The 55,413-nt window shown below is 71.4% G+C and carries 54 protein-coding genes and 3 pseudogenes (1 of these 57 only partly in view); 23 read left to right on the top strand and 34 right to left on the bottom strand.

Going from position 1 to position 55,413, the window contains the following annotated elements; genetic code table 11:
- Together AC07DU_RS06150 and AC07DU_RS06145 are read left to right on the top strand one after the other, a co-directional pair.
- Positions 1-551, top strand: the end of a protein-coding gene (locus AC07DU_RS06150) for an HSP90 family protein (protein WP_360893224.1). It extends 1,312 nt beyond the left edge of the window; 551 of the gene's 1,863 nt are visible here — the last part of the coding sequence; the start codon falls outside the window, past its left edge; it ends in the stop codon at positions 549-551.
- Positions 552-3,512: a hypothetical protein gene (locus AC07DU_RS06145; protein ID WP_479109822.1), complete on the top strand. Its 2,961-nt coding sequence runs from the start codon at positions 552-554 to the stop codon at positions 3,510-3,512. It abuts the gene before it with no gap.
- 60 nt (positions 3,513-3,572) lie between these two features.
- On the opposite strand, the gene AC07DU_RS06140 is transcribed toward AC07DU_RS06145, so the two are convergent.
- Together AC07DU_RS06140 and AC07DU_RS06135 are read right to left on the bottom strand one after the other, a co-directional pair.
- A complete protein-coding gene (locus AC07DU_RS06140; RefSeq protein WP_479109820.1) occupies positions 3,573-4,613 on the bottom strand; it encodes a serine hydrolase domain-containing protein in 1,041 nt (346 codons plus the stop codon).
- A gap of 5 nt (positions 4,614-4,618) precedes the next feature.
- Positions 4,619-4,849: a hypothetical protein gene (locus AC07DU_RS06135; RefSeq protein WP_479109818.1), complete on the bottom strand. Its 231-nt coding sequence runs from the start codon at positions 4,847-4,849 to the stop codon at positions 4,619-4,621.
- A gap of 290 nt (positions 4,850-5,139) precedes the next feature.
- On the opposite strand from AC07DU_RS06135, the gene AC07DU_RS06130 reads away from it, so the two are divergent.
- Positions 5,140-5,343: a hypothetical protein gene (locus AC07DU_RS06130; protein WP_453370483.1), complete on the top strand. Its 204-nt coding sequence runs from the start codon at positions 5,140-5,142 to the stop codon at positions 5,341-5,343.
- Between the two features lie 272 nt (positions 5,344-5,615).
- The gene (locus AC07DU_RS06125) at positions 5,616-6,137 is read left to right on the top strand and encodes a P-loop nucleotide/nucleoside kinase family protein (RefSeq protein ID WP_453370484.1); all 522 of its coding nucleotides are present in this window, start codon (positions 5,616-5,618) and stop codon (positions 6,135-6,137) included.
- Positions 6,138-6,300: 163 nt separating this feature from the next.
- On the opposite strand, the gene AC07DU_RS06120 is transcribed toward AC07DU_RS06125, so the two are convergent.
- Complete coding sequence (locus AC07DU_RS06120) at positions 6,301-7,611, bottom strand: SgcJ/EcaC family oxidoreductase (RefSeq protein ID WP_479109815.1); 1,311 nt, start codon at positions 7,609-7,611, stop codon at positions 6,301-6,303.
- A gap of 97 nt (positions 7,612-7,708) precedes the next feature.
- Here AC07DU_RS06120 and AC07DU_RS06115 point away from each other — a divergent pair, with 97 nt between their 5' ends.
- The gene (locus tag AC07DU_RS06115) at positions 7,709-8,257 is read left to right on the top strand and encodes a MarR family winged helix-turn-helix transcriptional regulator (protein ID WP_479109813.1); all 549 of its coding nucleotides are present in this window, start codon (positions 7,709-7,711) and stop codon (positions 8,255-8,257) included.
- A 107-nt stretch (positions 8,258-8,364) separates the two neighbouring features.
- Here the strand turns inward: AC07DU_RS06115 and AC07DU_RS06110 are convergent, their stop codons facing one another.
- Complete coding sequence (locus AC07DU_RS06110; RefSeq protein WP_479109811.1) at positions 8,365-9,369, bottom strand: NADP-dependent oxidoreductase; 1,005 nt, start codon at positions 9,367-9,369, stop codon at positions 8,365-8,367.
- Positions 9,370-9,494: 125 nt separating this feature from the next.
- Positions 9,495-10,181 carry an SDR family oxidoreductase gene (locus AC07DU_RS06105; protein ID WP_479109809.1) on the bottom strand — a complete coding sequence of 229 codons (687 nt, stop codon included), beginning with the start codon at positions 10,179-10,181 and terminating at the stop codon, positions 9,495-9,497.
- Positions 10,182-10,299: 118 nt separating this feature from the next.
- Here AC07DU_RS06105 and AC07DU_RS06100 point away from each other — a divergent pair, with 118 nt between their 5' ends.
- Positions 10,300-10,860: a TetR/AcrR family transcriptional regulator gene (locus tag AC07DU_RS06100; protein WP_360893196.1), complete on the top strand. Its 561-nt coding sequence runs from the start codon at positions 10,300-10,302 to the stop codon at positions 10,858-10,860.
- Positions 10,861-11,125: 265 nt separating this feature from the next.
- Here the strand turns inward: AC07DU_RS06100 and AC07DU_RS06095 are convergent, their stop codons facing one another.
- From AC07DU_RS06095 to AC07DU_RS06080, 4 genes are all read right to left on the bottom strand, one after another.
- Positions 11,126-11,611: a hypothetical protein gene (locus AC07DU_RS06095; protein ID WP_479109807.1), complete on the bottom strand. Its 486-nt coding sequence runs from the start codon at positions 11,609-11,611 to the stop codon at positions 11,126-11,128.
- 107 nt (positions 11,612-11,718) lie between these two features.
- Complete coding sequence (locus AC07DU_RS06090; RefSeq protein WP_479109806.1) at positions 11,719-12,939, bottom strand: hypothetical protein; 1,221 nt, start codon at positions 12,937-12,939, stop codon at positions 11,719-11,721.
- A 95-nt stretch (positions 12,940-13,034) separates the two neighbouring features.
- Complete coding sequence (locus tag AC07DU_RS06085) at positions 13,035-13,622, bottom strand: hypothetical protein (RefSeq protein WP_479109804.1); 588 nt, start codon at positions 13,620-13,622, stop codon at positions 13,035-13,037.
- 290 nt (positions 13,623-13,912) lie between these two features.
- Positions 13,913-14,155: a DUF6332 family protein gene (locus tag AC07DU_RS06080; protein ID WP_479036505.1), complete on the bottom strand. Its 243-nt coding sequence runs from the start codon at positions 14,153-14,155 to the stop codon at positions 13,913-13,915.
- Positions 14,156-14,445: 290 nt separating this feature from the next.
- Here AC07DU_RS06080 and AC07DU_RS06075 point away from each other — a divergent pair, with 290 nt between their 5' ends.
- Positions 14,446-16,299: a serine/threonine-protein kinase gene (locus AC07DU_RS06075; RefSeq protein ID WP_479109802.1), complete on the top strand. Its 1,854-nt coding sequence runs from the start codon at positions 14,446-14,448 to the stop codon at positions 16,297-16,299.
- Between the two features lie 62 nt (positions 16,300-16,361).
- The gene (pyrF, locus tag AC07DU_RS06070) at positions 16,362-17,072 is read left to right on the top strand and encodes an orotidine-5'-phosphate decarboxylase (protein ID WP_479109800.1); all 711 of its coding nucleotides are present in this window, start codon (positions 16,362-16,364) and stop codon (positions 17,070-17,072) included.
- Between the two features lie 103 nt (positions 17,073-17,175).
- Here the strand turns inward: pyrF and AC07DU_RS06065 are convergent, their stop codons facing one another.
- The 3 genes from AC07DU_RS06065 to AC07DU_RS06055 form a co-directional block, all read right to left on the bottom strand.
- Positions 17,176-17,616, bottom strand: coding sequence for a VOC family protein (locus tag AC07DU_RS06065; protein WP_453370495.1), 441 nt, complete (start codon positions 17,614-17,616; stop codon positions 17,176-17,178).
- Positions 17,617-17,866: 250 nt separating this feature from the next.
- A complete protein-coding gene (locus AC07DU_RS06060) occupies positions 17,867-18,505 on the bottom strand; it encodes a DUF305 domain-containing protein (protein ID WP_479109916.1) in 639 nt (212 codons plus the stop codon).
- Between the two features lie 128 nt (positions 18,506-18,633).
- A complete protein-coding gene (locus tag AC07DU_RS06055; RefSeq protein WP_479109798.1) occupies positions 18,634-19,074 on the bottom strand; it encodes a DUF6153 family protein in 441 nt (146 codons plus the stop codon).
- Positions 19,075-19,323: 249 nt separating this feature from the next.
- On the opposite strand from AC07DU_RS06055, the gene AC07DU_RS06050 reads away from it, so the two are divergent.
- Together AC07DU_RS06050 and AC07DU_RS06045 are read left to right on the top strand one after the other, a co-directional pair.
- The gene (locus AC07DU_RS06050) at positions 19,324-19,845 is read left to right on the top strand and encodes a DUF4396 domain-containing protein (protein ID WP_479036516.1); all 522 of its coding nucleotides are present in this window, start codon (positions 19,324-19,326) and stop codon (positions 19,843-19,845) included.
- A gap of 142 nt (positions 19,846-19,987) precedes the next feature.
- Positions 19,988-20,398: a four-helix bundle copper-binding protein gene (locus AC07DU_RS06045; RefSeq protein ID WP_360893168.1), complete on the top strand. Its 411-nt coding sequence runs from the start codon at positions 19,988-19,990 to the stop codon at positions 20,396-20,398.
- Positions 20,399-20,643: 245 nt separating this feature from the next.
- On the opposite strand, the gene AC07DU_RS06040 is transcribed toward AC07DU_RS06045, so the two are convergent.
- From AC07DU_RS06040 to AC07DU_RS06010, 7 genes are all read right to left on the bottom strand, one after another.
- Positions 20,644-21,054: a hypothetical protein gene (locus AC07DU_RS06040; protein ID WP_453370498.1), complete on the bottom strand. Its 411-nt coding sequence runs from the start codon at positions 21,052-21,054 to the stop codon at positions 20,644-20,646.
- A gap of 900 nt (positions 21,055-21,954) precedes the next feature.
- A complete protein-coding gene (locus AC07DU_RS06035) occupies positions 21,955-22,842 on the bottom strand; it encodes a hypothetical protein (protein WP_479109796.1) in 888 nt (295 codons plus the stop codon).
- 10 nt (positions 22,843-22,852) lie between these two features.
- Entirely contained in the window at positions 22,853-23,416 is a 564-nt protein-coding gene (locus tag AC07DU_RS06030) for a papain-like cysteine protease family protein (RefSeq protein ID WP_360893159.1), read from the bottom strand.
- 151 nt (positions 23,417-23,567) lie between these two features.
- Complete coding sequence (locus AC07DU_RS06025) at positions 23,568-23,765, bottom strand: hypothetical protein (RefSeq protein ID WP_453370501.1); 198 nt, start codon at positions 23,763-23,765, stop codon at positions 23,568-23,570.
- Between the two features lie 237 nt (positions 23,766-24,002).
- Positions 24,003-24,149 carry a hypothetical protein gene (locus AC07DU_RS06020; RefSeq protein ID WP_479036525.1) on the bottom strand — a complete coding sequence of 49 codons (147 nt, stop codon included), beginning with the start codon at positions 24,147-24,149 and terminating at the stop codon, positions 24,003-24,005.
- 150 nt (positions 24,150-24,299) lie between these two features.
- The gene (locus AC07DU_RS06015; RefSeq protein WP_479109794.1) at positions 24,300-24,830 is read right to left on the bottom strand and encodes a phosphatase PAP2 family protein; all 531 of its coding nucleotides are present in this window, start codon (positions 24,828-24,830) and stop codon (positions 24,300-24,302) included.
- Between the two features lie 56 nt (positions 24,831-24,886).
- The gene (locus tag AC07DU_RS06010; protein WP_479109792.1) at positions 24,887-25,927 is read right to left on the bottom strand and encodes a YihY/virulence factor BrkB family protein; all 1,041 of its coding nucleotides are present in this window, start codon (positions 25,925-25,927) and stop codon (positions 24,887-24,889) included.
- 229 nt (positions 25,928-26,156) lie between these two features.
- On the opposite strand from AC07DU_RS06010, the gene AC07DU_RS06005 reads away from it, so the two are divergent.
- Entirely contained in the window at positions 26,157-26,618 is a 462-nt protein-coding gene (locus AC07DU_RS06005) for an RICIN domain-containing protein (protein ID WP_360893150.1), read from the top strand.
- Between the two features lie 90 nt (positions 26,619-26,708).
- Here the strand turns inward: AC07DU_RS06005 and AC07DU_RS06000 are convergent, their stop codons facing one another.
- Positions 26,709-27,200: a hypothetical protein gene (locus AC07DU_RS06000; RefSeq protein ID WP_479036534.1), complete on the bottom strand. Its 492-nt coding sequence runs from the start codon at positions 27,198-27,200 to the stop codon at positions 26,709-26,711.
- A 132-nt stretch (positions 27,201-27,332) separates the two neighbouring features.
- Between AC07DU_RS06000 and AC07DU_RS05995 the strand changes: the two genes are divergently transcribed.
- Entirely contained in the window at positions 27,333-27,785 is a 453-nt protein-coding gene (locus AC07DU_RS05995; protein ID WP_479109790.1) for a hypothetical protein, read from the top strand.
- A 242-nt stretch (positions 27,786-28,027) separates the two neighbouring features.
- The gene (locus AC07DU_RS05990) at positions 28,028-29,245 is read left to right on the top strand and encodes a pyroglutamyl peptidase (protein WP_479109788.1); all 1,218 of its coding nucleotides are present in this window, start codon (positions 28,028-28,030) and stop codon (positions 29,243-29,245) included.
- A gap of 33 nt (positions 29,246-29,278) precedes the next feature.
- Here AC07DU_RS05990 and AC07DU_RS05985 read toward each other — a convergent pair whose 3' ends face one another.
- The gene (locus tag AC07DU_RS05985) at positions 29,279-30,349 is read right to left on the bottom strand and encodes a PP2C family protein-serine/threonine phosphatase (protein ID WP_479109914.1); all 1,071 of its coding nucleotides are present in this window, start codon (positions 30,347-30,349) and stop codon (positions 29,279-29,281) included.
- A gap of 197 nt (positions 30,350-30,546) precedes the next feature.
- Positions 30,547-32,025 (bottom strand): MFS transporter, encoded by a 1,479-nt coding sequence (locus AC07DU_RS05980; protein WP_479109786.1) that lies wholly within the window; start codon positions 32,023-32,025, stop codon positions 30,547-30,549.
- Positions 32,026-32,479: 454 nt separating this feature from the next.
- Between AC07DU_RS05980 and AC07DU_RS05975 the strand changes: the two genes are divergently transcribed.
- Positions 32,480-33,091 (top strand): AbfB domain-containing protein, encoded by a 612-nt coding sequence (locus AC07DU_RS05975; RefSeq protein ID WP_479109784.1) that lies wholly within the window; start codon positions 32,480-32,482, stop codon positions 33,089-33,091.
- Positions 33,092-33,276: 185 nt separating this feature from the next.
- Here AC07DU_RS05975 and AC07DU_RS05970 read toward each other — a convergent pair whose 3' ends face one another.
- Positions 33,277-33,963, bottom strand: coding sequence for an esterase/lipase family protein (locus AC07DU_RS05970; protein WP_479109782.1), 687 nt, complete (start codon positions 33,961-33,963; stop codon positions 33,277-33,279).
- A 368-nt stretch (positions 33,964-34,331) separates the two neighbouring features.
- Between AC07DU_RS05970 and AC07DU_RS05965 the strand changes: the two genes are divergently transcribed.
- Together AC07DU_RS05965 and AC07DU_RS05960 are read left to right on the top strand one after the other, a co-directional pair.
- The gene (locus AC07DU_RS05965; RefSeq protein WP_360893505.1) at positions 34,332-35,555 is read left to right on the top strand and encodes a PP2C family protein-serine/threonine phosphatase; all 1,224 of its coding nucleotides are present in this window, start codon (positions 34,332-34,334) and stop codon (positions 35,553-35,555) included.
- Between the two features lie 103 nt (positions 35,556-35,658).
- The gene (locus tag AC07DU_RS05960) at positions 35,659-36,216 is read left to right on the top strand and encodes a GNAT family N-acetyltransferase (protein ID WP_479036545.1); all 558 of its coding nucleotides are present in this window, start codon (positions 35,659-35,661) and stop codon (positions 36,214-36,216) included.
- A gap of 22 nt (positions 36,217-36,238) precedes the next feature.
- On the opposite strand, the gene AC07DU_RS05955 is transcribed toward AC07DU_RS05960, so the two are convergent.
- The gene (locus tag AC07DU_RS05955) at positions 36,239-37,063 is read right to left on the bottom strand and encodes a phosphatase PAP2 family protein (protein WP_479036710.1); all 825 of its coding nucleotides are present in this window, start codon (positions 37,061-37,063) and stop codon (positions 36,239-36,241) included.
- Positions 37,064-37,165: 102 nt separating this feature from the next.
- Positions 37,166-37,729, bottom strand: a pseudogene (locus tag AC07DU_RS05950) (phosphatase PAP2 family protein); the annotation flags it as partial.
- 273 nt (positions 37,730-38,002) lie between these two features.
- Between AC07DU_RS05950 and AC07DU_RS05945 the strand changes: the two are divergent.
- Positions 38,003-38,821, top strand: coding sequence for a restriction endonuclease (locus AC07DU_RS05945; RefSeq protein ID WP_479109780.1), 819 nt, complete (start codon positions 38,003-38,005; stop codon positions 38,819-38,821).
- Between the two features lie 332 nt (positions 38,822-39,153).
- Here AC07DU_RS05945 and AC07DU_RS05940 read toward each other — a convergent pair whose 3' ends face one another.
- On the bottom strand, positions 39,154-39,894 hold the full coding sequence (locus tag AC07DU_RS05940) for a class I SAM-dependent methyltransferase (protein ID WP_479109778.1): 741 nt from the start codon (positions 39,892-39,894) through the stop codon (positions 39,154-39,156).
- Between the two features lie 306 nt (positions 39,895-40,200).
- Complete coding sequence (locus AC07DU_RS05935) at positions 40,201-40,545, bottom strand: STAS domain-containing protein (protein ID WP_360893119.1); 345 nt, start codon at positions 40,543-40,545, stop codon at positions 40,201-40,203.
- A gap of 291 nt (positions 40,546-40,836) precedes the next feature.
- On the opposite strand from AC07DU_RS05935, the gene AC07DU_RS05930 reads away from it, so the two are divergent.
- Complete coding sequence (locus AC07DU_RS05930) at positions 40,837-41,244, top strand: ATP-binding protein (RefSeq protein WP_479036555.1); 408 nt, start codon at positions 40,837-40,839, stop codon at positions 41,242-41,244.
- Positions 41,245-41,287: 43 nt separating this feature from the next.
- Here the strand turns inward: AC07DU_RS05930 and AC07DU_RS05925 are convergent, their stop codons facing one another.
- Positions 41,288-42,652 carry an NAD(P)/FAD-dependent oxidoreductase gene (locus AC07DU_RS05925; RefSeq protein ID WP_360893113.1) on the bottom strand — a complete coding sequence of 455 codons (1,365 nt, stop codon included), beginning with the start codon at positions 42,650-42,652 and terminating at the stop codon, positions 41,288-41,290.
- Between the two features lie 516 nt (positions 42,653-43,168).
- On the opposite strand from AC07DU_RS05925, the gene AC07DU_RS05920 reads away from it, so the two are divergent.
- On the top strand, positions 43,169-43,426 hold the full coding sequence (locus tag AC07DU_RS05920) for a DUF5133 domain-containing protein (RefSeq protein WP_479036558.1): 258 nt from the start codon (positions 43,169-43,171) through the stop codon (positions 43,424-43,426).
- 64 nt (positions 43,427-43,490) lie between these two features.
- Here the strand turns inward: AC07DU_RS05920 and AC07DU_RS05915 are convergent, their stop codons facing one another.
- On the bottom strand, positions 43,491-44,471 hold the full coding sequence (locus AC07DU_RS05915) for a YihY/virulence factor BrkB family protein (protein WP_479109776.1): 981 nt from the start codon (positions 44,469-44,471) through the stop codon (positions 43,491-43,493).
- Positions 44,472-44,826: 355 nt separating this feature from the next.
- On the opposite strand from AC07DU_RS05915, the gene glgX reads away from it, so the two are divergent.
- Positions 44,827-47,028 carry a glycogen debranching protein GlgX gene (gene glgX, locus AC07DU_RS05910; protein ID WP_479109774.1) on the top strand — a complete coding sequence of 734 codons (2,202 nt, stop codon included), beginning with the start codon at positions 44,827-44,829 and terminating at the stop codon, positions 47,026-47,028.
- Between the two features lie 103 nt (positions 47,029-47,131).
- Here glgX and AC07DU_RS05905 read toward each other — a convergent pair whose 3' ends face one another.
- On the bottom strand, positions 47,132-48,379 hold the full coding sequence (locus tag AC07DU_RS05905; RefSeq protein WP_479109912.1) for a branched-chain amino acid ABC transporter substrate-binding protein: 1,248 nt from the start codon (positions 48,377-48,379) through the stop codon (positions 47,132-47,134).
- Positions 48,380-48,706: 327 nt separating this feature from the next.
- Positions 48,707-49,486: pseudogene (locus AC07DU_RS05900) on the bottom strand (serine/threonine-protein kinase); the annotation flags it as partial.
- A 197-nt stretch (positions 49,487-49,683) separates the two neighbouring features.
- On the opposite strand from AC07DU_RS05900, the gene AC07DU_RS05895 reads away from it, so the two are divergent.
- Positions 49,684-50,634: an RNA-binding protein gene (locus tag AC07DU_RS05895; RefSeq protein WP_479109772.1), complete on the top strand. Its 951-nt coding sequence runs from the start codon at positions 49,684-49,686 to the stop codon at positions 50,632-50,634.
- 70 nt (positions 50,635-50,704) lie between these two features.
- On the opposite strand, the gene AC07DU_RS05890 is transcribed toward AC07DU_RS05895, so the two are convergent.
- Entirely contained in the window at positions 50,705-51,607 is a 903-nt protein-coding gene (locus AC07DU_RS05890) for a LysR family transcriptional regulator (protein WP_479109770.1), read from the bottom strand.
- A 194-nt stretch (positions 51,608-51,801) separates the two neighbouring features.
- Between AC07DU_RS05890 and AC07DU_RS05885 the strand changes: the two genes are divergently transcribed.
- Together AC07DU_RS05885 and AC07DU_RS05880 are read left to right on the top strand one after the other, a co-directional pair.
- Positions 51,802-52,113 (top strand): DUF1330 domain-containing protein, encoded by a 312-nt coding sequence (locus AC07DU_RS05885; RefSeq protein ID WP_479109768.1) that lies wholly within the window; start codon positions 51,802-51,804, stop codon positions 52,111-52,113.
- Positions 52,114-52,265: 152 nt separating this feature from the next.
- Positions 52,266-52,907 (top strand): annotated as a pseudogene (locus AC07DU_RS05880) (phosphatase PAP2 family protein); the annotation flags it as partial.
- 36 nt (positions 52,908-52,943) lie between these two features.
- On the opposite strand, the gene AC07DU_RS05875 reads toward AC07DU_RS05880, so the two are convergent.
- Together AC07DU_RS05875 and AC07DU_RS05870 are read right to left on the bottom strand one after the other, a co-directional pair.
- Positions 52,944-53,639, bottom strand: coding sequence for a response regulator (locus AC07DU_RS05875; protein WP_479036579.1), 696 nt, complete (start codon positions 53,637-53,639; stop codon positions 52,944-52,946).
- Positions 53,636-55,135 (bottom strand): sensor histidine kinase, encoded by a 1,500-nt coding sequence (locus AC07DU_RS05870; protein WP_479109766.1) that lies wholly within the window; start codon positions 55,133-55,135, stop codon positions 53,636-53,638. Before AC07DU_RS05870 ends, AC07DU_RS05875 begins: the two co-directional genes overlap by 4 nt.
- Between the last annotated feature and the right edge of the window lie 278 nt (positions 55,136-55,413).

Below are 55,413 nucleotides of genomic sequence, written 5' to 3'. Positions count from 1 at the left end.
TGCACCGCCTGCCGGAGATCCGGCCCGGCACGACCGTCACCGACCTCGACCCGGCCACGGTCACCGCCCACCTCGACGCCGTCGACCCGTCCGCCGAACTGCGCGCGGCCGCCTTCCTCGCCGTGGCCCGCGAGACGATCGGCGTCCACGACTGCGACGTCGTCCTGCGCGACTTCCAGCCCGTCACCGCCCCCGCCCTGCTGCTCGACAACCGGGAGGCGCGCCACGAGCGGACCCGGTCGAGCCTCGCCGCCGACAGCGACGGCCTGTGGGCCGACATCCTCGGCTCCCTGCGCCACGAGACGCCGCGCGCCCAGCTCGTGCTCAACCACCTCAACCCGCTGGTCCGCCAGGCGATCACGATCGCCGAGCGGGGACTCGCCGTCACGACCGCGGAAGCGCTCTACGGCCAGGCCCTGCTCCTCAGCCGCCGCCCCCTGCGGGCGAGCGAGAGCGCCCTGCTCAACCGGGCTTTCATCGGCCTGCTCACTCACGCCATGCACCACACCGGCACGGCGGCACCCGGCTCCGAGCCCCGGAAGGAACTGTAGATGCTGGACACTCCCGAGGCCGTGATCGAGGCACTCCGCGAGAACGACGAGCGACCCCACGGCCTGCAGCGCACCGTCACCGCCGAGGAACTCGTCGAGGCCGCCGAGCCCTTCGACGAGCCCGATGTCCTCGTCACCGCTCTGCTGGAGCTGATGGGGGCGTACGAGTTCACCGGCGAGCACCGCAAGTCGCCCGTCGTGTTCGCCCGGGTCCTCAAGCTCTGGGACACCGCCCCCGCATCGTTCAGCCAGTGGGAGGCGCACCAGGTCTTCTGGCGTTTCAAATGGGTGACGACCTCCCTGCTGGAGGTGCCGGAGGTGCCGCTGGCCGCCATCCGGGGGTGGATCGACCAGATGCGCACCCGTTACGCCGCCGCCGGCCACGGCATGCAGCCCGTCGCTGCGATGGGCTACCACGTCGCGCGCCACACGGGTGAGGGTCTCGCCGACGCCTACGACCTCTGGGCCACCCGCCCCCGTACCGAGCTCAGCGATTGCGAGGCTTGCGAGATACGGCACTTCGCCGGGCACCGGGTGGCCGCGGGCGACGACGCCGGGGCGCTGGAGACGTGGCTGCCGGTCCTCGGCGGGGCGACGGGCTGCACCGAGGAACCTCAGATGAGCCAGGCGCGCGCCCTGCTTCCACTGCTGCGCTCCGGCCGTGCCGACGAGGCCCGCTCCCACCACTTGACCGGCTACCGCCAGGTGCGGGGCAACACCGGCATGCAGGACGAGGTGGGGCTCCACCTGGAGTTCTGCGCCCTCTCCCGCAATGAGGGGCGGGGGCTGGAGATCCTCGCCGAGAACCGCCCGCTGTTCGAGGCGACCGGTGCCCCCCTGGCCCGGCTCGGCTTCCTCACCGGCGTCGAGGTGCTGCTCGCCCGCCTCACGGAGGACGGACACGCCGATACGGCCGTCGCCGGCCCGCCCGGCCGCAACTGGACCGCCGGCGAACTCCTCGCCCACGTCCGCTCCGAGGCGGACCGGCTCGCCACCGCGTTCGACGCGCGCAACGCCACCACCGCCGTGGGAGACCGGCGCCGGGCGCGCCTCGCACAGCGCCCGCTGCTCGCCGAGCCGCTGCCGCTCGGACTGCGGACCTCCCTCACCCGGCTCCCCGCGGCGGGGTCCGCACCCGAGGGGGCTCCCGTCAGCACGGCTCCCGTCACCTCGGCCTCCGCCGGGACGGCGGTCCCCCAGGACTTCGTGAGCCTGGTGCGCGAGGCACGCCGCCTGGCCGCCGCCGGGCACCCCGGGGAGCACCGGCTCTGGGCCCGCGTCGAGGAGCTCCTGGCCGACGGCAGCGCCGCGCACGACGACGTGCTCGGCCCCGCGGAACTCCTCCAGGCGGAGCTCGCCGACCAGCGCGCGTACCTCCTCATCAGGAAGGACCGCGACACCGAGAGCGCCGCCGAGCTGAAGCGCGCCGCCGAGCTGTACGAGGGCCTGGGCATGCCCTGGCACGCCCTCTCCGCACGTAGCCGCAGCCTGGCGTGGCTGAGTACGCACGACGAAGCGGACCAGGACGCGATCCGCGCCGGCCTCGACGAAGCCCTGGCCGAGGCGGCACACCTCATGACCCAGGCGCCGTGGACGCAGGGCAAGGACGCCGAGGGGCATGCGGAACGCGAGCTGGAGTACCTGACCGTGCTGTACTCCGCGACGTTCGCCGCCTACCAGGAAGCGGTACGGGAACTGCCGGAGACCGCCGGGCCCGCCGCGGAGCGGTTCGCGGCACGCGCCGGGACGCTGCGGGCGGAGGCGGAGCGGCTGTCCGTACCCCACCACGTGGCCAACGCGCTGCAGTTCGCCGCCGACCTGGCGGGCCGCAGCGGTGACACCGCACGCGCCGAGGACGACCTGCTGGCGGCTCTCGAAGCCGTGGACGCCTCCGGACGGCCCTGGCGCGGGTCGCGCCCGCGCGCCCTGCTGGCCCAGCTGATGCTCGCCAGGGACGAGCCGGCCCGGGCGGTGGAACTCCTGCACCAGGCCCTCGCCGACGCGGCCCGTTACGACGACACGGACTTCGCGGTGGCTCCCACGTACGTCCTGCTCGGCCACGCGGCCTCGCACCTCGACGACGTGAACGGCGCGGTGCGCCATCTCTCGGAGGCGGCCGCGCGCTTCGATCTGGACGGCGCCCACGACGAGGCCACCGACGTACGGCTCCAGCTCGCCGAGGTCCTGGCACGCAGCGGTCGGCAAGCCGACGCGGTCGCCGTCCTGGAATCCGTACTGGCCGGTGAGAGCGCGCCCGCGGGCGACGAACGACCCCTCGCGCAAGCCCGTCTGACCCTGGCGCGTGGACTGCGGGAGCTCGGGGAGTACCTGCCGGCGGCCGAGGAGTTCCTGCGGCTCGCGGACATCGTCGCCGCGTGGGAGGACGACGGTCAGGTCCTGACGCTGGTGGCGGCGGAGGCGGCCACGGCGCTGGCCATGGCCGAGCGGTGGGACGCGGCCGCGGCGGCGTACGAACGGGCCGTCGCGGCCCACGCCGAGGCGCCGAACCCGTCGTTGATCATCCACATGATGTGCGAGTTCGCCCGCCTCACCATGCTCGTCCGGGGGGCCGACGGCCTGGACGCTGCCCTGGATCAGCTCGCCCAGGCCGACGCGGTCCGCGCCGCCGTGCCCGAGGACGCGGAGGACTTCGCTCCCTGGCACGGCCGTGGCACGGTGCACTACCGCCGCGCTCGCGTCCTGGCAGAGGCCGAACGGTTCGAGCAGGCCCTCACCGAGGCGGAGGCGGCCATCGCCGCCCACGAGGAGGGCGGCGAGCACGGTGAGGTCCTGCGGGCCGAAGCGGTCCGGATCGCGGCCCTGATCGAGGGCAACGGCCTCGCTCGCTTCGAGGGGGCGATCGCGCGCCTGACGGCTGCCGCCGCCCGCTGCCGCCGAGCCGGCCTCCCGGAGGCCGCTGACATCCTCGACGCCCTCCGCCAGGACTACCTGAAGCGGTAGCCCACGACGACGCTCACGACGGTGTGGGTCGCCCCCGGTCGGACGCTGGTCAGGGGCCGGTCAGACGCCGAGGGCGGCCGGGGCGGGCTCCGGACCGGGTCCGGGACCGGGTCCGGAGCCGATGATCTGTGCGAGCAGGTTGAGGCCGGGCCGGTCCACGGGTCGGGTGCTGGCGTTGAGGACGACGACTGCGGCCCGGTGTTCGGGGGCTATGGCCAGCAGGCTGCGGTAGCCGCCGGTGCCACCGGTGTGGAACAGGATCCGGTGCCGGTCGCGGGGCAGGTGGGCCGAGGTCCAGCCGGGATGGCTGGCGGCTCTGGCATTGATGCGGTGGGCGGTGGTGCGGGTGAGGGCGATGGCTTCGGCGAGTTCTTCGGGGGCGGGGCCGATCTGGGCCCGGGCCAGCGTGAGCAGGTCGGGCACGGTCGAGTGCAGGCCGCCGGCACCGGCGAGGGCGGCCAGGTGCCAGGGTGGGCGGGGGCGGCCGGTGCGGGAGTGGCCGCCGGCCAGTCGTGCGGTGCGTGCGGGGTCGAGAACCACGCGGGTGTCGGTCATGCCGAGGGGCCGGCAGATCTCGGCCTGGACGAGCGAGTCGTAGTCGGTGCCGGTGTGGCGTGCCAGGGCGAGCCCGAGCAGGCCGGCGCCGAGGTTGGAGTAGCGGAAGCGGGTACCGGGCACCGACCGCAGACGGGTGCGCCGCAATCCGTCCATCATGAGCTCGCCCGTGCAGCCGGCGTAGGGGTCCGCCCGGAACAGGCCGCGCGGCAGGAGGCCTTTGGGCAACCGGGGCAGGCCGGAGGTGTGGCAGGCCAGGTGAGCCAGCGTGATGACCTGACCGCCGCGTTCCGGGGCCGCGATGTCGGGGGGCAACAGGTCGCGGAGCGGCTGGTGCAGCCCCACGACGCCGCGCACGGTCAGCTGGGCCAGGGCCAGCGCGGTGAACGTCTTGGTGACGGAACCGATCTCGAAGAGCGTGCCGGGGTCCGCGCCGTGAAGTGCGGACTCGCCGCCCCGCAGCGCACCCACGACGACGGCGCCTCGCTGTCGGGCGCCGAGCCGCTCCGCCGTTCGTCGTACCAGGTCATCGAGGAGCGAGGTCATGGTCGTCAGGCCTCCGTCCGGCCGAACAGGCGTCGGCCGCCGTACTTCTTGTGTACGGCCTGCTTGGAGACTCCCAGCGCCTCGGCGATCTGCGTCCAGGTCGTCCCCGCCGCCCGCGCCCGGTACACCAGGACCTCTTCCTGTCCTTCCAGACGGCGGCGCAGCGCGGCTGCCTTGCGCAGTGCTGCGAGGGGATCGGCGTTCTCGGTGATCGACGAAATGTCAACTCCAGTCATGAGTCAACCGTAGTTGACTCCCCTGTCGATCGTCAACGTAAGTTGACGAGAGGGGATGTCGAGAGCTGAAGCGCCCCCAGGAGCCGATTGTCACCCGAAGTCCCCGTCTTGAACCGTCGCCCGGGCTCGCGCGCTCACCCTGCGGCTGGTCAGGCGACGCACGGGGAGCTGACGCACGCGCCAGGGGCGTCGCCCTCATCGCCCCACCGGGGCGCTGCGAACGGCTCCGCTTTCATGACGGAACGGTCACGCGCCGACACGTCCGCCGAGCGACCTCGTTGGACCCTGGCATGGAGCAGAAAACCGTTTCACTCCCGGACTGGACCGAATACCCTCCGCCGCAGTGGACGCCCCAGAAGGTCTCCGCTACGCCGATCTACGACGCACTCGAGCGGCAGTGGCTCGCCGAAGGGCGCGAAGTGCCCCGCCGCCCCACCCAGTCGTCCGGTGGCCTGCACCGCAGGACCATCGGCGACCTCTTCCTCCGCGCCTGACCGGACGAGCCGCCACTCGGGGCCGGGGCCCGTCACGCGCATGTCGCCATGACAATCGGATCACCTGATCAGCGTCCCGATGAGGCCGTCCTGGACTTCCTTGGCCACGGATCCGTCGTGCTGGGCACCGCGATGAACTCTCCTACTGGGTACTCGTCGTCAACGGGCCCCAATGGGAAAAGATCCACCCGAACCGAGACCCTCGAAGGCGAACTCACCAGATCTTGACGGTGGAGAGCACCCGCGTGCCGCACGGCGCTAGCGTGGGTTCCATGATCGTATGGCTCAACGGAACCCACGGCGCGGGCAAGACGACGACCAGTGCCCTCGTGCAGCAGCTGATCCCGGATTCACGGGTGTTCGATGCCGAAAAGGTCGGCGAGACGCTCATGGACATCAAGCCGGGGCTGCCCTGGACGGGAAACTTCCAGGACTGGTCGCCGTGGCGGCCGCTTGTGGTCGAGACCGCCCGCCGCGTACTCGACTACACCGGTGGCACTCTGGTGATGCCGATGACCGTCCTGGTCGAGCAGTACTGGCGTGAGATCAGCTCGGGTCTCGCCCAGCATGCGATTCCGGTACGGCACTTCGTCCTGCATGCTGACCAGGACACCCTCCGCGGGCGCATCGAGGGGGACACGGACCTTGGTCCTTCCCCGTTCCGTCTCGCCTACCTAGAGCCCTACGCCGAGGCGGCCCGCACGTGGCTGCACGGTGAGGCCGAGGTCATCGACACCACGCACCTCACGCCCGCCCAGGCCGCCCTGCAGATCGTGGAGGCCGTCAAGAGGTGAGGTCCGCCCGTCGGCCACCGCTACTGGTGACACAAGGGCTGCTGCATGCGCATGTGTGACAAGCGGAGTGCCTCACTGGTGGGGCCCCGTACGCCCCAATCGGCCGGTCCGGGGGGCGGCGGTGCCCCCCGGGCCGGCCGGTGGAGGCGGGGGTCGGGAAGGGTCAGTCGACCACGACGGTGTTCTGGGCGGCGCCGACGCGCCAGGTGCCGTCCTCCTTGACCAGGACATAGAACGGGCGGCCCTCGGGCCGGTCGGCGATCCGGGTGCCGTCGGGGCGGACCGGCTGCTGGCGGACGTTCACCGCGGCGACGTCGGGCCGCAGGAACAGCACGCGCTCGACGTCGTAGACGGCGGTGGACTCGGCCATCGCACCGGGCAGCACCTTGCGGGTGAAGGCCGCGATCTCCTCGAAGCCCGACAGGCGGCTGCCGTGGCCGGTGGTCCACACGGGGTCCTCGCGGCGGAAGACACCCAGGAACCGGTCGACCAGCTCGTTCTGCTGGGCGTGCTCAACCTCGGCTACGAGGCGGCGGATCGCGGCCACCTCCGCGTCGGTCTGCGGACCGTCGGGGGCGCCGAAGACCTCGACCGGCCGGTACGAGCCGGACACCAGCTCGGCCACCACGCTCGGCCGGCCCGGGCGCCAGCCCAGAGCCGTACGGGCGGCGGCGCCGCTGACGCTCTGATCCAGGGCCAGCGCGCCCGCGAAGAGCTCGCCGAAGACCTCGGCGGCCTGCTCCACCGGCACCACCTGCGGGGCGGCGAGCACTCCGGCGGCGCGGCCCGCGGCCCGGGCGAGGTCACGGACCGGTACGGCCGACTCCCCCACGCCGTGCCAGACGGTGCCGGCCTCGGCCCGCTCGACAGCGGCCACGAACAGCTCTGCCAGGTCGTCCACGTGGACCATCGGCCAGCGCACGCCCTCCTCCCCGTAGTACTCGGGCACCCCCTGCTCGCGGGCCCGGTCGACCAGGATGGCGGGGATGCCGCCCCCGCGGCCGTACACGATGCCGGGCCGGACGACGACCGCGCGCACGCCCTCGGCGGCCTCGGCCAACACCCGCTGCTCGATCCGCGGGCGGTAGCCGACGATGCCGAGCGGGTCGGTCGGGGTCTCCTCCCCCACCTCCTGGGCCTCACCGGTGGCGCCGAGCACCCAAACGCCACTGGTGTAGACGAAGGGGCGGCCGGTACCGCGCAGCGGAGCGGCCAGCGCCTCGATGACAGCGGTGTCGACATCGACGTCGCCACTCGGAGGAGCGAGGTGGATCACGGCTTCGATCTCGGGCGTCACCGCACCGGCCAGCGAGGCCGGGTCGGCGGTGTCGCCGACCACCTGGGCGTGCCAGGTCCGGCCGGGCTGCGGCTCGGCGCCCCGGGTGAGCGCGACGACCTGGTGGCCGGCAGCGGCAAGGTGGTCGGTGACAGCGGAGCCGATGTAGCCGGTGGCACCGGTGAGCAGAACCTTCACGACTTTCCCCCTTCGTCGAAAATTTCGATGTCGAAACTATAGGCAGCGCGCATCGGCGGTGTCAAATATTTCCATGTCGAAATGTTAGGGTGGGGTCATGACCGCACAGCAGCCCGAGCAGGCGCAGCAGCCCCAGCACGACGGCGTCGACCGCATCACCGCACAGTGGCGCGCGGTCCGCCCCGACCTCGACACCGCCCCCATGGCGCTGATCGGCCGCCTCTCCCGCGCCTCACGCCTGCTGGAGCGCGGGATCAAGGAAAACCTGGCCGTGCAGGGCATCGAACCCTGGGAGTTCGACGTCCTGGCCACCCTCCTGCGCTCCGGTCCCCCGCACGTCCTCACCGCCGGCGAACTCAGCTCAGCCGCAATGGTCAGCTCCGCGGCGCTCACCAACCGCATCGACCACCTCGTGGAGAAGGGCCTGGTCGAACGGGCCGTCGACCCCACCCACCGCCGCCGGGTACTGATCTCGCTCACCGACACCGGCCAGGAACTGACCAACCGCCTGGTCGAGCACCACCTCACCGGCGAGGAACGCCAGCTCACCGGACTCACCGCAGCCGAACGCGACCAACTGACCGTCCTGCTGCGCCGCGTCCTGCTGACCCTCGGCGACCACGCCGAAGTCCCCACCCTCCGATAAGCCGCGCAGTCATACCCGGGCTCGGGCCCGGACGTCGTCCCGGCCGGGCCCGGACGGGACGGCAGGGCGGCCTCACGACCTCACGACCCTCCCGCCCCTCACGCCCCTCACCCCATCGCGATGACGACCTTGCCGGCCTTGGCGCGGCCCTTCTCTGCGTACTCCATGGCTTCGCGGGTCTGGTCGAAGGGGAAGACGCGGTCGACGACGGGGCGGATCGCTCCGCCGTCGATGAGCCGGGTGAGTTCGCGCAGCTGGTCCCCGCTGGCCTTCATGAACAGGAAGGAGTAGCTCACGCCCCGGCGCTTGGCGTGGCGCCGGGTCGTGAAGCTCAGCGCGTTCATCACCTGCCGCAGGATCGGGTTCGCGCCGAGCTCGCGGGCGAACTCCGCGTCGGGCGGCCCGGCGATGCTGATGACCTTCCCGCCCGGCTTGAGGACCCGCAGGGACTTTTCCAGGGTCTTGCCGCCGAGGGTGTCCAGGACGACGTCGTAGCCGCCCAGGAGTTCCCCGAAGTCCTGGGCGCGGTAGTCGACGACGACGTCTGCGCCGAGTTCCTTGACCAGGGCGGCGTTGGCCGCGCTCGCGGTGGTGGCCACGTGTGCGCCCAAGAGCCTGGCCAGTTGGATGGCGATGGTGCCCACTCCGCCGGAGCCCGCGTGGATCAGGACCCTCTGGCCCGGCTGGACCCGGGCCCTCTCGACCAGCGCCTGCCATGAGGTGAGGGCTACGAGGGGGAGGGAGGCGGCCTCCGCCATGGTGAGGGTGGCCGGCTTGTGGGCCAGGTCGTTCTGGTGGATGGCGATGAGTTCGGCGAAGGTGCCGATGCGGTCCCTGTCGGGCCGGGCGTAGACCTCGTCCCCCACCGCGAACCGGGTGACGGCCGAGCCGACCTGGACCACCACTCCGGCGAGGTCGTTGCCCAGTACGAGGGGGAGGCGGTACGGGAGGATCATCCTGAAGGCGCCGTCGCGGATCTTGAAGTCCAGCGGGTTGACGCTCGCCGCATGGATCTTGACCAGCACGTCGTCGGCGCCCGGCTCCGGAGGGGGCAGCTCGGCGGCGCCCACCGCGGACTGGTCACCGTACTTCTCGATCAGGTAGGTCTTCATCGCCGTCTCTCCGTCTCGTCCGCGCGGGGACGGGATCTCTGCTCGCTTCGGCTGCCCCGGTACGAGATGTTCTCTGGCGTGCACTGCTGGTTCATGACGCCTCACGCCGCTGCGGCGGGCGCGCCTCAGGCCGCGTGCGGCGATGCGGCCAGGCCCTGCTTCACGTGCCGGGTGATCTCGTCGGCGAGGATCTCGGGCAGTCCCGCCTCGATGCCGTCCAGGGCCTGCGCGGCGACGTCGGCGGGGTCGGCCTTCTGCTCGGCGGGAACGCTCGCGGCCATGTCGGTGTCCATGTATCCGACGTGCAGCGCCGAGACGGCGATGCCCCGGGGCGCCAGCTCCTCCCGGACCGCGCCGGTCAGCGCCCAGCCTGCGGCCTTGGCCGCCGCATAGGCTCCGAGGCCGGCCGGGTGCAGCCAGGACAGGACCGACAGCACGTTGAGCACGGCACCGCCGCCGTTGGACTCGATGACGGGGGCGAAGGCCCGCGTCACGGCGAGCGGACCGAAGAAGTTCGTGTCCATTTCCAGGCGCACCTCCTCCGGGCGGCCCGCGATCAGCGGAGTTCCGGTGGAGACGCCCGCGTTGTTGACCAGCAGCGTCGCGTCGGACGCGACGCGGGCCGCGGCCCGGATCGACTGCACGTCCGTCACGTCGAGTCGCAGCGGGATGACTCCCGGAAGGTCCACCGTTTCGGGGCGTCGGGCCGCCGCGTACACCGTCGCTCCGCGCTCGACGAGCTGGGCGGCCAGATGCCGGCCGAGCCCCCGGTTGGCTCCGGTGACCACTGCTACCGCGTCCTTCAGTTCCATGCCCGCTCCTAGTGCCACGGTCGCCGTCGAGCGACCCATCCAAATTAGATGACGACTGCAATCTAACCACTGGTCTACGATAGATGCCAGTCGACATCCAAAAATCGGGAGGTGGCCGATGGGCCGTGTATCGCAGGCGCAGGCGGAGGAGAACCGCCGGCGGGTCGTCGAAACCGCATCCCGCCTCTTCCGGGCACAGGGGACCCACGTCAGCGTCGCCGACCTCATGAAGGCGGCCGGTATGACCCACGGCGGCTTCTACAAGCAGTTCGCCTCCAAGGAGGCACTCATCGACGAAGCCACCGCTCACGCGTTCGGAGAACTGGCCCAGCACCACAGGGACGGGCTGGATCGGTACGCCGGGCAGCGCGACGCCGCCCAGCGGGCGCTGATCGACACCTACCTCTCCGCCGAGCACCGCGACAGCGCGGCAGACGGGTGCCCCGCCGCCGCACTCGTCACCGACATGGCCCGGGAGGGCGGAGACAGCGAGGCCCGCCGCGTCTACACCCAGGGAGTGGGCGACTTCGCCGACTGGCTCGCCACCAAGGACCAGGACGGCATCACCCGGTTGTGCACCATGCTCGGCGCACTCGTCCTGTCCCGGGCCACCAAAGGCTCCCCGCTCTCCGAGGAAATCCTCGCCGCCGCACGCGAGGCACTGACGGGCACAGACTGACCGGAACCACCGGCGCCGGGAACCGGTTGCCCGCCCCGCCCCGCCCCGCCTGTCCGACCGCAAACGCTGCGGGCGGCCCGCTTCCTTCACTCCGTTGCAGAGTGCCCGGGTCGAGGCGCGGGCCTGCCACCTGCCTGGGAGAGCGGCACGCCGCTGTCACGCCGGTCGGCCGCAGAGCCGGCCCGCGAGGTCGTCGCCGGGTGTACTTGGTGGGCGACGACACGGCGACCACGAAGAGCCGTGCCGGCCGTGCCGCCGCGTGAGGCTACTTCTCCGACTGGGTCCATCGCTTGACGATGCGCGGAGCGGAGAGCGGAGCAGGCCAGGTCTGTAGCCGGACCTCCTCGGTCGCCTCGGACTCCTCGTCCGACTCGAGCCAGCGGACGGCAGCGGCGAGATTTCGGCGAGAGGCTCGGGCGCGGATCCAGCCGGCGGGCACGTCGAACCGTGCCGCGCCGTCGAGGTAATCGGTACAGCCCATCAGGACGAGCCGCCCCGAGGGCACGTGGAAGCTCGCCTCGACGACATGGTCGAAGTCGTCGCTGTCGTCATCCGGCCGGTCCGCGAGGAGATCGACACTGACCGCCACGGTGTCGTTGACCGAGGTGCCGATGGCCAGGGCGTCTTCGAGGACGCCGAGCCCATCCAGGACGGTCCGTTCGTTCCACACGTCACTCAAATCGCCTTCGGATTCCTCGTCCAGGACATGGATCTGGAAGTAGTCCGCGAAGAGCTCGAGATGTGTCGCCACGGAGGCATCATCCCTGCTAGCCCTGGAACCGCAGCACAGGGGGGAGGCTGTCTCCGACGGGGCCGTCGGCCGGGTGATCCCGGCCTGACGACGCAAACCACCACGAGCTACGCGGTGTCCGTCGGATCAGGCCGGTCCTGCTGCCCGGCCGCCAGCGCCCGGAAGGCCGCCGTCGCGCGGCGGGCGACTGCCTCGGCGTACGGCACGAAGACAGCCGGGTCGGCGTGGTCGGTGAGGCGCAGGCGCACCGCGACCTCCAAGGTGTGGGTCGTGTGGTAGGCGAGCCGGTCGGGGACCAGCGCTTTCGCGAACCGTTCGATCTCCCACTCCCACCATGTGTACCGGGTCGCCATTCCGTTCGCGATGCTCTCTGTGCTCACGACTGCCAGACCGTAGGCACCGGACGGCCTCCGCATGAGGAGGATCCGGTCCGGGTGGTAGGCGTCGGCGCGCCACTGGCCCGCGTACAGGTGCCCCGTCGGCATGTCCGGCGGTGTCCTGAGCCGGGTGGCGTCCGGCAGGCCGGACCAGGTGAAGTGCACCCACCAGCCGTGGCGCACCTCGTACGGCCTGTCCTTGACGGCGCTGATGCCGGGCCGGCCAGCAGCCTCCAGGGCCGCCGCGGTCTCGGTGATCGCCCGGGCCACCTTGCGTACGGTCTCCTCGCGGGCCTGCTCGTTGCGTACGGAGGCGTGAACGCGCTGCCACCAGGCGTCGATGTCACCGACCGCCTCCCGCAGCTCGGCGGGCCAGGCCGGCGGCGTCTCCCCCCGCGCCGCCAGCTCCCGCGGAGTGCTCCCGCCCGGCAGCGGTCGGTCTGCGGCCGCCTGGCGCCACTCCCACTCCTCGAACCGGGCCCGGGCCTCTTCCCGCCGCCGTTCCTGCTCCCGGTAGGCACGTCGGCCCGCCTCGATGCGCTGGGCCTCCTGTTCGGCGATCCGCCGCTCCACGGCCTCCCGCACGGGCCGGTAGGCGGCCACCGCGGGCTCCACCCGGTCCAGCATGACCGCCGCGGCCTTCCCGTACGCCGCCGCTGCCCACCGCCGGCTCACCAACCGCCTGCGCCATCGCCGGAGACGCGCCTCGACCCGCTCGAACTCCGCTATGGCGGGGGTGAGTTCACTCAGGCAGGCGAGGGTGGCGGCGTTCCAGGCGGCCACCTCCTGGGGCGTGGCGTCCGCGTGTACGCGGGTGCGTGACAGGCGGGAGGAGCCGAGCAGGTCCGGGACCGGGCCCTCGGCCCCGTGGATCTCCTCAGGGAACCAGTACAAGGTCACGAGACCGGTGTCGGCGATCGCGTGGTGCCGCCACGACAATTTCAGGGCCATGGGCGAAGGATGCCCACAAGGACCGTTCCGAAGTCCCCACCGGACAGCGTCCAGGTCGATTCCTTCGAGGTGCACTCGCCGGGCGTTTCCGGCTTTCAGTTGAAGACGTCCAGGAGGTCCGCCCAGGAGCCTGCGTCGGCGGCGGGGCGGGGCCGCATCGGGAGCGGATCCGGGTAGGTCTCCGCTGCGGCCCTGGCGCGGAGGGTGTCCGGCCCGCCGCACGCCGCGACCGCGAAGGACCCGAAAACCTTGGCGAACGCGGCCGGGTCGCGGAACTCCACGCCGAACGCCCGGCCGTCCCGCAGCGGCACCCACACCACCCGGTCGGACCGTGTCCATTCCCGCACCGGCTGGTCGTCCACGGTTGACCGCCCCTCCAGCCACAGCCGAGCCACGTGCAGCAGGTTCACCTTCTCCATCGGCAGCCCCTTGCGCCGCACCCGCAGTTCACTAGCCGTCAGCTCGACGCGCTGGTCCTTCTTCGGGTACCAGACGACGCCGATCCCGAACGGCACCCACAGCAGGATCCCGATCAGCGGCCAGACCAGAGCGTCGCCCCACGACCGGAGCAGCCCGCCGTCCAGCAGGTACAGGGCGCCGAAGACCGCAGCCCACTTCGCCGTCATCCGCCAGAACCCGGTGCCCTGCCGGTACAGGACCCGCCGCTTGTCCGTCATCGCCATGCCCTCACGCTACCCACCGCCCTGTAGCTCTCCGTGAGGAGGTGGGGAACGCCCGCACGGCCCCGTGATGACGTGGTTGCAAGAGGATGCGCCGTCGGCGGTTCCTGCCACGGGTTCAATGCTCGGAGACCTCGCGGGCGTATCACTCGTCGGCATCTGGATCTGGACCGTCGACGATCTGCTTCGCCACGACCCTTGCCTCTGGCGGCTCGACGCGTCAGACGCGCGCCCGAACGGCAACCGCGACCAGAGGGGCCCGTCCTTCCTCACCGGCATGGGGCGGAGACCGCTCAGCGGTCTTGTCCATGTCGCCAGAGGACGTGGACGACACGCATCACCGCAAGACCGCCGGCGACCCAAGCCCCGCCGACCAGGAGGAACTTCTCGGCCGCAGGAGGAAGGTTCCAGATGGCGACAGGCCCGGCGATCGTCGCGAACACGACGGCACCGAGGAAGCACGCGCTCAGCAGCGCGTAACCGATCTCAACGGTGATCTCGTCCCGCTCGGCCTGGTTCCGTCGTCTCGTCGTCATTGCTGAAGAGTCGCATCGGGCGGGCCGGAGGTCCATGAAGTCGGCCGGCCTTGGCCGATTCCTCGACGCGAGCGCGAGTGCGGTCGGCGGGGGCCGGCCAGCAGGCTTCCCGGTACGGCGCGAAGTCACGGCTCCGGTTCCGGCTCCGGCTCCCGTTCCCGCTCCCGCTCCCGTTCCGGGGTGTCGCAATGGCCTCCCGTGCTCCGCAAGCGCCGGAGATTGGATACCCTCGCGGTGACTTCGGGGCGTCGGCAGGAGCTGGATCGCCGCTAACAGGGGGATGGTTCCTTATGAGCAGTGCACCTTCGGCCGACTTCTTCCAGCCGCTCAAGGCGGACGATCCGACCGTCGTGGGCGGCTACCGCCTGGCGGCGGTGCTGGGTGCGGGCGGCATGGGCAAGGTGTACCTCTCCTACACGCCCGGCGGCCGGCCCATCGCCATCAAGGTGATCCGGGCCGAGTTCGGTGAGGACCCCGAGTTCCGGCGGCGCTTCCAGCAGGAAGTCCGGTCCGCGCAGCGGGTCCAGGGCCTCTACACGGCGCCGGTCATCGACTCGGACACCGAGGGGGCCCAGCCCTGGCTGGCCACCGCGTACGTCCCCGGCCCCTCGCTCGCGCACGCCGTGGCCCGTCACGGCGGACTGCCGTCGAGCAGCGTGCTGTTGCTGACGGTCGGGGTCGCCGAGGCCCTCCACGTCATCCACGGCGCGGGCATCGTCCACCGCGACCTGAAGCCCGCCAACGTCCTCCTCGCCTCCGACGGTCCGCGCGTCATCGACTTCGGCATCGCCCGGGCGGCCGACAGCACCGCCCTGACCAACACCGGCGTCAGCATCGGCACCCCGGCGTTCATGGCGCCCGAACAGGCGTCGGTGGGTACGATCACCCCGGCCACCGACGTCTTCGCCCTCGGCCTGATCGCAGCCTTCGCCGCGACCGGGGCGTCCGTCTACGGTGACGGGCCTTCGCACGCGGTGCTCTACCGGATCGTGCACGAGGACCCCGACCTCAGCGGGCTCCCCGCGGAGCTGCGGCCCGTGGTGACCCGCTGCCTCAGCCGTGACCCGGCCGACCGCCCGTCCCTGAGCGAGATCATCGAGCTGTGCAACGAAGCCTCGCCCGTCCCGCTGCGCCAGGGCGAGGACTGGCTGCCGCGCGATGTGACCGGCTCCATCACCGAGCGGCTCCAACTGCCCACCCCGGTGCCGACCCCGCCGCCGCATCCGCCCACCGAGGCGGTGACCCCTGGTCCGGCGCCGAGCGCGGCTCCCACCCCGACGGCGCTGCCGAGTACCCCGGCGTCGCCGTACACGCCGACCTCCGTGGCCGCCGCGCCGACGCATGCTGCGCCGACACAGGCCGCGCCGGCTCAGCCCGCTCCGGGGGTGGCGCCGCCCGGCTACCGGCCGCAGCCGCCGTATCCGCACCCCGCGCACCCGCAGGCCTCGTACCAGCGGCCCCCGTACCCGCAAGCCTCGTACCCGCCGGGTCACGGCATGCCGCCGACCTACCCCACCCAGGGATTCGTACCGACCGCCCCGACCCGCCCCAAGCGGACCGGCTTGATCGTCGCGGGGGCCGTCGTGGCCGCGATCATCGGGCTCGCAGTCATCGGGTCCCTGCTGCCGGACAACAAGGACAAGGGCGGCGACTCCAAGGCGTCCAGCGGGGGTGCGGCCGGCGGCAGTGCCTCCTCGGGCGCGTCGCAGAAGCCGGCCGAGCCGCAGCCGGTCTCGTATCAGGGCATCGACGTGCCGCAGAACCACCAGCTGATGTTCGCCGACAACCCGCCGCGCCCGGCCGAGGAGCCCACCGGCGCGGGCGTGTTGTACGGCCACGCCGACCTCTACTACTACCGGGACAGGATGTTCGGCGACGAGAAGGTGGGCACCGCCAACGGGAAGCTGGTCCTGCTGAACAACACGGAGAAGGGCTCGCTGGAGACCTGCCGCACCGTGACCCGCTTCACCGATGACGTGGGGATCGACCAGCTCACGGACGGATCGCAGATCTGTGTGCTGAGCAAGGCCGGTCACGTCGCGGTGGCGACCTTCCGCGGCAAGTCCGGCGCGAACGAGCCGAGCAAGTACCTCACCGTCGACCTCACGATCTGGCGCAACGCCGAGGACGTGAAGAAGAGCTAGATTCGATTCCCTCCCGGCGGTCTGCGCGGCGAGGGGATCGGGCCGGGCGGCACAATGGCGGCATGAACCCGACAAGCCTGGACCCGACAAGCCAGATCATCGTCGCCTTGGACTGCGACAACCGAGCGACCGCCGACGCCCTCGTCGCGCGGCTGGGCGACGAGTGCCGCTTCTACAAGGTCGGCTTGGAACTGCTCACCGCTGTGGGGCCGGACGTCATCAAGGATCTCGTCCGGCAGGGCAAGAAGGTCTTCCTGGACCTCAAGCTCTTCGAGATCCCGAACTCGGTTGCGGGGGCGGTTCGCGCCGCGGGGGCCTTGGGCGTGTCCATGGTCACCGTGCACGGCATGGGCGGCAGCGGCATCATGTCCGCCGCGGTCGAGGCCGCCCGCGGCTTCCCCGGCCTGCGCGTCCTTGCCTTGACCGTGGTCACCAGCATGACCGACGCGGACCTCGCCGACGTCGGTGTCGGCGATGCGGTGGACGAGCAGGTCCTCCGGCTGGCCCGGCTGGCGCGGAAGGCCGGCTGCCACGGTGTGATCGCCTCGCCGCAGGAGGTCGCGGCCCTGCGCGGCATCCTGGGGCCCGATGCCCTGATCGTCACGCCGGGGGTCACGCTGCCCGGCGGATCTCCGGCGGAGCACGCCCGTCCCGGGACACCGCGGGCGGCGGTTGCCGCTGGGGCGTCCCATGTCGTCGTCGGCCGGACGGTCACCCGTGCCGCGGACCCGGCGGCCGCGTTCCGTTCCGTCCGGGACGGTCTGGCTTCGTAGCGGACTTCCTTCTCGCCGCGAAGGCGGGTGCGCGTTCGCCAGTCAGCAAGCCGCCTCCAAGGACCGAGGCGGTCATGGACGTGAGCCCTGCGTCGGGCCTCGGTCAGTGTTCGGCACCGCCGAAATCGGGCAGCGTGACGGAGCCGTCCGCGGCAAGGGGGAATCCCGGGTTGTACGCGACTTCCCAGCAATGGCCGTCCGGGTCCATGAAGGCACTGGAGTAGAACCCGAGCGCATTGACGGCCGCGGGCTTGGTGATGGTGCCGCCCGCCCGACGTACCGCGGCGAGCAGTTCGTCCACCTCGGTCTCGGAGCGGACGTTGTGGGCCAGGACGATCCCGCCGAACCCGCCGACCGGTCCGGGCTCCACGCCGCAGTCGCGCGCCAGTTCCTCCCGACCCCACAGCACCAGCGCGAGGCCGCCGGCCTGGAAGAAGACCGTGGCCTGGACCTCCTGTCCCCGCCAGCCGAGGGCCTCGTAGAAGGCCTTGGCACGTGCCAGATCGGAAACCCCGAGCGTGATCAGGGTGATGCGCTGTTCCATGCGCTCACGGTAGAACGCCTGGCGGGACGGCAGAACACCGACGCACCGCCGACACCCGGCAACGGCCGACCCCATCGTCTGTGCGACGGTCAACGAGGTCTGGAACGTCTCGACTTCGAGCAGCGACACATCCCTACCCCGTGCCCCTGCACGGCGTGAGCGTGGAGCGGTGGACCGACAGGGTCCCTGCCCGGGTACGGCAGCCGGCCGTTGCGGGCTGGCTGGCCGTACCCGGGGGTGCTGACGCGGCTCAGCTCCTGCCGAGGAGGGTGTTCATCCGTGCGATCTCCGCACTCTGCGAGGTGACGATCTGACCGGCCATGTCCTTGCTGGGCTGGTGTGCACCGTCGGACTGTTCGGTCTTGGCCATGGCCACAGCGCCTTCGTGGTGCTTGACCATCATCGTCAGGAAGGAGGTGTCGAACGCCTTGCCCGAGGCCGATTGCAGCTGCTTCATCTCCTCGGCCGTCATCATCCCGGACATGTCGTGTCCCTCGTGTCCCTCGTGGCCGCCGGCCTCGGCCGGGACCTGCTCTCCCCAGGAGGTCAGCCAGCCGGACAGGGTCTTGATCTCCGGGTCCTGGGCCTTCTTGATCTCGTCGGCCAACTTCTTCACCTCGGCGGATTCGGCGCGCGTCGCGGCGAGGTCGGCCATCTCGATGGCCTGCCGGTGGTGGGGGATCATTCCCTGCGCGAACGCGACGTCGGCGGTGTTGTGGTCGCCCTGCCGCGTGGGAGCGGAGGCGGAGGGCGCGGCGGCGTCGTGGCCGTTGTGGGCGGAGCCGCCGGCGGTGTCGCCGTTGCTGCCGCAGGCGGCTAGGACGAGAGCGGCAGTGGCGGCCGCGGCCGTGGAGGTGGCACGGCGGATCAGGGAACGCTTGGCGGTCATGGGCATGGTCATGGTTACGGTCATGGGGTGACTCCTGCTGTGGGGCACGCGCGCGTCTGCGGGCGTACGGAAAGGGGGCGGGGCTGAGAGGCTCGACGGCCCTTCGGGGCCGGGGCCGGGAAGCCGCCCTATATGCGCAGGAGTTGAAGTTCGCTCAGTGACGGCGGTGCGCGCCCGCAGGCGCAGGCACCCGGGATGACCCCGTGCGCGAGGACCGCCTGGGCGTCGGCCTGGGCGGACGCGGCTGCGGGCGCGGGCAGCACCGGCGCGCCCGCCGTGCCGGTGGCGGCGCAGGTCACGTCGGCGTGCTCGGCGTGTCCGCCGCCCCTGTCGCCGGCCGGATCGCCGCCATGGACGCACCCGTTCCGCGACGAGGCGTCCGCGGCGGTCGCCCGCTCGTGGCCCACGGCCGACGTGTGGTGGGAAGTGGCCCCCACGTGTGCGACTGCCGGTACGGGGGCGGGCCCCAGGCCGTGCATGGCCACCAGGCCCGCCAGTACGAGCAGGACGAGGAGCAGGTACGAGCGCAGGCCCAAGGGCTTCACCGCTCGCACCTCCTGATCGTCCATGGCGGCATCGTAGGCGACCCCTTCGTGAGCGGCGAGGCGAGGGCCGCGAGCGAAGGCTGCCGGATGAGCAATACCTCCCGGGGGTAACCCCCGGACAGGCTCAGCACCACGCAGCTCGGCTCCCCCCTCGGCGACGCCTGCGCGACTTCCGCCCGACGGATGCCTCTTGTGCATACCCCCTGGGGGTATACAGTGGTGGTGTGAGCCCGCGGGGGCGGGTCACACTGGACGGGATGGGAGATGACGGTCATGGACCACAGCGCACACCACACAGCCGCAGGTCACGACCACGCCGCGCACCAGGCGCACGCGGGTCACGCCGGGCATGGGATGGGCGGGGTGACCTGGGGGGCCGCAGCGAAGGCGACGCTGCACTGCCTGACCGGATGCGCCATCGGCGAGATCCTCGGAATGGTCATCGGAACGGCGCTGATGTGGGGCAACGTCCAGACGATGATCCTGGCGATCGCCCTGGCGTTCGTCTTCGGCTACTCGTTCACGCTGTTCGCGGTCCGCAAGGCCGGCCTCGACCTCAAGACCGCGATCAAGGTCGCGCTGGCCGCCGACACCGTCTCGATCGCCGTGATGGAGCTCGTCGACAACGGCATCATCGCCCTGGTCCCCGGCGCGATGGACGCCCACCTGTCGGACGCCCTGTTCTGGACGGCTCTGCTGGGCGGTTTCGCCGTGGCCTTCCTGATCACGACGCCGGTGAACAAGTGGATGATCAGCCGCGGCAAGGGCCACGCCGTCGTCCACGCCCACCACTGACCCAGCCGTACGGCATCGCGCCCGCTCGCACCTCACGGTGCGGCCGGGCGCGCTCGCGGTCAGGGGCGTTAGCTGGAGGTACCGGGGCTTCGACGGCGGCCGCACCGGCTCCGCCGGCCCCGCGGGGAACGGAGGAACCCTGATGTCCAGCACCGTCAAGGACATGCTCGCCACCTACCCGGCCGACCTCGGCGACATCGACCAGCTGAAGCTCACGCGCTGCATCGAGGAGTGCCTCGCCTGCGCGCAGGCGTGTACGGCGTGCGCCGACGCCTGCCTGTCCGAGGGCATGGTGGGCGATCTCGCCAAGTGCATCCGGACCGACATGGACTGCGCCGACATCTGCACGGCCACCGCCGCGGTCCTCTCCCGCCACACCGGCTACGACGCCAACATCACCGCCGCGATCCTGAGGGCGTGCGCCATGGTCTGCAAGGCGTGCGCCGACGAATGCGGACAGCACGCCGACATGCACGAGCACTGCCGCATCTGCGCCGAAGCCTGCCGCTCCTGTGAGCAGGCGTGCAACGAACTCCTCGGCGCCCTCGGCTGACGCCCGCCACTCCTCGGCCGGCCCGCCCGTGGTGGCTTCCAGCCGCCCGGCGGTCGCTGTGGCGGCGAACGGAACGGCCGCCGTGTCATATGCCTATCGGTCCACCGGGCCCCGTGCATAGGGTGTGGCTCCGGGCCATCCCAGGCGCGGCGGCCCTCCCGGCTCCCCACGGGTGGGCCGCCGACGCGCCCGCGCGCCCGGCCACCCGCCGCACGTCCAGGATCCGGCAGGCCGAACGCCGGCGGTCAGGCGAAGAAGCGTGCGGCGAGCGCCAGTACGGCCAACCCCGCCACGAGCAGAGCCACCCCTTGCCAGGTTCGCCGCCTTGAGGGGAGAACCAGAACACGGGGCGCCCCGGCCGTGGGGATGACGTAGTAGACGCGGTGGGGGTGCGCAGCCAGGGTGAGCCGGACCACCGACAAGTGGCGCACCGCGATCTGCCGGGTGATCTCACCCTTGTGTATGCCGAGGTAGGGCTCAAGGACTTCCGCGATCACACTGTCCTTGCCCACGGTGGCGCGTCTGCCGGTCACCTGGGTCCGTGCCCAGTCGCCGTGTTCCTGTGCTTGCTGCCGTGCGGGGTAGGGAAGCGCGGCTGTGATCTTGATCTGGGCGACCTCGGGCCGTCGGACGATGATCCCTTCGGTCCAGGTCACGATCCTGGCCTTGCCCTTGCAGTGATCGTGGACGACGGTACCCGCGCGGTGGCAGTCGTTGCATGCACGCGCACCCGTACCGTCACAGCGTGTGCAGCGCACCTTGCCGCGTCCCCGGCAGGTGGCGCACGCCGATCCTGGGCTTCCGCACTGCTTGCACGTGACGCGCTCGGTGGCTTCACCTCCCTGCTCGGTCCGCACCTGGGGGCGGCGGGTCTGTTTGCCGGCTCCGTCGCATCGCAGGCAGCAGTCAAGGCCTCGGCAGTCACCGCACGGCCTCCATGGCTCGCAGTGGAGGTCGCCCGTCCCCTCGCAGCGCCGGCAGGCCACCCTTCCGTTGCCGCATTCACAGGAGTGCTCTCTCACGGACCCGCGTCGCACCAGCTTCAGCGTCGTCCGCGTGGAGAGGTCCTCGGGGACGGGTACCGCGTAGTCGTGGAGGTCGGCGCCGTATACGGGCCGCCTCGCCAGGTCGATGGATCCGTAGTGGACCTGTCGGGCTTCCCGGCGGGTCTCCATGAACCGCACGATGCTGCCTTCGATCAGAAGGTACCGGGTCGGGTCGCCGGGGTCGTCGAGCGCGTCGGTCGACTCACGCCGGTTCAGTAACTCCCGGCGTACCGCTGCCAGGACCTCTGGATCGGTCAGCACGCTGGCGGCACCCTTCTCGCCCTGGCCCGGAGCCGAACACCATGGCGTCTCCTGACATGGCCGCCGGGACACTACCCGTACGCCCGCCTCCCCATGTGCCCTTACCGGAAGTTGCCAGTTCCTGAGCTCCGGATCCGTGGCACGGCGCACCGGCCATACCGGCCGCCTGTGTGTGATCAGCGAGTTGGCCGTCCCGGCCGGTGCGTCGGCCGGGTCGGAGTGTGAATGAGGGCCCGTACGGGGCCGGGTTCAGCCGGCGGCTGGGCGCCGGCGCCGGTGGAGGAGGGCGGCCCCGCCCGCGAGGGCGAGTGCCGCGCTGGAACCGCTGGCCAGGAGCAGGGTCGAGGACGGGGCGTCGTCCGCCTTTCGCTGGGTGCTGTAGCCGCTGGAGTAGCCGTTGACGTCGTACTGCGAGCCGGGCAGCTTGTCGGCGTAGCGGGCCTTGACCAGGTTCTGGTAGTCGCTGAGCGACACCGAAGCCTGGCCGCCCAGGCCTTGCCGGGCCTCGTCGTTGAGCGGCTCGACGGTGGTGAGCTTGAGCTGGTACCAGCCGCGGATCTGCGGCTCGGTGAAGACCAGCGTGCCCAGGGTGGCCTTGCCGGCGTAGGTGGCGTCGCTGTCGCCGTCGCGGATGGCCGCCAGGTGCCAGCCGCCGCCCTGGGTGGGGGCGAGCATGACGGTGGCGTTGCGGCCGTTGACGGAGACGCTCAGGGAGGAGACCAGCTGGGTCAGCTTGACCGCCTCGGTGGGCAGTGGCTTGGCGGTGCCCGCGACGAACCCGGGGGTGATCTCGTTCCGTGCCACCGGGTCCTTGATCGTGAAGAGCGGGAGGCCCTGGCACGGCTCGGTCGTTTCGGGGAGCGTCTGTACCGGCCCGTCGGCGCCACTGGTGGGCACGGGAGTGCGCAGGAAACGGCAGACGGCGTTGCGGACGTCGGTGGACTTCACCGCGTCGAGGGCGGCCTGGTAGTCGGGGATGTCGGCCGGAAGGGGGTCCTTGGCCGGGGCCGCATGGGCCGGTCCGGCGGCGGAGAGCAGTGCGGACGCACTCAGTGCGGATGCACTCAGCGCGATGACGATGGACAGGCGGGAGAAGCGGGAGTCCGCCCGCTTGCCGGACGTTTTGATGTCGCGCATGTCGCCTGCCTTAGCGGGAGATCCCGATGCGGGAGTGGGTCCACTTGGACGAGCTGTTGCTCACGTAGTCGTTGTAGTTCCACCACGTGTACGTGGTGGTGTCCGGCCACGGGTCGGCCACGGCGATGGTGGTGTTCGCCGTGTCGAAGCCGTAGACCACGTTCATGTGGCCGCCGCCGGACGACCATCCGATGCGGGCACCGATCGGCCGGGCCGCCTTGACGTCGGTGTACACCTGGTTGAACGTGGCCGCGCTGCTCAGGCCCGAGCCGGTGTGGGACATCCCGAGGCTGCTCCAGCCCCTGGCCATGTCGTCGAGCGTGGCGGGCTGGTTGTTGCAACCGTAGGCGGGCTGGGCCCGGTTGCAGAAGTCGGTCTGCGTGGAGCCCAAGCCCTGGAACTTGGCGATGGTCAGCCCGGAGGCGACCCAGCACCACTGGGTCTTCTCCTGCTTCAGCATGCTGATGGTGTCCTGACCCGCTTCCGCGTGAGCCGTGCCTCCTGCGGCGGCGAGCGATCCCACCGCTGCCAGCACGATGGCCGACGCCGCGGTTCCATACCTGAATGTCCCCATGTTCCTGCCTTCCCCAGACGGGTGCAACGAGATGAGCGGGGGCGCTGGCACGAATATGACAGCGCAGCATGCCGAGGACACAGGGGGGTTGCACCCATTCAACCCGAACTGATGATTCGTCAGGTAATCCTGCCGCTACGGACTGGCGCCGTCAGTCCTCCGCGGCGAGGATCAGGTCGGCGGCGTGGTGAGGGCAGGCAGCGGTGTGCCAGGTCACCGTCAGGAACTCCCCCTCGGCGCTGAGGGTTCGCGTCCCACCCGTGGCCGCGGTGGCCCGACAAAAGCCGCAGACGAGGACCTTTAAGGGGAACAGGTCTGCCGAAGTGCGGCATCGGGTCGTCGGTTCCATCGTCTGCTCCTGCGGTGGCGGCACGGGCGAGACCTCTCCCTTACCCCGATGCTCCCAGCAGCTGCGGGCGGGGCAGGGCGAAACCGTGGAAAACCCCGGCAATGGCGGGCGCGTAGCTCCGCCGTGTAGATGACGTACGCCGTCGTGCCGACGCTGATCATCGCCGCGCTGTCGCCGTAGGTCTGGGCGATCTCCCAGCCCGGGGCGGCGGCTTAGAAGGCGGCGAGCGCTGGGCCGTCACTCCCCCGGAAGGCCGCGCATGCGCAGGTCGTCGTCGGGGTCGACGCCCGCGGGCAGGGCGGTGAAGCCGAGCTTCTCGTCGAAGTCGACGCTTGCCTGGGTGTCCGACACACCGAGGCACGGCGCGATGGTGGGAGGCTTCATGACGATCACTCCTTGGGGAGACGCGTGCCGAAGGGGGCTCCTCTCGCTGGGCAGGCCGCTCCGAACGGCCCAAACGGAGGCATGGCTCCCGTATAGGACAGTCGGCGTCCTAGATGTGTCGACTCGCGCGGATGCCGCACGGGCGCCCCGTCAGCCCATGCGGTGGATGAGCAGGCGGGGCGTTGCCCGGGCGAGGGCGGCTGCGACCAGGCCGATGGCGGCTCCGGCGGCGACGTCGGAGGAGTAGTGCGCGCCGCTGTGGACCCGCTGGACGGCCACCAGGGCGGCCGGGAGGGCGCAGGCCGCGCCGGCCCCGGGCCAGCTGGGCGCGACGGCTGCGGTGAACGCCACCGCGGCGGCGGTGTGCCCGGAGGGGAAGGAGGAGCTGTCGGGCCGGTCCTCGACCTCGTCGTGCGGGACCCACTCCTTGGGCGGGCGGCGCCGCTCGACCAGCTGTTTCCCGATCCCGTTGGACAAGAGCTCCGCTGTCGCCATCGCCGTGATCCCGGCGGTGGCGGCCTTGCGGCCCCGCCAGCCCCCCGCGGATGCCATGATCACGGCGGCCGCCCACCACAGCTTCGTGTGCTCGGCGGCCTCCTCGATCGGCGGCAGCAGCCGACGGGCCCAGGCCGAGTCCCAGGCCGTCATCTGCCGCGTCAGCCGGTGATCGCCGTTTCGCACCGAGGCGGGGATTCTCATACAGCGCCGCTTCCCCGTCCGCGGCCGCGCCACACGTCTCACTCCAGGCGGCGGCGTTCCTCGTCACTCCACGTACGGGTGTCCCGGGGCTCGACGTAGGGCTCCTTGTCCGCTGGGTAGCCCCCGGCGATGGCGCGCTGGCGAACCATCTCGGCGTCGAACTCCAGGCCCAGGAGGATGGCCAGATTGGTGATCCACAGCCAAATCAGGAAGATGATCACACCGGCGAGGGTCCCGTACGTCTTGTTGTAGGAGCCGAAGTTCGCCACGTAGAAGGCGAAGCCGGCCGAGGCGATCATCCAGATGACCAGCGCCAGGAGGCTGCCGGGGGTGATCCATTTGAAACCGCGGCCCTTTGCGTTCGGGGCGGCCCAGTACAGGATCGAAATCATGGTCGTGACCAGCAGGACCAGCACCGGCCACTTCGCGATCGACCACACCGTCATCGCCGTGTCCCCGACGCCGAGGACGGCGCCGGCCTGCCGGGCCAGACTGCCGGTGAAGACCACGATCAGGGCGCTGACCACCGCGAGGATCATCAGCGTGATCGTCAGCGCCAGCCGGAGCGGGAGCACCTTCCACACCGGCCGGCCCTCGGGCATGTCGTAGACGGCATTCGAGGTGCGGATGAACGCGGCGACGTAGCCGGATGCCGACCAGATCGCCACGGCCAGGCCCACGATCGCCACGATCGAACCGATACCGGTGTTGCCCTGGAGCTGCTGCACCGCTTGGGTGATCACATCGCGCGCGGAGCCGGGGGTCAGTTTCCGCAGATTGTCCAGCACCTGCGTCGTCGCCGACTCCCCGGCGATGCCCAGGAGCGACACCAGCACGAGCAGGGCCGGGAAGAGGGCCAGTACGCCGTAGTAGGTCAGCGCCGCGGCCCGGTCAGCCAGCTCGTCGTCCTTGAACTCCTGCATCGTGCCGCGCAGCGTCGCCTTCCAGGACCGCTTGGACACCTCCGACAGGCGATCCGGAGCTCGCTCCTCGACCCGCTCATCGGGCCCGACGCGGCCGGGGTCGCCGGTCTGGGGCTCGCGGTCGTCCCCCTGCTGTGGTTGCGGTGTGCGTGCCATACCTGGCGGCTTTCCTCTCACGCCGCTCTCATGCACCGATCGCCAGGTCAGTCGAAGGAGTGGGCGTCGTGCGCGGGCCAGGGGGCTGCGGGACGCATATGCCGCGGTCATCCCGAAGGGTGACAGGGAGCGTTTCCGACCCTTCTCGTGCGGCGGCGGGGAAGGGATGCCTCGCCCGGAACATCGGCGGCGCCCCGCGCGGGGCCGCACGTCAGAAGTGGAGTCGGCCATGGAGCCTGTACCCAACGGCACCTACATGATCACCCGTACGCGTGAGGAGCTGCTCACCCTGGAGGGAGGGTCGTCGGAGCCCAAGAGCCCTGTGGTGGTGCTACCGCCCACGGGAAATCCCGGCGAGCAGGAATGGCAGGTGGAGCAACTCGGCAACGGCACCTGCACGCTGCGCAATCTCAGGAGCGAAACGTACCTGTCCTTCGACGGCGCCCCGGAGGTGAACAAGCAGGTCGTCGGCTACCCCGAGCCCCGCCCGTGGGCGCTCCGCCAGAGCGCACGGCCGCAGGCCTTCCACGTCGTGGTGCCCGGGGGCCCCGTCGACGGCGAGGAGCTCGCCCTGGACCTCAGCGTGCTGGACATCTTCCCGCCGCGCGTCGCCCTGAGGCCGCTCGCCGTCAACGACCAGGACCAGGGTCAGGACCAGGACCAGGCGTGGACCTTCCAGCTCATGGAGTAGCGGCGTGAAGTCCGTGCCCGGGTCGGCCGAGCCCCCGGCCCGGGCAGCACCTGGCGCCGACCTCGCACGCGCGCCTTCTGAAGACCGGGGTCAGGCTGCCGGGCCGCTCGCCAGCGCCGTACCGCAGCCGGTGCAGTAGCGGGCGTCGGCCTCGATCGCGTGCCGGTGACACCAGCCGCACACCAGGTGGACCGCGCACGGCTCAGGCGCAGCGGCAGGGGCGGTCCGTCCGATGCTCATCGCCCGGCGCTTGCGGTGGACGGTCAGGACGAGCAGTCCCTCGGAGCCGGCCAGCAGGGACCGGGATGTGCCGCGCGGCAGCAGACCGAGAAACCCCGGGGACAGCTGGGACGGGGTTCCGTCGAGGGTGAGGGTGCCGCCGCCCGCGACGACGACCAGCATCACGTCGACCTCGTCCTCGGTGTACGCCGCCCCGCCGGTCCCGGGCAGGTGGCGTACCAGGTTCGCGTCCAACTGACGGTCGGCGCCTTCCAGCCGCCACAGCGCCCCGCTCTGCCCCTGCTCCACCGCCGCGACGAGACTCGCGACCGTCACGGTCTCCGCCTGTCGAACAGCCTCCATGCCGTACCCTCCGTACCGTCCGCGCCCGAGCCGAACCGCCCCACACCAGCATGATCCCCCACCGGCCGACCTGGCCGGCCCTTGGGGAGCCGGGCCGCCCGCCCGGCCGCCCGCTGCGGCATCATGTGGATGATGACCTACCCCTCCCTGCTCACGACCGAGTCGGCCGTCGCCGCGATACGAGCGGTCGCGGCCGAGTACCGGCTGGCCGTGGCCGTCACCGACGACATCGGCGCCGACCAGACGTCGCGGCGCAGTTCCGCGCCGCTGTTCGCCGTCGCCGACCCCGACGGCTCACTGCCCCACGAGGCGTTCGTGGAACTGGGGGGCAGCCCCGCGGTCACCGTACGGCTCTTCCCCGACGACGACGCGACGATCACCGTGGACGGGGTGGAGTTCCATGACGTACCGCGGGGCGCCGTCCCGGCGTTCCTGACGTCCGTCTACAGCGGACTGGCCTTCGTCCAGGGACGGTTCTTCCCTCCCGGCTACCGGCTCTACGTCCCTCTTCCCGGCGACGAGACGTACAAGGAGCGCATCCTGGGCGTCTCGCTCACGCCCTGGCTCTCGGGGCGGGTCCGTTAGGGCCGGGCGCGCGACAGCGGTAGCCCAGCGGCAGCAGGGCCGAGGCTCCTCGCGTGCGGCGGTGCGCCGATGGCGCCCGTCAGGCACGCCGAACCGGTCGTCTCGGCAGCGGAGTTGAGCCAGTCCCCGCAGCTGCCGCCGGTACGCCTGGTGAGGGTGAGGGACGCTATGTAATGTCACATCGCATGATGCTCTTACGGCGTGCGGCATCGGCCGCTGCCCTCCTCGTCACCGTTCTCCCCGTGGCGGTCGCTGCGCCGGCGCACGCGGCCGACCACGCGTCCGCCTGCCGCCCCCCGGCGTCCGTACCGCTCGACCCCGAACAGGCTCGCCTCGCGGACCCCCGCACCACCGCCCTGGTCGAGCGTGCCGGTTTCGGTGACTTCGTACGACGGTTCCCCACCGCCCTGTGCTCGACGCGCAGCCCCGCCGAGGCCGAACGGCTCCTGGATTCCTGGGGCCAGGCCCTCTGGCAGGCCTCCGTACGGCGGGCCCAGGGACAGCGGCCCGGCGGCGACCTCGCTGCGGGGGACGACCGGCCGCTCTACTGGGCGCGCCTCGGCATGACCGCCGCGCTCGCCCGCTGGCACCCGGAGTTCAGCGTCGATCGGGCGGCGCTCCGCGCCCGCTTCGAGGATGCCTCCCGCGGCCTCACCGACAACGCCTTCCGGGCGGAACCCGGCGTACGAAGGCTCTTCATCAGCGGGTTCGACCCCTTCGGACTCGACGCGGAGATCCGCCGCGCCAACCCGTCCGGGTCGGCCGCCCTGCAGCTCAACGGGCGGCGCGTGACCCTCGCCGACGGCAGCCCCGCCGAGATCCGCGCCGTCGTTCTGCCCGTGCGGTACGCCGACTTCGACGCCGGCATCGTAGAGCGCGCCTTCGCCCCGCACCTGGCCGCCGGTCCCGCCTCGGCCGACGTCATCACCACCGTCAGCCAGGGCTACCCGGGCATCTTCACCTTGGAGGACTGGGCGGGGCGGGCGCGGTCCGCCGACCCGTACCCCGACAACGCGCGTGCCCTCTCCGGTGGTACCCGCGAGCGTCCGGTGACGGCCCCGGGCCTCGGCCCGGGCCCGGAGTTCATCCGCACCACACTGCCCGCCGACGCGGTGACCGCCGCGGTGCAGACTCCGTACCCGGTCCTCCTCAACACCGAGGTGACCGAGATCCCGGCGGGGGGCACGGCTCCCGTCGACCGGGCCGACGGCCCCACGCCGGGTTCGCGGGCCGTGGCGGGTGGCGGGGGCGGCTACCTGTCCAACGAGGTCGCCTACCGCTCCAACCGGCTGCGGGCCGAACTCGCCCCGCACCTGCCCGGCGGCCACCTCCACACCCCGGTGCTCACCGGTCTGCCGACGGACACCCGCCTGCTGACCGGTCCCGAGTTCGAACGCAACGAGAGCGCGATCGCCGCGGAGGTCCGCGCGGTCCTCGAACACGCCGCCGTGCGGCGGTAGCCGCCCGCCCCTGGTCGCGGGGGGCTTCGGGCCTCAGAGCTCGCGTCGGCGTACGGCCAGCGCGGCGATGTCGTCGTCGAGGCGGCCCCGGGTGTAGCGCAGGAGGTCGCGGTGAAGGGCTGCGAGCAGCTCGCGGGGCGGTGTCGGGGGTTGTCGCCGCATCCAAGCGGTCAGCGGGAAGAACTCGCCGTCGCGGGCGCGGGCCTCGGCGATCCCGTCGGTGTAGACGAGCAGCAGGTCGCCGGGGCCGAAGTCGAAGGTGTCGACGGTGTAGTGCTCGCCGATCAGCTCGGCGAGGCTGAGGAGCGGCGAGGGGGTGACGGACTCCAGGACGCGGAGCCTGCCGCGGTTCAGGAGCAGCGGCGGCGGGTGTCCGCAGTTGAGGATGTCGATACGCCTTCCCTCGTGCGGGATTTCGACGAGGAGGGCGGTGGCGAAGCGCTCCATCGGCCCCTCGGGCGGAAAGGCGGCGTTGTAACGGGTGCTGCTGGCATCCAGCCGGCGCGCGACGTCCACCAAGTCGCCCTCGCCGTAGGCCGCTTCCCGGAAGGCGTTGACGATCGCCGCGGCCGCCCCCACGGCCGGCAGCCCCTTGCCGCGCACGTCACCGATGAGCAGCCTGACCCCGTACGGCGTGTCGACCACCTCGTAGAAGTCCCCGCCGATGCGGGCTTCGGCGGCGGCCGCGAGGTAAAGCGACTCGACGTCGACGTCGTCGAAGGAGCGCGGGATGGGGCTCAGTACCACCTGCTGCGCCGCGTCGGCGACGAGCCGTACGTGAAAGAGGGTGCGCTCGCGCTGGAGCCGGACGTGGCTTCCGTACGCGGCGGCCACGGTGACCGCGATGATCCCCGCGGCCGTCCACCACGTGCCGAGATCGGGGAAGACGAGGCTGAGGCCGATCATCAGAATGAGGCAGACCGTGCCGAGCAGGACCGTGGGGAGCACCGGCCACATGGCGGCCGCTAGGGCGGGCGCCGCGGGCAGGAGGCGGCTGAAGGCCATCTCGGGTGGCGTGGTGTAGGCCAGGCTCGCGATCACGACGGTCAAAATGACCGGTGACAGCCGCACAAGCCTCCCCCGGCCGTAGCGCCGGCGGAGCATCGGCCGTCCAGACTCGATCACACTTCCCAGAATATCGGGGCAATGGGGGCATAGCGCTCCGACGACGGGGCCGCTCGCCCCCTCCCCCGCTTCCAGGCCGACGGCCGCCCTACTGGCCGCGCCACGCACTCCCCCTCTCGCTGATCGACCTTTCACCTGCCCGGCGCACCCGTTCGGGTGCGCCGGGGGGGGCTGGATCAGTCGGCCTGGTTGTCGGTGTGCCTCGGCAGGTAGAACATCAGTGCCCACATCAGGGCCAGGAGGCCGCTGACCCACCACAGCACGGTGACGAACGCGTCGCGGTTGACCGCGCCGTCGGAAGAGCCGCCGGTGATGGCGAAGAACACCACGGCGGTCAGCGCGGTGCCCAGCACGATGCCCAGGTGAATGGCGGTGTTGAACAGGCCCGAGGCCGAGCCGGCGTCCTCGTGCGCGACCCTTGCCAGCGACAAGTCGGCGAGCGGGCCGGAGACCATGCCCAGGCCGAAGCCGATCAGCACCACCGGAGCGGTCATCGCCACAAGGGTCAGGCCGGCCTGGCGGCTGCCGATCTGGAGGCCGTAGGTGCCCATCGCAGCGGTCGCGATGAGGGCTCCGGCCTGCGGCAGACGGCGGGCGAAACGTCCGGCGGTCTTCGCCGCGACCGTCGCGCCGCCCAGTTCTCCCACGGAGAGCAGCACGAAGGCCAGGGCCGCGTGGAACGGGCTCATACCCAGTCCGTGCTGCAGGTACAGCGTCCAGGTCATGAAGAACAGGCCGCACAGCAGGCCGTGCAGCAGGTCCGCGGCCATGCCCCCGGAGAACTGCCTGACCCGGAAGAGGGACAGGGTCACCAGCGGGGCATTGCCCTGCCTGCGCCGCTGGTGGCGCAGGAAGACACCGAGGACGAGGACGCCGACGGCGAGCACGACGAAGCACCACAGCGGCCATCCGTGGGCGTGGCCCTCGGTGAGCGGGAAGAGGACCAGGACGATGGCCAGGCCGGACAGCAGCATGCCGACCACGTCGAGCCGGTCGGCCTTGCGGACGGTCGATTCGGGGATGAAGGTGCGTCCGAGGAGGAGTACGGCCAGCCCGACGGGCACATTGACCAGGAAGATCGGCCGCCAGGACAGCCCGAACAGGTCGGCCTGGGTGAGCACGCCGCCCAGGACCGGGCCCAAGACGTTGGCGAGGGCCAGGACGGCCCCGTACAGGCCGAACGCCTTACTGCGGTTGTGGCCCTCGAAGGTGACGTGCATGGTCGCCAGGACCTGCGGGATCATCACGGCCACGCCGACGCCCTGGAGCAGGCGGGCGCCGATCAGCGTGCGCGGGCCGGTGGCCAGACCGCACAGCAGCGAGGCGGCGGTGAACACGATGGTGCCGATCAGCAGGATCCTGCGGCGGCCGTAGATGTCACCGAGCCGTCCGCCGGTGATCAGCCCGACGGCGACGGGCAGGGAATAGGCGGTGGTCAGCCACTGCACCGCGACCGGTCCGGCGCCGGTCGACTCCTGGATCGCGGGCAGCGCGGTCAGGACGACCGACTGGTCGAGCATGTTCATCAGCTCGGCGGTCAGCAGCACCAAGAGGGCGATCCAGGCCGCCGGGGCCATTTTCGGGCGGCGAGGTGCCGGGTGGGTTGGGGTCTGGGTGGTGTGCTGCGGCTCGTTGCCGAGGGCGGAGGAGGACACGACGGGAAAACTCCTGATCCAATGGAATCGGGGAGCCCTGCCGACAGCCGCACCGGGGCCGGAAAACACCAAAGCCCGGGGCAGACGGCAGAGCTGCACCCGGGAAAGAAGACTGCGGGGAGGGGTGACGCAACTCAGACCAGCGCGACGTCCGCCCCCGGACACGTGCGACAACTCAGCACGCGGGAACGGACGACTACATGGCCTGGTTGATAAGACGTCACCCCAAGATCGACAGAGAAGGAAACAGAAGTCTGGTCACTGCCGCCGACACCTCGGCACAGGAACGGCACAGGAACTGGTCCATCGTACAACCCCTGGGCCGGAGGACCGCGGCTTCGCCGCCCTTGGGCGCAAGGCGGTGGCATGGCCGTGTAGTTGAAGCGGTATTGGTTATGAAGCGCTGGCGCGCGCGCCCCGGGCGGCGCATGATGGAGATGGCGCTCTCACCCGTATGGACGCGGAGGGCGGCCTTCTCGGCTCACGCCCGTTCCGCACAGCCGGCGGCCTGATGGACGCCGATGCGAGTATCCCCCTACTCACCTTCCCTCAGGAACTCACGTGGACTCGTCATGGAAGGCGGGACATCGTGGCTCAGCTCAGGCTTTCACTCTTTTCCAATAACTTCCCTGATTTCTTCATCATCGATCACACCGGCCTGGTCGACATCGCCAAGATCGAAACCGAAGAGGACCGCCGCGATGCCACGTTCGCGTGGACCGGACCCAGCCTTAATTTCGGCACGCAGGGAATGCTGGTACGAGCGGTTGCTCCGCCCGGGTTCTGCCTGCGGATCGCGACGTTCGACGATTTCCGCATTCACAGCAAGTTCTTCACCGGGATCATCGACCCTCAGGTGAAAGCGGAGGTCATCGAGGAATCGACGTTCATCCTCCAAGCGGCGGAAATCGACCCGAACCAGGCCTCGTTCCGTTCGGTGAAGTTCCCGGACCAGTTCATCCGGCACAGGAACTTCGAACTCTTCGCCGAGCCGGTGGTCACCCCGGCCGAGCTGCAGTCCGCGTGCTTCAGGATGGTAGGCCCGCTGCACCCTTCCGACACCTAGGGGGCCGGTGGGCTCTCCGGCGCGCGGCACTCGCCGCCGTCAGGCGCTTCCACACCGAGGAACGTGACTCCCTGAAGCTCACCCTCTTCGACGAGTCGATGTCCCGTGCCGTCTTCCGCAGCAAAATTCCGGGCCATGAGGGGAAATTCGAACTCAGCTTCAGCCTGCCGGGCTGAAGTCCCCGCCTACCGGACGTGCGTCCTGACCTCGTCGTAGACGGCTCCGTCGGTGCGCAGGGCGCTGTGGCCGAGGCACGCGGTGGTGCTGTTGAGCGCCCCGTCCAGGGCGACGCTGCTCTGAGGGTTGATGAGGGTGTCACAGGGCGAGCGCCACGTGGCGTACCGCGTGGTGCCGGGGGTCTCGTCACCGGAGTTCAGGTCCTTCAGGAACACGGAGCCCGGTCGCATCTCGACGCAGGGGGCGCCGCCGCACCAACGTGCGGCTTCCGTACCGTGGTTGGGCCCGCCGAGGGAGACCCAGGCATCGACCTTGGCCGCGCCGCCGAGGTACTTGAGGTAGTACCGCGAGGACAGCGCGCCCATCGAGTGGGTGATGACGTCGACTTTGGTGGCGCCCGTGCGCGCCAGGACGCGGTCGATCTCCTCGGCGAGGTGCGCGGCGGTCGTGGCGTTGGACTGGGTGGAGTCGTAGCTCCACTGGTCGAGGTGGTCCGCCGGCCAGCCGTCGGCTTCGAACCGGGTGGTCATGGACCGCCAGGGAGAGGGGTCCGGGTTCCAGCCATGGACGAAGACGATGGGGTCCGGGCCCGACGCCTTGGGCGCGTCGACGACTGCCGACGCGGGAGCGGCGGCAACGAGCGGCATGAAGACGAGGAGGAGCGCGGAAGCGCTCCGTACGAGATTTCTGATCACGCGCGGTTTCTAGCGTCCCCGAAGCGTGGGCGACAGAGCTGGTCCTGCGTGCTCACCCGGGCGGGGGCAGGAATTCACCCGCAGAAACGTGACGGCTCTCCGGCGGAGGCGGCGCAGCCACCCGCGACGTGCAGGACTGCCCTCCCCCGGCGGAGCTCCGGCCGCCCCGCCCGGGGCAACCGGGTCGCGCGAACGGCGTAGCGGGGGTGTCGTGTACGGGTCGTCGGGCGTCTGTCAGCTGGGATGGACGCTCTGCATCATCGCCTTCCCATCCCATCCCATTCATCTCCAGCAGCGACAACCGCGAGGCGCGCCGCTCGCCCCCGAGACAGGCCGGAGGGTCTTCAGTGCCCGACTCCTACCACCACATGCTCACCGCCCTGCTCAGGGCCAGTCACCTCACCACCTTCGAGCAGCTCCCGGCAGTCGTGGCCGAGTACGCCTCGCGGGCCGGGTTCGATGCGGTGCGCATCTACGTCTGTGACCTGCGCGAGGACATGCTGCGCGAGGTCACCGGCGAGGGGCTGGACGGGGGCCGCGGGGGACGGGAGCTACGGATCGACGGCACTCTGGCCGGCCGGACCTTCCAGACCCTCCAGTCCTCCTTCGGTGCCACCGAGGGCCGTCGGCTGCACTGGCTGCCGCTCCTGGACGGTACCGAGCGCCTTGGCGTCCTTTCCGTCACCACCCGCGAGGAACCGGACGCGGAAACGCGGGAGACCATGGGCGATCTGGCCTCGCTCGTCGGCATGATGCTGGTGTCGAGCCGTTCCCACAGCGACTCCTACGCCCGGCTGACCCGGCTGGAGCCGATGTCGGTGTCCGCGGAGATGCAGTGGTCGCTGATGCCGCCGCGCACCTTCACCAGCCCCCGGGTGACCATCGCCGCCGCGATGGAGCCTGCCTATGCCACCGCCGGGGACGCCTTCGACTACGCCCTGGCCGCCGACATCGCCCACCTGGCCGTCTTCGACGCCATGGGGCACGACACCGCAGCGGGGCTGACGGCCAACCTCGCCATGGCCACCTGCCGCAACCAGCGCCGCCAGGGAGCCAGCATCACCCAGGCCCGCGACAGCATCGAGACCATGCTGATCGAGCAGTTCACGCACGACCGTTACGCCACCGCCGTGCTCGCCGACCTCGACCTGAACACCGGCCTGTTGTCCTGGATCACCTGCGGCCACCCGCCGCCCATCCTCATCCGGGCCGGCCGCTGGATCACCACGCTGGAGCGCCGACCCAGCCACCCCCTGGGTACGGAGCTGGGCCTGCCGGCGCTCATCCACCGGGAACACCTGGAACCCGGCGACCGGCTCCTCCTCTACACCGACGGCATCACGGAGGCCCGCGACCGCACCGGCCGTGAATTCGGCCTCGACCGCTTCGTCGAATTCATCATCCGGCACCAGGCCGACGGCTTCCCCGTCCCGGAGACCCTGCGCCGCCTGGTCCGTGCCGTGCTCCACCACCATGACGGACGTCTCGGCGACGATGCCACCGTCCTGCTCTGCGAATGGCACGGCCACCAGCACCCCTCGCCGGACCTGGGGGCCGCCCCCGCGGAGGGCGGCCCGGGCAACCGGACATGATGTCAGCCGTCCCGCACGGCGGTCGTGCCCGCTCCCTTGATCCGGGCCTGATCCGCACGCCGATAGCCTGTCTCGTCATGAACAGACCAGGAGGGCCATCGGTATGACCAGCACATCGTCGTCGTTTCCCGAGCGGATCGAGATCTCGGGAGAGGGTCTCGTCCTGCGCGACTGGACGGAGGCGGACCTGGCCTCGATGCCCGGCCTCTTCGACGATCCCGACATCGCGTACTGGACCCCGATCGTCTCCCCGTTCGACGCGGAGGCCGCCCGCACGCGCCTGGGCCGCGACCGGCAGCTGCGGGCGGACGGCACGGCGATCCTCCTGGCCATCACCGTCGACGGCGGCGCACCGCTCGGCGAGGTGATGCTGCGACGCGCCCCCGAAGGGACGGAGATCGGTTACGCGGTCGGTCCGGCCCACCGCGGCCAGGGGCTGGCGGTGCGCGCGGTGCGGCTGATGGCCGGCTACGCCTTCGAGCACCTGGGGGCGGAGCAGGTGATCCTGGAGCTGGAGGCCGAGAACACCGCCAGCGTCGCCGTGGCCGCGAAGGCGGGCTTTCGGCTGCTCCAGGTGCCGCTGATCACCGGTCAGGAGAAGGGACGCCCCTACGAGCTCCAGACGTGGGGACTCGCCCGCCCGGGAGGCGCCCCGTCCTGAGGACCCCGGGCCGGACCGGAGGTCAGGGCCGGGGCTCGCTTGCGCCACCGGATGACGGCGAAGCGGGAGAGGACGGCGAGAGCTCAGAGGCTCGTACGTCCAGGGGCGGTTCGGGGTCGGGAGCCGAGAGCTCCGGCTCCAGACCCTCGCGCATCACGGCCGTACGGCGCCAGCCGGAATCCGCCCGCCAGGCCTCGAAGACCAACGTCGTGGCGGTGACCACGGCGAGGCCGAGCAGCCATCCGCCCACCACGTCGCTCACCCAGTGCACGCCGAGCGCGACGCGCGTGTAGCCGACGCCCACCACGGAGATCACCGCGAGCGCCCGGGGAAGCGGCTGCCAGGCGCGCGGTACCAGGGGCAGCAGGACCAGCAGGAGGACGGCGCACGAGGTGAAGGCCGTCATCGCGTGGCCCGACGGGAAGGAGAACCCCGGCGCGTGGGCGACCGGGTCGGGCAGATGGGGACGTGCGCGTTCGACGGCGCTCTTGACCAGCACCCCCGTCAGGGCCCCGGCCGCCGCGGTCACGGACGCCCAGGCCGCGAGCCGCCAGGCACGGCGGGTGAGGAGCCAGAGCACGAGCAGGGCGACCAGCAGACGCATCGTCACCGGGTCCCACACGAAGTCGGTGAGCACGTGGAGGACACGCACCCAGCCGGGGTGACCGACGGCGGCCTGGTGCAGCCGCTCGGCCACGGCCTGGTCGAGGCGGTACAGCGGCGCCCATCCGGACTCCACCAGGACCAGGGAGAGGGCGAAGGGCACGGCTGCCCCGGCCGTCGCGGCGGTCGTCAGCAGGAGCCTGGCCGCGAAGGTGGAGTCGGGGCCGGAGTAACGTGCCGACAGGGCCCCGACGGTGGTGCGCGTGCGCGGGGCCCGGCCGGTGCGCGCGGTCCCGGGTGCCGGCCCGTCGCGGCCGTACAGGACGACGGATCCCACGATCAGTAGGGTCGCCGTGCCGTTGAGCAGGCCGCCCGCCACGTCGGTGGGGTGGTGCATGCCGCGGTAGACGCGGGACAGGCCGACGGCCGCCGGAACGAGCAGCAGCGCCGCCGCCGCGGCATACCGCCACCGGCCGCGGCCGCGTGTCCTCAGCAGCACGATGACGGCCAGTCCGGCGTACAGGGCGACGGAGGCCCCGACGTGTCCCGACGGGAAACTGGAGGTCGGTGGCGCGCCGTCCAGTCGCGGGACGTCGGGGCGTGGCCGTCGTACGAGCGCCGTCACCAGCAGGAACACGGCCGACTGGGTGGCGACCGACGCCGCGAGGAAGAGGGCCTCGGCCCGCCACGCGACCTGCGGCAGCACGAGCAGCGCCACGACGCAGACCAGGGTCACGCCGACGACGCTTTCCGTGTCGGCCAGTGCGGAGAGCCACCGTGTGAGCTCCGTGAGCGGTGCGACGCGTTCCTCGGCGAGGTACCGGTTGGCCCGGTCCTCCCATGGCACCCGTCCTCCTGCCTGTCCCTGGTCCGCCGCAGATCCGGTGAGCAGCGTCCCCCCACCGACCATCAGGGCTGCCTGGACCGGCAGGAGCAGCAGCGGCCACCTCCTCCGGCGCGCAGCCGGACCGTTTTCCCGCGTCATGAGGATCTTGTTGCCACGGCGGCCCCGATGATGCGCCGGGTAGGGCAGCTGTGCCGTGCCGTTTGGATCCGGAGATCTTGATCAGACGAGGGGAGACGTTCCGGGTCCGCCATCGCCGGGACGAGATGGCGGTGTGGGGTGGCGAGTGGCGGGGCCACGCCGAGGGGGCGTGGTCCGTGAGGGGTGAGGAGGGGGCGTATGACGGCATCCGGAGGGCGCCGCCGCGGTGACGGTGAGGGTGAGGCGTCGGTGGGGCGTGACGTCGTGTTGGCCGTGGGGCTGGTGGGGATCTGCCTGGGCGGATCGGCCGTGTTCGTCCGAACGGCCGCGGTCGCGAGCGGCGGAGGCGTGCCGGTACTGCCGATCGTCACGATGGTCGTCCTGGCCGCCGGGGTGGCGCTGGCGCGGTGGAGCGTGGCGCCGGGCCGCCGCCCCTCCCGCGCGCCCGTGCCGGGCCCGCGCGGGCCCGGCATCCCGCCGGCGCCGGGCGCGCCGGCTGCGTACGCTCCCCCGGTGGGCGGGGCGGCGGAGGTCGCCCCTGAGGCGGCCGGCCTGCCCGAGGTGGACTCCTCCGCCCTGGACCACGCGGGGGTGGACGCGGACGGCTTCGAGCACACCGTTGCCGCGCTGTGTGCCCGCGATGGCTGTCCCCAGGTGGAAGTGGTGGGCGGGGCAGGTGACTTGGGGGCCGATGTGATCGCCACGACGGCGGACGGCCTGCGCGTGGTCGTCCAGTGCAAGCACTACGGCGAGGGCAACCGGGTCGGTTCGCAGGACCTGCAGCGCTTCGGCGGCACCTGTTTCGCCGTCCACGAGGCCGATGTGGCCGTCGTCGTGACCACCAGCGCCTTCACCGCTCCCGCCGCGGAGTACGCCGCCACGTGCGGCATCGTCTGCGTGGACGGCGACGGCCTGGAGGCGTGGACGCAGTCACGTACTGCGCCTCCGTGGGAGGCGGCGGCCGCGGCGCGGGCCGAGGCCGACGGGCAAGGGGTGACGGCTGCCGACGTCTCCTAGCGGGTGGCTTGCGGTGCGGTGCATCGCAAGGCGGTTTCAACCAAGGGTCCCCGGGCACACGACGTAGCGTCACGACGGCTACACCGGGAGGGCTCGTGTCCGGACTATTCGCAAAGATCAAGCAGTTCAGCCGCAGCCCGCAGGGGCGGCGGACGATCGATTCGGTGCGGCGTGCGGCGTCCGACCCGCGCAAGCGGGAAGAGGCCCGCGGGATGCTCAGGCGCCTTCGAGGCAAGCGCTGACTTCGGTGCCCCCACTCCCCCGCGGCACCCCCGCGCCCCGTGCGCCGGCGCCGACCCCAAAGGGCCGGGCCGGCGCCGGAGATGAACCGGTCAGGCGGTGCAGCGGATCATGATCAGCGGCCGGTTCGCGGCGTAGTCCGCCCAGAACTCCTCACCGAACTTCTCCACACCCGCTTCCGAGACGTCCAGCGGCACCCACTCGATCCCGGTGAATCCGGCGGCGGACAGTGTCTGCTCGTACGTCTCCTTCGACGGCGTGGTCGCCTCGAACGAGACGGGCGGATCCAGCAGGGCCGTGATCCGCGTTCCCCGGCCGATCTCGTTGTCCTTGCCGGTGGACTCGCACAGGAAGCCGTACTTGGCCAGCGACGGGCCGCCGAAGTCGTAGTCCGGGTTCTGCACGAACAGGAAGAAGTCACCGCCTGGAACGAGGCTGCGCCGGATGTTGCGCATCATCTGCCCGATCTCGGCGACGTCGGCCGCGTAGTTGAACGCCTGCACGGCCACGGCGACGTCGAAGGGCTCGTCGAAGGTCCGCAGGGTGGCCGTGTCCGCGACCTCGTACGCGATGCCGAGCGGCTCGGCCCGCTCGCGGGCTTCGGCCGCCTCGATCATCGCACTGGAGATGTCGAACCCGAAGACCCGGGACGCACCGCGGCGCTTGAGCTCGCGACTGTAGTACCCGGTGCCGCAGGCGATGTCGAGCACGGACTTGCCGGTGACGTCGCCGACCAGGGCGAGGAAGCCCGGTACCTCGGTGTAACGAATGATGGGCAGGGTCTTGAAGCCTTCGAAGGCTTCGCCGATGCCGTCGTACAACTGACCACTCATCGTGGTGGTTTCCCCTCGATTTGTGGCGTCGGCTCTCAGAATGAGCCGCGGCCCTCGGCGGGAAGTCTCCCCCTTCGTCCAGGGGACTTCGTACTGGTGGAAGGTACGAACATGCGGGGGCGACGGCGGTGGTGACTCCAAAGAGGGTCCACCGTCACCGTTCGGCGGGGCGGGAACGGCGGCCTTGAGACCAGGGTGATGCGAATCGCCTCGGCCACCATGTCGTGGTCCTCGACGAGCAGGATGGTGATGCGCCCCCGACGGTGCGCGGCACGGTATCCGGTGAGGTCTGCTGCGTCGGAGGCATCACAGGGGCCTCGGTGGTAGAGGCGGCGCGCCGCCGGCGAACAGGTCGTCGGCGCCGGTGAGGGCGAAGAGCCGGGCCACCTGCGGGCGGGCGCCCTCCACGCGCATCTCGGTGCCGATCCTGTCCGCCGTGGCTTTGGCCTCCATCAGCACGTTGAGCCCCGCGCAGTCACAGAACCGCAGGCCCGCCAGGTCGAGTACGACACGGTCGGGCCGCCGCGCGAAACAGTCGGCTACCACGGCGCGCAACTGCCCGGCGCCGTCCAGGTCCAACGCGCCGACGAGCCGCAGACCCGCCGCGTTGGCGTCGAGTGCGGTGCTGGCCTGGAACACCGGGCCGGTCACGTTGCGTCCTCTCTCCTGCGGCAGCCCTCAGCGTGGGTACTGGACACCGTTCAAGAGTAGTGAATCTGCACTAGAAGGAAAGCCGTCTCCTGGCGGGTCGCCACGGCGTGGCCGGGTCAGCGCGAAAAACCGACGACGGCACAGGGCCCGAACCCGTGACCGATTCGAACGTGCTGGGTACCCTGCTGGGTGGGGAAACGCCAAGGGACAGGGCCCCCAGCAGTGCTACGGGGCCCCACGCAGCGTTGGAGCACCCGAGGGGTGAGGCACCCAGGGGAAGGGGTGTGGGGGATGGAGCTCCCGTCGGCCATTGCGCACGGCGTCCGTCAAGCGCAGGTGCGCGCGGACTTCGACGGCGCGCCCGGCTGCATCGCCGAGGCCCGGCAGGCCGCCGGCGCCTTCCTGCGCCACCACGCCCCGCCCGCCCACCGCGGCCTTCACGATGACGCCCTGCTCGTCGTCTCCGAACTGGTGACCAACGCCGTGCGCCACGCTCCGGGGCCCTTCGTCCTGGAACTCGGCCTGGTGTCCGGCGGGATCGAGATCACCGTGCGGGACACGAGCCCGCTCCCCCCGCGCTCCCGGACCCCCGACCAGACCGGCGGACGCGGGTGGACCATCGTCCGTACCCTCGCCCGCCGGGTGCGCGTCGTCCCCCGCCACGACGGCAAGAGCGTCCACGTGGAGCTGGCCTGGTAGTTCCCCGGCCCGCGGGAGGGCGCCGCCGACCGTCCCGACGTCCTCAGCCGCGGGCGCGCAGCGCCGCCGTGTGCGCCCTGACCTGATCGGCGGTCAGGTAGGCGTCGGTGTACTCGAACTCGCGCAGCGTCGGCGGCTTCGAGGAGCGGTACCCGATGCGTACGAAGTCGTCGCCGGCCGCCGCGTTCAGCAGCCAGTTGGTCAGGACGCGCGTCTTGGCGACGTTGGTGCGCAGGGCCGACCAGTGGTAGCCGCGGGCCACCGCCTGGGCGGGGAGCCCGCGCAGCGGGATGCCCAGCGGCTTGGACACCGCGTCGGCGCCCCCGAGGTCGACGACCAGCCCCAGGTCCTTGTGCACGTACGGGCGAAGGGGCTGGTGGCGCAGTGTCGCGATCAGGTTGTCCGCGACGGCGCGCCCCTGACGCAGGGCGTGCTGCGCCGTCGGCGGGCAGATCGCGTCCTTGTCCTGTGCGGCGAGGTCGGGCACGGCCGCCGCGTCTCCCAGCGCGAACACTCCGGCCGCACCGGGCACGGTCATCTCCGGGGTCACCACGAGCCGGCCACGGACGGTTTCCGCGTCGAGCGTGCCGATCAGCGGGCTGGCGGCGACTCCGGCCGTCCAGATCAGGGTCCTGCTGGGCAGCACCCGGCCGTCGGTCAGCTTCACCTCCGTGGGCCCGGCCTCGGCGACGCTGACGCCGAGGGAGACCTGGATGCCGCGGCGGCGGATGACGTCCAGGGCCACCTGGCCGAGGGTGTCGCCCAGTTCGGGCATCAGCTTCGGCGCGAGGTCGAGGAGGTGCCAGCTGATCTGGCCGGGGTCCAGCCGGGGGTAGCGCGTGACGGCGTGGTGCGTGAGCCGCTGGAGGCAGGCGGCCGTCTCCGTGCCGGCGTACCCGCCGCCGACCACGACGAAGCAGAGCCGGGCGGCCCGCTCCGCCTCGTCCTCGCTCGCGTCGGCCAGGTCGAGCTGTGCGATGACGTGGTCGCGCAGGTAGGTGGCTTCGGCGAGTGTCTTCATGCCGCGGGCGTGCTCGGTGAGTCCGGGGATGTCGAAGGTGCGGGTGATGCTGCCGGGAGCCAGCACCAGGTAGTCGTACGCGTGTTCCGTCAGCTCGCCGGTGATCTTCCGTACGATGCAGATCTTCGCCTCGGTGTCGACGCCGACGGCGCCGCCGGGGATGATCCGGGTGCGGTAGCGGCTGCTGCGACGCAAGGAGACGGCGATCGACTGCGGGGTGAGCACGCCGGAGGCGACTTGGGGCAGCAACGGCAGATACAGCTGGTAGGAGTTCGGCGTGACCAGGCTGATGTCCGCCTCCGCGGGCGACAGCCTGCGCTCCAGCCGACGGGTGCATTCGACCCCGGCGAATCCGGCTCCCACTACGAGAATCCTCGGTCGTGCCACGGTGTCCGTCCTTCCTCGCGCCTGCCAGGTCCCTCCGCGCCTGCCCCCCCGGCGCCGATCTGCACGGGCAAGCGCGGGGAAACCCGCGACGGGACCGCAGAAGGAACGTTTCCGGCGTCCGCTGCCCGAGGGCCCCGCCCGTTCCGCGCGTTTCGGCGGCGTCCCGGCGGACATGCGCGAAGGGCTCGAAGAAGTCGAAGAAGTCCACGACGGACCGATCGCGAGGAGACCAACCGCCATGGCGACCATGATCCTGCTGATCGCACCGATGCTGCTGGCCCTGCTGCTGGTGACCCGCCGCGACGACCACCGCCCGCGTCACCGGGCCGGCCGCGGCTGACACGACCGCTTCACCTGACGTGACGCCCCGGGCGGCAGGCGAGCACGGCTGGTTTCCACCGGCCGACGCGCTTGCCGTACCGGCGGCGGCGCATGGGATCCGCGGCCCGGGGCAGACGACGCGTCGGTGGCGTCCCGGCCCCCCTGTGAAGACGTCGTTCGTGAAGGAGCGAGATCGTGCTGATGGCTCACCCCGCGGTGCTGGCGCGTCTGGTGGAGGAATACGAAGCAGTGGCGCAGCCGCACACCGCGGACCGGTGCGAACCGGCGCGGCAGCGGATGGAGGACGTGGTGTACACCCTGTGCGTGTCGACCGGCACACGGGACATCGAGTCCGCGCTGGCAGCGGCCCGCGAACGGCTGCGCACCGCCTGGCTCGCCGACGGCGAGGCGGCCGCGCGGGATTGCCGCATAGTGAGCGAAGCGTCGCGCTAGGGGGCGTCTGGTGCAGGCAGTGCAGGCAACCGCGAGGACGGCGCCGACGCTCGCGCGCCCCGTTTCAGACCCCCGGATCCTCCGTGGCCGGTCGCCTCACCCCGGCCCGAGCGGCCTCCAGCTGGGCGGCGAAGGCCAGCCCCAGGAACAGGACCATCGAGGTCAGGTAGGACCACAGCAGCAGCGACACGAACGCGCTGAGGGGCCCGTACACGGCGGCGAAGGAGCCACTGGCCCCGACGTACAGGCTCAGTCCCCACGTCGCCAGCAGCCACAACACGAGGTACACGGTCGCACCGAAGGCCAGCCAGGTGTACCCCGGCTGGGTGCGGCGGGGCGAGAGCCGGAAGATGGCGCTGGTGGCGAGGATGGCCAGCAGCACTCCCAAGGGCCAGCGCAGCAGGTCCCACGCCCGCACGGTACCCGGGCCGAGGTGGTAGACCTCCGCCACGGCGCGGCTCAGGTGGGCACCGAGGACGGTGACCGCGAAGCTGAGCCCGAGGGGCAGGCCGGCCAGTACCGACATGACCAGCCCGCGGGTGTACTTGTACAGGAACGGCCGGTCGCGCTCGATCCCGTAGATGCGGTTGGCGCCCCGCTCCACCTGGCACAGGGCCGTGGTCACGTTGACGACGGAGAACATCAGGCCGAGCCAGAGGGCGGCCTGGCCGCCGTCCCCGGGCTGGTGCCGACTCTGCGCCAGCGCGTCGTCCACCACCTTCTGGCTCGGCCCGCTGGCGAGTCGGCGGATCGTCAGTTCGGCGATCCGGCCTATGTCCTCGGTGTGCAGGGCGCTGGACAGCCCGATGACGGCGATGGCCAGCGGGACGATCGACAGCACCGTCTGCAGGGCCAGCGCGCGGGAGTGGCTGAAGCCGTCCGCGTACCGGAACCGGATGAAGGAGTCCCGTACGAGGCTCCAGCGCCCATAGCGTCGCAACGCGGCCAAGGCCTCCTCGGCGGACAGCTCCTCGCCCTCCACCTCCAGTCCGCCTGCCACCGCCCTCACGTCCTCGTGCTGCGGCACCCGCGTCGCGGTTCCCATGACCGTCCCCCCTGTCGAAGTCGAGTGGCGGCAGCCGGCTCAGCCGCCGACGGTGCCGCCACGTCTCATGGCGGCCGTGTAACCCGCCGCGGCGCACTCATGCGTGTCGGGCTCATGCGCGCTGGGCTCATGCATGTCGGACTCGTGCGCGCTGGGCTCATGCATGTCGGACTCGTGCATGTCGGACTGGTGCGTGTCGGGCCGCGTGAGCCCTCCCCCGCCCGGAGCGCCCGGCCGTGGCCGCCGCCGACGGCGAGGGGGCGGTGGTGTCCCGTGGACCGGGCCGGGCGGCGCGGCGACACCCTGGCCGACGGACCAGCGGGCCCGGCGGCCCCGCCGACAGTAGCGTGACCGTATGCGCACATGGACGGGCAAACCGTATCCCCTGGGAGCGACGTACGACGGCTCCGGAACCAATTTCGCTCTGTTCTCCGAGGTCGCGACGGGCGTGGACCTGGTTCTGCTCGACGACGCGGGGCACGAGACCCGCGTGCCGATGACCGAGATCGACCGGTCCGCCTGGCACATCTACCTGCCGGACGTGGGGGCCGGCCAGCGGTACGGCTACCGCGTGAGCGGCCCGTTCGACCCGGCCGCCGGACACCGCTGCAATCCGGCCAAGCTCCTGCTGGACCCGTACGCGACGGCGATCGACGGCCGGTTGGACCACCACGAGTCGCTCTACGGCCACCACTTCGCGGACGGCGCGGAACCCAACACCCTGGACAGCGCCGGCCACACCATGCTGTCGGTCGTCACCGACCGCAGCTTCGACTGGGGCGACGACAAGCCGCCCGGCTACACGTACTCCGAGAGCGTCATCTACGAGGGCCACGTACGCGGACTCACGCGCACCCACCCCGCCCTGCCGGAGGAACTGCGCGGCACCTACGCGGGCATCGCCCACCCCGCCATCCTGGAGCACCTCACGGGCCTCGGGGTGACCGCGCTGGAACTGATGCCCGTGCACCAGTTCGTCCAGGACGGTCACCTGGCGGAGAAGGGCCTGTCGAACTACTGGGGCTACAACACCATCGGGTTCTTCGCCCCGCACAACGCCTACGCGGCCACCGGCGGCGGCGGAGCGCAGGTCACCGAGTTCAAGCAGATGGTGAAGGCGCTGCACGCGGCGGGCATCGAGGTGATCCTCGACGTGGTCTACAACCACACCGCCGAGGGGAACGACAAGGGACCCGTCCTGGCCTTCAAGGGGATCGACAACGCCGCCTACTACCGCCTGGTCGACGAGGACCGCTCCCGGTACTACGACACCACGGGCACCGGCAACAGCCTGCTGATGCGCCACCCGAACGTGCTGCAGCTCATCATGGACTCCCTGCGCTACTGGGTGCAGGAGATGCACGTCGACGGCTTCCGGTTCGACCTCGCCGCCACGCTCGCCCGCCAGTTCCACGAGGTCGACCGTCTCTCCGCCTTCTTCGACGTCATCCAGCAGGACCCGGTGATCAGCCGTGTCAAGCTCATCGCCGAACCGTGGGACCTCGGCGAAGGCGGCTACCAGGTCGGCAACTTCCCGCCCCTGTGGTCGGAGTGGAACGGCCGCTACCGCGACGCCGTACGGGACTACTGGCGCGGCGCCGACGGCACCCTCGGCGAGTTCGCCTCCCGCATCACCGGATCCGCCGACCTGTACGAACACGACCGGCGCCGTCCCCTCGCCAGCGTCAACTTCGTCACGGCCCACGACGGGTTCACCCTGCGCGACCTGGTGTCGTACGACCGCAAGCACAACGAGGAGAACGGCGAGGACGGCCGGGACGGGGAGGACCACAACCGCTCCTGGAACTGCGGAGTGGAGGGCGAGACGGACGCCCCGGGCATTCTGGCGCTGCGGGAAAGGCAGCAGCGCAACCTGATGACCACGCTGATCCTCTCCCAGGGCATCCCGATGATCAGCCACGGGGACGAGCTGGGCCGTACCCAGGGCGGCAACAACAACGCGTACTGCCAGGACAACCCGACCACGTGGATCGACTGGGACCTCGACGAACCCGGTTGTCGACTCCTGGACTTCACCTCCGGCCTCATCCGGCTCCGCCGCGCGCACCCGGTGCTGCGGCGTCGGCGCTTCTTCTCCGGGCGGGCCGCCGGACCCGCCGGGCGGCTGCCCGCGGACGTCGAATGGCTGCGCCCCGATGCCAGGCCCATGCAGGACGAGGACTGGACGTGGCCACAGGCCGGCGCGCTGACCGTGTTCCTCAACGGCGAGGCGATCACCGAGCCGGACCGCTACGGCAACCGGGTCACCGACGATTCGTTCCTGCTGATGTTCAACGGCTCGGACACGGCCGTCGACTTCCGCCTCCCGGGCGACCGGTTCGCCGTCCGCTGGACGCTGCTGGTCGACACCGCGAGCACGGACGCGCCGGACGAGCGGGAGCTGAAGGCGGACAGCAGGCTGCGGCTGGAGTCGTACAGCACCGTGGTCCTGCGCAGCGCGCGGGAGGGTGCGGGGCCGGAGGCGGCCGACGTCGCACGGTCTGACTCCGGGCCGGGGTCCGGGTCGGGGTCCGGGTCCGGGTCCGGGGGCGCGTAGCGGGTGCCGGGCGTGTGTCCTCGTCGCGCGGGCACACGCCCCGCCCCGCCCCCCTCCCCCCGGACGGCCTCGCACCGGGCGGGTGCGGTCCTTCGGCGACGGATCAGGGGGTGCTGGGGTTCCTGGGATTGCCGGGGCCGCTCTTCACGGTCGTCCAGCTGCCCCGCTTCACCGCGTACACCGTCAGTTGGCGGTTGACCGTGTCGCCGTACTCGTCGAAGGCCACGCGACCCGTGACGCCGTCGAACGCCAGCCCGGACACGGCCTGCGGCATCTTCGCCCGGGCGTCCGGAGGGAGGGTTCCGCCGTTGGCCTCCACGACGGCCTTCACCGCCTCGATGAGGGCCCAGGTCGCGTCGTAGGCGTAGGGGCCGTACGAACCGGCCGCCTCGGGGTACCCCGCCTGCCGGTACTGCGTGAGGAATTCCTCTCCCTTCGCCAGGCCCTCGGCGGGAACACCGATGCCGGTGGCGAGGTCGCCCTCCGCCTTCGGGTTCGTCGTGATGAACTGCTGGTCGAAGACGCCGTCGCCACCCATCAGGGGGATGGTCACGCCCGCCTGCTTGAGCTGCTGGGAGAGCGGCCCGGCGGTGGTGTAGTAGCCGCCGAAGTACACGGCGTCGGCGCCGGAGGCCCGGATCTGGGAGGCCAGGTAGGAGAAGTCCTCCTGCGCGGGATCCACCTGATCCGTGCCCACGACGGTCCCGCCGAGCTTCGTGAACTCGGCCCGGAATCCGGCGGTCAGGCTGGCACCGTAGGCACTGCTGTCGTCGATGACGTAGGCCTTGCTCTTCCTGGCCTGGTCATGGAGGTACCGGGCGGCGAACGGCCCTTGGTCGACGTCCGTGGCGACGGTGCGGAAGTAGCTCTTGTACGGGCGGGACGTGAAGCCCTCGGCCCAGCGGGGACCCAGTGTCAGCGCGGGGTTGGTGTTGGCCGGTGACACGTTGACCAGGTCGGCCTGTCCGAGCGGTTCGGCCATGCTCTGGGCGACTGCGGAGTTGAGCGGCCCGACGACGCCCAACACCGTGCCGTCCGCGACGAACCGGGTGGCGTTCGAACGGCCCTTGGCGGGGATGGCCTCGTCGTCCATGGCTTTGATCTCGAAGTTCACGCCGGGCACGTGCCGGGTCCGGTTGGAGGTCCTGACCGCCAGGTCGGCGGAGTTCTTGATGCCGACGCCCAGGGCCGACAGGTCGCCGCTGAGCGGTGCGTCCACCCCGATGACCACGGTGACGGGGGAAGCTCCGGAACCGCGGCCGGACGCGCCGCCGCCGGACGCGCCGCCGCCGACCGAGGTGTCACGGGTCAGCGTCCAGGTGAGGACGGAGCCGGCTACGAGCGTGGCCATGGCCACTCCCAGCACGGCTGAGCGCCGCGTGAAGGCGCGCCGCCGGGCGGACGCCCCCTCGGCCCGCCCCTTGTCGTCCGTCTGGCCGAGCGAGATCACGTCTTCGGCCGTGGGAGTGGGTGCGGGCGTGGGCAGGGGTGGCGTGGACGGCAGTTCCGCTTCCCGCTCGGTCGGCGCCGGGACGTGTTCCGTCGGCGCCTGCGGGTCGGGGGTCGGCCCGGGGACGGTTGCCGGTCCGGGCTCGCGCGGGTCGGTCTGCGCGGCCGTGTCCGTCCGGGACCGGGAGGCCCGCAGCGCCGACGCCAGCAATTCGGCGGCCTCGGCGGCGCCGACTCGTCGCAGCGGGTCCTTGGTGAGGAGCGCGTCCAAAGCCGGGGCCAGCGGGCCGGCGTGGGCCGGCGGCCGGTGGGGGCGGGTGAAGACGGCCACGGCCAGGGCGTGGAGCCCGTCGGCTTCGAACGGCGGGTGCCCCTCGACGGCGTGGTACAGGGTGGCGCCGAGCGCCCACAGGTCGTTGGCGGGAGTGGGGCGCTTGCCCTCCAACTGCTCCGGGGGCATGTACTGCGGGGTGCCGATGACGGTCCCGCTGTGGCTGAGCTTGGTCGTGGCGTCGGCCAGGTGGGCGATGCCGAAGTCGGTGAGGACGACGCGGTCCTTGGTCAGGAGCACGTTGTCCGGCTTGATGTCGCGGTGGACGATCCCCGCGTCATGCGCTTCGGCGAGCGCGTCGAGCAGGGCGGCCCCCATCTCCGCCACCCGCTGCACGGACAACCGGCCCTGCTGGCGAATGGCCGCGGCGAGGGACTGCCCCCGGATGAACTCCATGACGATGACGGGCGCACCGCGGTGCTCCACGACGTCGTGGATGGTGATGATCCCGGGATGGCTGAGAGTGACCGCCGCGCGGGCTTCGCCGGTGAAGCGTCTGAGCAGCGTCGCGCGGTCGCCGTCGTCCAGCCCCGCCGGGAAGAGGATCTCCTTGATGGCGACCTCGCGCCCGAAAAGCTGCTGGTCGACGCCCCGCCAGACCCGGCCCATACCGCCCTGGCCGATGCGTTCGACCCGTCGGTACCGGCCGGCGATGAGTTCGGAGTTCTGCTCGGTCACGCGCACACTCTAGGCCCGGATGGGCCGGTCAGGTGACGGAACCATGGCCGGATCCCGTACCCCGCCCCGGAACGCGTACAGACCGGCGCAACAGACGGCCGCGGCGGACCCCGCAGGGAAGCTTGTGGATCCCCGTAATCAAGCCCATCGGGGCCGGGAACTACGCTGGCCCTCCTTCTGACCGTCCGGGGAGCAGCATGCCGCCGTCCTACGTTCACCGCATCACCAAGTACGACCCCGCCGACCGTGACGAGCGCGGCTGCTACACCGGCGCCGAGGACACGGTCAGCGACCACGGGCCGGTCGAGGCGGCATACCTGGCGGCGATCGCCGCCTTCGCGGAGGCCTCGGACATCGATCGGCTGGAGATACGCGAGCCTGCGGTCACCGGCTTCGTCCACTTCGGCGTGGAGCCGGCCGTCGAGGGGCACGGCCTCGGCGGGCTCTTCCCGCCAGACCTCACCGGCTACCACGACGGGGCCGAAGTCTCCCTTCCGCTCGCCCTGGAACTGGTCCGGGCCATGCTCCGTGACCAGGGCGCCTGGTGTCGGCTGGAGGCGGGGGATGAGTTCACCGTGCACGTCGGGTGGGACCAGTACGTGTACGTGGGCAGCAACCGGCTCTGCGAGCAAGCCGTGGCCCGTACGCGCGAACTCGGCCTCTTCCCGGAACCGCTGTCGGCCTCGCCCTACGCGGCTGAGTTCGACGAGGCGGAAGTGACGGAGCCGGCCGACGAGGACTTCTGGGCGCGCGTGCGCACCGCGCTTGCCTCACGGCAGACGTTGCTCCTCGAGGAGACCTACGTGGGCAACGCCGCACGCTGGCACCGCCTCGCTCTGGAGAACCTCGACACAGTGCGCGCCGGTCTCGGCCCGCGCGCTCTGCTGACCGTCTGGCCCGACCTGACCCCGGACGTCGGCGCGGTGCTGGCCGCGCTGCCCGAGGAGGGATCCGTGGAGTTCGTCTGGGAGGCGCAGGACGGGACGATCAGCCACGCGATCGTCGACGACACGGAGTACGAGGAGTTCACCGCCCTGGTGGCCGACGCGCGCGCGGCCTGCGCCCTGTCGCTCTACCTAGACGAACGCCACCCGCTCCTCCGCGCCGCCCTGCCGGACAGCGACGGAGTGCTGCGCGCCCGCTGGTGACCCCTCTCGGGATGGGCGTGGTCCTTGGCCTCGCCACCCCAGGCTTCCGTCTCGCTTGACCTCTTGCGCTTCAGTCCGGCAGCCAGTGCAGCTCGTGCGCCAGGGTTTTGGCGACGGCACGGATGCGGCGGTGTAGGGGCGACTGCTCGTGTGGGAGGACCAGGTGGATCGTCAGGATGGGCGCGCCCCGCAGCGGTCGCCAGGTGAGACCGGCCGGTTGTGCCGTGACCGCGGCTTCTCCGGCCGGGGCGAGGGTGATCCCGTCGCGCAGGTCGCGTTGAGACATGTCGAAAGAGACTGCGGGCGTGTGGAATCGGGGGTGTGGTCGGGTGTCCCGGAACAGCGCGGACAGCTGATCGTGGATCACGGGGTTGGCCGCACGGCCCGGGAGTCGCAGCGGATACGCGGCCGCGTCGGCGATCTCGATCTCCGGGTGTTCTGCCAGCGGATGGTGCTGCGCCAGCTGCACCCCGATGCGCGCGCGCCGCAGCAGGAACCGGCGCACGCCACGGCCCGGCTGTTCTCCGCGGGTGATCCCGGCATCGATGCGGCCGTCGGCGACCCCGGGGGTGATCTCCGGTGTCGCCATCGGGACCGCGCGGACCTCGAGTCCGGGACTGCTGCGCGTCAGCCTGTCCACCAGGGCCGGTGCCGTCTCGGCCCCGGCGCTGAGGCTGTATCCGATGCGCAGCGTCCCCAGTTCACCGGCCGCCGCGCTCCGGGCGGTGTCCCATGCCCGGTCCAGCGCCGCCAGCGCGGGCGGCGCGGACTCCGCCAAAGCCGCACCGGCCGTGGTCAATTCGACGCTACGCGTGTTGCGGAGCAGCAGGGCCGTACCGAGTTCCGACTCCAATCGGCGCATCCGGGCGCTGAGTGCGGGCTGCGCGATACCGATCCGTGCGGCCGCGCGGGTGAAATTCAACTCCTGTGCCAGCACCAGGAAGTACCGCAGGCTCACCGTATCCGGCGCCACGTGCCCTCCCTGCCGATTGATAGCGATCCGTTCTGAGCCTATCCCGCACCGGTCTTTCCCTCGACCCCACATCAAGTCCTAACCTGCGCATATGACGGTTCAACTGACCTCAGTACCCGTCGTCGCCGCCGGGATCGATCGATCTGAGTGTCAATTCGAAGTCGGACGTGTCCGGCCGAACACAGGAGGTTTCCATGGCTAAGGGCTACTGGGTCAGTGTCTACCCCGCCATTTCCGACTCCGAGGAGCTGGCTGCATACGACAAGCTGGCCCGTCCGGCTGTCCAGGCCGGGGGCGGGCGCCTCCTGTCCCGCGGCCGTCGAGTCGTCGCCCACGAGGCCGGAATCTCACAACGCGTCGTTCTGATCGAGTTCGACAGCTTCGAACAGGCCGTCGCGGCATACGAGAGCGAGGCGTACCAGAAGGCACTGGTGGCCCTCCCCGACGGCGCCGAGCGCGACTTCCGCATCACCGAAGGCATCGACGAGTGGCGGGCTCAGCCCTGACGCACGGTGGTCACGGCTTCGTGACCACCTCTGGATCTCCGGGGCTCGTCCCGTCTCTTCAGCCTGTACCGGTCAACCCTGACGATCGTCGGGGTACGGGGCTTACCTTCGGTCAGAGCACGCGGTCCTGCGGAGTTCCTACCGTCGGCGGCATGGAATCGATCAAGCGGTACGGGTGGGGTCGGCGACTGCTGATGGCTGTCGCGTCGGCCGGGGCGGGGGCAGTGGCCGTGGTGTGGCTGGCACCCGAGGGCACACTGGGCACGAACGAACCGGTGCACGTCACGGCGGGCCTCTCAGCGAGGGCCTACCGAGCGCTGACCGGGAGCGTGGCGGACGGGCCGGCGTGGGCCGAGACCGCCCTGGAAGCGGCGAGCGAGGGCACGTTGCTGTTCCTGGGTCTGCTCATGGCCTGGGTCGGCTGGAGCGCCCTTCGCCACCGTGACGCGCCGGGCGTGGCCCGGGTAGCAGTGGCCGCCGCCGGGACCGTCGTCGCCTACGGACTCAGTGAGGCGATCAAACTCCTCGTCGACGAGGAACGTCCGTGCCGAGCCCTGCGAGGGGTCGCGGCCCTCGCATCGTGTCCCGAGCCGGGCGACTGGTCGTTCACCAGCAACCACGCCACCCTGGCCGCGGCGTTGGCAGTTGGTGCGATCTTGGTACGTCCCCGGCTCGCGACCCTGGTGCTGCCGGTGGCCGGGGCGGCCGCCCTGTTGCGGGTGCTGGTCGGGGTGCACTATCCGCACGACGTCCTGGCGGGCGCGGCGGTCGGCGCGACGGCCGTAGTGACCGTGTGGCTCCTCGTACTACCGATTGCCGTACGGGCGGTGTCAGCTTTCCTCGTACGTCAGCCGGTCAGGCGGCACCGGGACCACGCCGGCCTCGTGCGCGACCACGGCCGCCGCAGCCCGGTTGTCGACCCCGAGGCGCGCGAGGATCGAGCTGACGTGGGCCTTCACCGTCCCCTCCGCCAGGCGCAGGCGGCGCGCGATCTGCCCGTTGGAGAACCCGCTGCCGAGGAAGCCGAGCACGTCCCGCTCCCGGGCCGTGAGCGCCTCGACGCGGGCGCGGGCCGCGGAGCGGCGGCCGGCCTGGGCGCCCGCACCGCCAGCGGCGAGATGCGCGACGACCCGTGCCGCGACCTTCGGTGAGAGGTAGGCGGCGCCGTCGGCGACCGCCCGGATTCCGGCGATCAGCTCCTCCGGCTCGCCGGACTTGATCAGGAAGCCGGCGGCACCTTCGCTCAGGGCGCGCAGGATGTACTCGTCCTCGCCAAAGGTCGTCAGCATCACAATTCCCGTTTCAGGGACGGTCCTTCGTATTGCGGCGACGGCTTCCATACCGCCGGTCCCCGGCATCCGGATGTCGAGGACGGCCACCTGCGGGCGGTGGCGCTGGACCAGCTCCACCGCCTGGTGGCCATCGGCTGCCTCGGCGATGACGGTGATGCCGGGGTCGGTGGCAAGGACCGCGCGGACGCCTGCCCGGATCATGGGCTCGTCGTCGGCGATCAGGATCCGGATCATCGGACGGCCTTCCCGGTGTAGGCGTCGGTGGAGACCAGGCGGCCAGCCCGGAAGCAGAGACGGTAGATATCCCCCGAGTGGTCGTCGAAGGGGTCGCTGGCCTGTACGTAGAACTCGCAGGCCGCATCGCGTGGGGCGGGCGCGGGTGCTGCGGGGCGGCGGGTCGTCTGGCGTTCGGGCAGGTACGGCGCCACGTCCGGGCGTGGCTGGCCGATGTGCAGGAGGGCGTAGTCCTGGGGGGTGAGTACCGACCGCCGTGCCGTCACGGTGTCCCAGGCCCGCACCCCGCCGATGAGCAGCGTGGAGGTGCACAGCGGCACCAGGACGGCCGCGGCGGCGGTACGGCCCAGTCGGCGACGGGCGCTGCGGTGCTCAGGAGGCAGTACGTCACCTGGATCACCGGGCTCGGCGCGGCGCGGTGGGGGCACGGCCGCCGGACGGTGCGGGAGCCTGGCCCGGACGGCGAACCCGCCGTCCTCGGGGCCCGATGTGAAGGTGCCACCGGCCCGTCGGACGCGTTCATCCAGGCCGATGAGCCCGAAGCGGTGGCCCTCGCCGGGTGCGGAGGCCCGGGACCCGGGTGCAGGACGGGCGGCGTGGTCGTCGTCGGCCGCGGACACGGTGGACACCGGCTCGTTCGTCACACTGACCTCGGTCCGTCCTTCCACGTGTCGGACGACGACGGTCGCCCGGTGCCCCGGCGCGTGCTTGGCAACGTTCGTCAGCGCCTCCTGGACGACGCGCTGCACGGCCCGCTCGACGACCAGCAGGGCGTCAACGGCCGGCGCCTCGCCTTCTACGCACAGCCGGACGTCAAGCCCCGCCGCGGCCGCCCGGTCCACCAGGCGTTCGAGTTCGGGGAGCCCAGCGCCGGGCTCGGACCCCGGAGCCAGATCCGACGGCTCCCGCAGGACACCGATCACCTCGCCGAGCCGGTCCACGGCGGCTCCCGCCCTGGCGCGGATGTCCCGGGCGGTGGCCCGGTGGTCCTCGGACAGGCCAGGGGCCAGCTTCAGTGCCCCCGCGGACAGGGCGATGAGGCTGAGGTCGTGGCCGAGGAGGTCATGCATGTCCTGTGCGATCCGGGTCCGCTCGCGCAACCGGGCCTGTTCGGCAACCAGATGCTGTTCCCGCTCCAGCCGCGCGGCCCGCTCCCACCCGGCCCGCACCAGTTCGCGGTACTGGCGCAGGAAACGGCCCGCGAACCACGGCAGCATCGCCGCCACGAGTAACAACCCCAGGAACTGGCTCGCCCAGCCCAGCCACGCCGGCACCAGGAGCACAGCCACGACGGCGGCCGCGAGCACTCCGACCAAGGCCGCGCCCGTGCTCCGGTTCCGCCCCGGCTGCAAGCCCGCGAGGAAGGCGCAGACCGCCGCCGGTATGCCCCACCAGAGGGTGGCGACACCTGTGCCAACGGCTGCCACCGCCCCCATGAAGAGGCCTGCGGACAGTACCGGTGCCGGCAACCGGGCCTTGGTGATCACTGTTCTCACGAACGCGACCCTACGGAACTCCGCGCCCTCGCGGCACTAACGAAAGTCCACTATCGCAGGCCCGGAATCTCATGCCCCCCCTTGCCGAACAGGCCGGATCAAGGACTGCTTGACAACCGTGATGGGGAATCAGTCACAACGACGCCCCGCCCCGGGCCTTCGGCGGCGGGGGGGGGGGGGGGGGGGTGGGGGGGGGGGGGGTGGGAGGGGGGGGGGGGGGGGGGGGGGGGGGAGGGGGGGGGGGGGGGAGAAGGGGGGGGGGGGGGGGCTGTGTGCTT

This window comes from Streptomyces sp. NPDC045695 (genome assembly GCF_056432025.1).
This window is presented reverse-complemented; position numbering and strand designations above follow the sequence as displayed.

Coding starts and splice junctions, on each gene's coding strand:
- AC07DU_RS06145 (WP_479109822.1), top strand. CDS start 552: ATGCTGGACACTCCCGAGGCCGTGATCGAGGCACTCCGCGAGAACGAC.
- AC07DU_RS06140 (WP_479109820.1), bottom strand. CDS start 4,613: ATGACCTCGCTCCTCGATGACCTGGTACGACGAACGGCGGAGCGGCTC.
- AC07DU_RS06135 (WP_479109818.1), bottom strand. CDS start 4,849: ATGACTGGAGTTGACATTTCGTCGATCACCGAGAACGCCGATCCCCTC.
- AC07DU_RS06130 (WP_453370483.1), top strand. CDS start 5,140: ATGGAGCAGAAAACCGTTTCACTCCCGGACTGGACCGAATACCCTCCG.
- AC07DU_RS06125 (WP_453370484.1), top strand. CDS start 5,616: ATGATCGTATGGCTCAACGGAACCCACGGCGCGGGCAAGACGACGACC.
- AC07DU_RS06115 (WP_479109813.1), top strand. CDS start 7,709: ATGACCGCACAGCAGCCCGAGCAGGCGCAGCAGCCCCAGCACGACGGC.
- AC07DU_RS06110 (WP_479109811.1), bottom strand. CDS start 9,369: ATGAAGACCTACCTGATCGAGAAGTACGGTGACCAGTCCGCGGTGGGC.
- AC07DU_RS06105 (WP_479109809.1), bottom strand. CDS start 10,181: ATGGAACTGAAGGACGCGGTAGCAGTGGTCACCGGAGCCAACCGGGGG.
- AC07DU_RS06100 (WP_360893196.1), top strand. CDS start 10,300: ATGGGCCGTGTATCGCAGGCGCAGGCGGAGGAGAACCGCCGGCGGGTC.
- AC07DU_RS06090 (WP_479109806.1), bottom strand. CDS start 12,939: ATGGCCCTGAAATTGTCGTGGCGGCACCACGCGATCGCCGACACCGGT.
- AC07DU_RS06085 (WP_479109804.1), bottom strand. CDS start 13,622: ATGGCGATGACGGACAAGCGGCGGGTCCTGTACCGGCAGGGCACCGGG.
- AC07DU_RS06080 (WP_479036505.1), bottom strand. CDS start 14,155: ATGACGACGAGACGACGGAACCAGGCCGAGCGGGACGAGATCACCGTT.
- AC07DU_RS06075 (WP_479109802.1), top strand. CDS start 14,446: ATGAGCAGTGCACCTTCGGCCGACTTCTTCCAGCCGCTCAAGGCGGAC.
- pyrF (WP_479109800.1), top strand. CDS start 16,362: ATGAACCCGACAAGCCTGGACCCGACAAGCCAGATCATCGTCGCCTTG.
- AC07DU_RS06065 (WP_453370495.1), bottom strand. CDS start 17,616: ATGGAACAGCGCATCACCCTGATCACGCTCGGGGTTTCCGATCTGGCA.
- AC07DU_RS06060 (WP_479109916.1), bottom strand. CDS start 18,505: ATGACCGCCAAGCGTTCCCTGATCCGCCGTGCCACCTCCACGGCCGCG.
- AC07DU_RS06055 (WP_479109798.1), bottom strand. CDS start 19,074: ATGGACGATCAGGAGGTGCGAGCGGTGAAGCCCTTGGGCCTGCGCTCG.
- AC07DU_RS06050 (WP_479036516.1), top strand. CDS start 19,324: ATGGACCACAGCGCACACCACACAGCCGCAGGTCACGACCACGCCGCG.
- AC07DU_RS06045 (WP_360893168.1), top strand. CDS start 19,988: ATGTCCAGCACCGTCAAGGACATGCTCGCCACCTACCCGGCCGACCTC.
- AC07DU_RS06035 (WP_479109796.1), bottom strand. CDS start 22,842: ATGCGCGACATCAAAACGTCCGGCAAGCGGGCGGACTCCCGCTTCTCC.
- AC07DU_RS06030 (WP_360893159.1), bottom strand. CDS start 23,416: ATGGGGACATTCAGGTATGGAACCGCGGCGTCGGCCATCGTGCTGGCA.
- AC07DU_RS06025 (WP_453370501.1), bottom strand. CDS start 23,765: ATGGAACCGACGACCCGATGCCGCACTTCGGCAGACCTGTTCCCCTTA.
- AC07DU_RS06020 (WP_479036525.1), bottom strand. CDS start 24,149: ATGAAGCCTCCCACCATCGCGCCGTGCCTCGGTGTGTCGGACACCCAG.
- AC07DU_RS06010 (WP_479109792.1), bottom strand. CDS start 25,927: ATGGCACGCACACCGCAACCACAGCAGGGGGACGACCGCGAGCCCCAG.
- AC07DU_RS06005 (WP_360893150.1), top strand. CDS start 26,157: ATGGAGCCTGTACCCAACGGCACCTACATGATCACCCGTACGCGTGAG.
- AC07DU_RS06000 (WP_479036534.1), bottom strand. CDS start 27,200: ATGGAGGCTGTTCGACAGGCGGAGACCGTGACGGTCGCGAGTCTCGTC.
- AC07DU_RS05995 (WP_479109790.1), top strand. CDS start 27,333: ATGACCTACCCCTCCCTGCTCACGACCGAGTCGGCCGTCGCCGCGATA.
- AC07DU_RS05985 (WP_479109914.1), bottom strand. CDS start 30,349: ATGCTCCGCCGGCGCTACGGCCGGGGGAGGCTTGTGCGGCTGTCACCG.
- AC07DU_RS05975 (WP_479109784.1), top strand. CDS start 32,480: ATGGACGCGGAGGGCGGCCTTCTCGGCTCACGCCCGTTCCGCACAGCC.
- AC07DU_RS05965 (WP_360893505.1), top strand. CDS start 34,332: ATGCTCACCGCCCTGCTCAGGGCCAGTCACCTCACCACCTTCGAGCAG.
- AC07DU_RS05960 (WP_479036545.1), top strand. CDS start 35,659: ATGACCAGCACATCGTCGTCGTTTCCCGAGCGGATCGAGATCTCGGGA.
- AC07DU_RS05945 (WP_479109780.1), top strand. CDS start 38,003: ATGACGGCATCCGGAGGGCGCCGCCGCGGTGACGGTGAGGGTGAGGCG.
- AC07DU_RS05940 (WP_479109778.1), bottom strand. CDS start 39,894: ATGAGTGGTCAGTTGTACGACGGCATCGGCGAAGCCTTCGAAGGCTTC.
- AC07DU_RS05930 (WP_479036555.1), top strand. CDS start 40,837: ATGGAGCTCCCGTCGGCCATTGCGCACGGCGTCCGTCAAGCGCAGGTG.
- AC07DU_RS05915 (WP_479109776.1), bottom strand. CDS start 44,471: ATGGGAACCGCGACGCGGGTGCCGCAGCACGAGGACGTGAGGGCGGTG.
- glgX (WP_479109774.1), top strand. CDS start 44,827: ATGCGCACATGGACGGGCAAACCGTATCCCCTGGGAGCGACGTACGAC.
- AC07DU_RS05905 (WP_479109912.1), bottom strand. CDS start 48,379: ATGGCCACGCTCGTAGCCGGCTCCGTCCTCACCTGGACGCTGACCCGT.
- AC07DU_RS05895 (WP_479109772.1), top strand. CDS start 49,684: ATGCCGCCGTCCTACGTTCACCGCATCACCAAGTACGACCCCGCCGAC.
- AC07DU_RS05885 (WP_479109768.1), top strand. CDS start 51,802: ATGGCTAAGGGCTACTGGGTCAGTGTCTACCCCGCCATTTCCGACTCC.
- AC07DU_RS05875 (WP_479036579.1), bottom strand. CDS start 53,639: ATGATCCGGATCCTGATCGCCGACGACGAGCCCATGATCCGGGCAGGC.